Consider the following 55868-nt stretch of genomic DNA (forward strand, 5'->3'; position numbering starts at 1 on the left):
GGACCGCAGGGCGCGATACCTGGCGGAGGTCGAGGCGTACGACTTCGACGCGGTGTAGAGCTCCCCGGCTCTCCTGCCCTGCCTGCCCCCTAGCCGCCCTAGCCGCCCTGGCCTCCGTCGCCGGGGCGGGCCAGGCGGAAGGAGCGCTGGGCTGCGGCGGCGCGGCGGCGGGACGGCACCGGGACGGAGGCGACCTCCTGTTCCGGGGCGCCCATCTGCGGGACCAGGCCGGTGGCCGCCGTCGTCGTGCCCGCGACGACGGCCGCCGGGGCGCCGCCGCGGCGGCGGACCGAGCCCGGGACCAGGGGGCGGCCCGAGGTGTGCAGGGCGACCGCCGTCATCGGCGCCGCGACCAGCAGGAGCAGGGCGCACAGGATCAGGCCCATGCCCGGATACCCCGCCTGCTCGGACAGCACACTGCCGGTGACCGGGCCGCAGGCCACGCCCAGGGAGGACGCCGAGCCGACCAGCACCGCCCAGCGGCCGCGCGGGTCCAGGGAGGCGGCCAGGCCCAGCAGGTACGACAGGACGACCGGGTAGAAGACGTTCCACAGGATCTCGCCGGTCGCGAAGGCCACCAGGCTCTCGGCGCCCGAACTGACCAGCACACAGACGGCGATGACCGCCGTACCCGCCCCGACCGGCACGGCGCGGCCCAGCCGGGAACCGAGCGCCCCGGCCGCCAGGACGCCCGCGAGCCCGGCGCCCAGCGCCACCGCGAAGACCGCTCCGACGGTGACCTCGCCGAGCCCCGCCTGAGTGACGCCGATCCGGCCGCTGACGCCCCACAGGGCGTTCTGCGCCAGGGACCAGAGCAGGATCGCGGCGGCGAGCACGACACCGGAGCGCCGGTGCGGGAGCGGCGCCCGCACCCCGCCGCGGGACGTCCCCGCCCGTGCGGGCGCGCGGTCGGCGGGGTCGGCCGGCCCCGTCAGCCCACCCGTCAGCGGCCAGACCAGCGCAGCCGTCAGCGCGATCGACGCGAAGGGCAGCGCGTGGCCGGCGCCGAGGTGGGGGAGGGTCAGATAGAGCGCGCCCGCCGTCGCCGAGACCGAGAGCAGGCCGAGGGTGGAGGCCCGGTGCGGGTCGGGCTGCGCGGCGATCCCGGCCGCGGCCACCGCCAGGACCGTACCCGAGCCGAGGCCGCCGACGACCGCGCCGCCGATCACCAGCGGGACGCTCGCGGTGAGCGCCGCCGAGCCGTAGCCGGCGCCCATGGCCAGCAGGCCGATTCTCGCCGCCCGGCGCGGGCCGAGCCGTTCCACGCGCGCGGCCAGCGCGAAGCCGGCCGAGGCGGAGGAGAGCAGGAGGACCGAGCCCACGAGCCCCGCCTGGGCGGGGGTGAGTCCGAGCCCGGCCGAGAGCCGGCCGACGACGGTGGGGAGCAGGTACGGGGCGAGATAACCGGCCGTGAACAGGGCGACAAGGGGCCCCAGGGCACGCGGGCGCGACGACATGGGCGTTCCAGGGAACAGGTGAGAAAGGGGTGGAGCGCCCGGTGTTGCACGGGATCGCGGAACATGTGTATCAAGCGACCGGCGGCCCGGAGAAGCCCGGAGAGGGTGGAATCCGCCCATTGCCTTCGTGATCTGGGTCACTATGGGGTTTGGAGCTGGGGGAGCCGGGTAGTGGTGGCTCTTTTTCTGGCTGCGTCACCCCCGTCGCCCGGCCCTCATCGGGCACACTGGGCTGATCCGCACCACGACCGGGGAGCCTGCCGTGACCACAGCAAGGGGAGAGCAGCAACACGACGCCGGGGTCGACCCGTTGGTGTGCCTGCGCGAGCCCACCGACCCCGAGTGCGACGTCTTCCTCACCGGCACGGTCTTCCTCGACATCATCTTCACCGGCCTCGACAGCGCCCCCGTGCGCGGCACCGAATCCTGGGCCAGGGGCATGGGTTCCAGCCCCGGCGGCGTCGCCAACATGGCCACCGCCCTCGCCCGCCTCGGCCTGCGCACCTCGCTCGCCGCCGCCTTCGGCGACGACCACTACGGCGAGTACTGCTGGGACGCCCTGGAGCAGGGCGAGGGCATCGACCTCTCGCTCTCCCGGACGGTGCCCGGCTGGCACTCGCCGGTCACCGTCTCCATGGCGTACGAGGGCGAACGCACGATGGTCTCGCACGGCCACGAGGCCCCGCCCCTGGACGGCGCCCTGCCGGCCTACCCGCCGCACGCGCGCGCCGCCGTCGCCTCCCTGGTGCCCGGCCGCGCCGAGGAGTGGGTCGCCCAGGCCGCCCGGGGCGGCGCCAAGGTCTTCGCCGACGTCGGCTGGGACGAGACCGGCGGCTGGGACCTGGCCGGCCTCACCGACCTGGAGCACTGCGAGGCGTTCCTGCCCAACGCCCAGGAGGCGATGCGCTACACCCGCACCGACACCCCGAAGGCCGCCGCCCACGCGCTCGCCGACCGGGTCCGTTACGCGGTGGTCACCCTCGGTGCGGAAGGCGCCTACGCGGTCGACGGCGCCACCGGTGAGACCGCGGAGGTCCCGGCCATCCAGGTCTCCGCCCTCGACCCGACCGGCGCCGGTGACGTCTTCGTCGCCGGCTTCGTCACCGGAACGCTCGCCGGCTGGCCGCTCGCCGACCGGCTCGCCTTCGCCGGTCTGACCGCGGCGCTGTCGGTGCAGGAGTTCGGCGGCTCGCTCTCCGCTCCCGGCTGGGGCGAGGTCGCCGCCTGGTGGCAGCACGTCCAGGGGCACGTCTGCCAGGACCCGGCGGCGCTGCGCGGCCGCTACGCCTTCCTGGAGCGCCTGCTCCCGGCCGCGACCCGCCCGTGGCCCCTGCGCCGGGCGGTCCCCACGATCGGCTTCCGCCGTTCGGCCTGAGCCGCAGCCCGGCCGGAGCCGCCGCCCGGCCCGAGCCGTCTGCCCGCCTTCCCGTACCCCGTCCCGGTAAAAGGCTTCGGCCTTGTCAGTGACAAGTCGTAGGCTTGGTACCCAGAGGTTGTCGAGCAGCGAGAACCCTGCAACGGGAGGTATGTGCAGGCCACAGTGCCGGCCCATGACTCAGACACCCACAGCCCGCAATGGCGCGCCGGGCGAGGTCCGCGCCCACTTCACCGTCCCCGCGAAGCATCCGATGGTGACCGTTCTCGGCTCCGGCGACGCCCTCCTGCGCGTGATCGAGAAGGCGTTCCCGAAGACCGACATCCATGTCCGGGGCAACCAGGTCAGCGCGGTGGGAGACGCGGCGGAAGTCGCGCTGATCCAGCGCCTGTTCGACGAGATGATGCTGGTGCTCCGCACCGGACAGCCGATGACGGAGGACGCAGTGGAACGCTCGATCGCCATGCTCAGGGCGAGCGAGAACGGCAAGGCGGAGGCGGGTCAGGAGACCCCGGCCGAGGTGCTCACCCAGAACATCCTCTCCAGCCGCGGTCGGACCATTCGCCCCAAGACCCTCAACCAGAAGCGGTACGTCGACGCGATCGACAAGCACACGGTCGTCTTCGGCATCGGCCCCGCCGGTACCGGCAAGACGTACCTGGCCATGGCCAAGGCGGTCCAGGCCCTGCAGTCCAAGCAGGTCACCCGGATCATCCTCACCCGGCCGGCCGTCGAGGCGGGCGAGCGGCTCGGCTTCCTGCCCGGCACGCTCTACGAGAAGATCGACCCCTACCTGCGGCCGCTCTACGACGCGCTGCACGACATGCTCGACCCCGACTCGATCCCCAAGCTGATGGCCTCGGGCACGATCGAGGTCGCGCCGCTGGCGTACATGCGGGGCCGCGCGCAGCCCGTCTTCACGAACGTGCTGACGCCGGATGGCTGGCGTCCGATCGGCGACCTGGAGGTCGGTGACCTCGTCGTCGGCTCGAACGGCGAACCGACCCCGGTCCTCGGCGTCTATCCGCAGGGCGAGAAGGACGTCTACCGGGTCTCCGCACAGGACGGTTCCTGGACCCTGTGTTGTGGCGAGCACCTGTGGACGGTCCGTACGGCGTCGGACAAGCGTCGCGACAAGCCGTGGCGGGTCCTGGAGACCCAGGAGATGATCGGCAACCTGCGGGCGGCGCACGCCCGCCGTTACGAGCTGCCGCTGCTCACCGCGCCTGTGGCTCTGCCCGAGCGTGAGGTCCCGATGGACCCCTACGCACTCGGGCTGCTGCTCGGTGACGGCTGCCTGACGGGCTCCACCACGCCGTCGTTCTCCACCGAGGACACCGAACGCGCGGATGCGCTGGAAGCGGCTCTGCCGGGCGTGGCGGTGCGCGCGAAGGGCGGCCCGGACTACATCCTGAATCGGGTCACGTCGCCGGGCGACGTCATCACCCTCGAGAACCCCGTCACCAGGGTGCTCAGGACGCTCGGCCTGGTCGGTACCCGGTCGCACAGCAAGTTCGTGCCGGACGACTACCTGTTCAACTCGGCAGAGGTCCGGCTGGCCCTGCTTCAGGGGCTCCTCGACTCCGACGGCGGCCCGGTCACCCAGGCCGACCGCACCTGCCGGATTCAGTACACGACCGCCTCCATCGTGCTGCGTGACGACGTCATCGCCCTCGTGCAGTCGCTGGGCGGTGTCGCGTCCACCCGCCGCAGGGCTGCGGAAGGCCGGGTGCCGGGGAGGGCCAAGGGACGCCCGGTCGAGCACCGGTACGACGCCCACATCGTCGACATCCGGCTCCCGGAGGGCATCGAGCCCTTCCGCCTCGCCCGCAAGCGCGACAAGTACCACGCGGCGGGCGGCGGTGGCCGGCCGATGCGGTTCATCGACTCCATCGAGCCGGCGGGACGTGAGGAGACGGTCTGCATCCAGGTGGCGGCGGAGGACTCGCTGTACGTCACGCAGGACTATCTGCTGACGCACAACACGCTCAACGACGCGTTCATCATCCTCGACGAGGCGCAGAACACCAGCCCGGAGCAGATGAAGATGTTCCTGACGAGGCTCGGCTTCGACTCGAAGATCGTCATCACCGGTGACATCACCCAGGTCGACCTCCCCGGTGGCACCAAGAGCGGCCTGCGCCAGGTCCAGGACATCCTGGAAGGCGTGGACGACGTGCACTTCTCGCGCCTCACGTCGCACGATGTCGTACGGCACAAGCTCGTCGGCCGTATCGTCGACGCGTACGAGCAGTACGACAGCCGCAACGGGAAGTAGTAACAGAGCACCATGTCGATCGACGTCAACAACGAGTCCGGAACCGAGGTCGACGAGCAGGCGATCCTCGACATCGCCCGCTACGCCCTCGCGCGGATGCGCATCCACCCGCTCTCCGAGCTCTCCGTGATCGTCGTGGACGAGGAGGCGATGGAGCAGCTCCACATGCAGTGGATGGACCTGCCGGGCCCGACGGACGTCATGTCCTTCCCGATGGACGAGCTCCGTCCGCCGTCGAAGGACGACGAGGAGCCGCCGCAGGGGCTCCTCGGCGACATCGTGCTCTGCCCCGAGGTCGCCACCCAGCAGGGCAAGGACGCGCCGACGCAGCACTCCATGGACGAGGAGCTCCAGCTCCTCACCGTCCACGGAGTGCTGCACCTGCTCGGCTACGACCACGAGGAGCCGGACGAGAAGGCGGAGATGTTCGGTCTCCAGGCCGCCATCGTCGACGGCTGGCGCGCGGAGAAGGGCCTGACCGGCCCGTCCCCGGCGCCGACCGTCTCCTGAGCCGCAGTCGAAACCGGATCCGATGAACGCATCGCTGATCTTCGGCGCGGTCGCCCTCGTCGTCGTCGCCTGGCTCGCCGCCTGCGCCGAGGCCGGTCTCGCCCGCGTCTCCAGCTTCCGCGCCGCCGAGGCCGTACGGTCCGGGCGGCGCGGTGCCGAGAAGCTCACCGAGGTCGCCTCCGACCCCACCCGCTACCTCAACGTGGCGCTCCTCGTGCGCGTCTCCTGCGAGATGGCGGCCGGGGTTCTCGTCACCTACGCGTGCCTGGAGGAGTTCCCCCAGACCTGGGAGGCGCTGCTCGTCGCCATCGCGGTGATGGTCCTGGTGAGTTACGTCGCCGTCGGCGTCTCGCCGCGCACCATCGGCCGCCAGCACCCGCTGAACACGGCCACCGCCGCCGCGTACGTCCTGCTGCCGCTGGCCCGGATCATGGGCCCGATCCCGCAGCTGCTCATCCTCATCGGCAACGCGCTCACCCCCGGCAAGGGCTTCCGCAAGGGCCCCTTCGCCTCCGAGGCCGAGCTGCGGGCGATGGTGGACCTCGCCGAGCAGGAGTCGCTGATCGAGGACGACGAGCGCCGGATGGTGCACTCCGTCTTCGAGCTCGGCGACACGCTCGTACGTGAGGTGATGGTGCCCCGCACCGACCTGATCTGCATCGAGCGGTACAAGACGATCCGTCAGGCCCTCACCCTCGCGCTGCGCTCCGGCTTCTCGCGGATCCCGGTCACCGGCGAGAACGAGGACGACATCGTCGGCATCGTGTATCTGAAGGACCTGGTCCGCAAGACGCACATCAACCGCGACGCGGAGGCGGACCTGGTGTCGACGGCGATGCGGCCGGCCGCGTTCGTGCCGGACACCAAGAACGCGGGCGACCTGCTGCGGGAGATGCAGCAGGAGCGCAACCACGTCGCCGTCGTCATCGACGAGTACGGCGGAACGGCCGGGATCGTCACCATCGAGGACATCCTGGAGGAGATCGTCGGTGAGATCACCGACGAGTACGACCGCGAACTCCCCCCGGTCCAGGAGCTGGGCGACGACCGCTACCGGGTCACCGCCCGCCTCGACATCGGCGACCTCGGCGAGCTGTACGGCTTCGGTCCCGACGAGTACGACGACGAGGACGTGGAGACGGTCGGCGGGCTGCTCGCCAAGGCGCTCGGCCGGGTGCCCATCGCCGGGGCGAAGGCGGCCGTGCGGCTGCCGGACGGGCGCTCGCTCCGGCTCACCGCCGAGTCCCCCGCGGGTCGGCGGAACAAGATCGTCACGGTGCTCGTCGAACCGGAGGAGAGGCCGGCATGACCCCCGACCAGGTGCGCGCGTTCTGTCTGGGCTTCAACGACGCGACGGAGGAGTTCCCGTTCGGACCGGAGGCCTCCGTCTTCAAGGTCGCGGGGAAGATGTTCGCCCTCTCGGCGCTGGACGCCGAGCCGCTGAGGATCAACCTCAAGTGCGAGCCCGAGGAGGCGGTACGGCTCCGCGAGGAGCACCCGGCCGTCGCCCCCGGCTACCACATGAACAAGCGCCACTGGAACACGGTGACGGTCGGCGGGCTCCCGGACCGGATGGTCCGGGAGCTCATCGAGGACTCCTACGACCTGGTCGTCGCCGGCCTCCCCAAGGCGGTACGGCTCCGCCTCGACCGCCCCTAGGACGACCGGCACCGGCCATGACCGGCCCGGTCACGACGGGCGCCCAGGACGACTGGCACCGGCGATGACCGGCCCGGTCACGACGGGCGCCTAGGCGCGCCTGCGCAGGCCGATCGCCAGGAGCAGGGCCGTGGCCAGCACGATCGCCGCGTCCACCGCCAGGACCGTGCGGACACCGCCGTACAGGTCCCCGCCCGTCGTCGCGAGGACGCCGAGCAGCGGGATGCCGACGGTGATACCGACCTGCTGGGTCGTCGTCACCAGGCCGGTGGCCAGCCCCTGCTCCTCGTCCGGGACACCGGAGGTGACGGTCACTCCGTACGAGATGATCGCGCCCAGGTGGCAGATGGACGCCAGGGAGACCGCGACCCCGGCGAGGACCGCGCCCGAGTGGGCGCCGATCCCGAGCAGCGCCGCCACGAACACCCCCTGCCCGGCGAGGGAGAGCACCAGGGTGCGGCGGGCGCCGATCCGGCCGATCACCTTCGGGGCGACGGATCCGGCGAAGACCGACACGACGCCCTGCACACCGAAGACCAGGCCGGTGGCGAAGGCCGACAGGCCCAGCGTCTGCTGGAGGTACAGGGTCAGCACGAAGATGACCGTCGACATCATCGAGAAGGTGACGAGTCCGCCCAGGTTGCCGAAGGCGATCGTCCGCCGCCGCAGCATCGGCAGCGACACCAACGGGGCCTCGTGCCGGGACTCCACGACCACGAAGGCGATCAGCAGCGCCACCCCGGCGACCAGGGTGACGAGCACGTCCGCGCCGCCGAAGCCGCGCTCGGCCGCCGTCGTGAGAGCGTAGATCAGGGCGAGCAGTCCGCCCGTGACGGTCACCGCACCCGGCACGTCGAGGCGGGGCCGCTCGGGCGTACGGGACTCGGGCAGCAGGCCCGGCGCCAGCGGGATCACGACCAGGCTGAACAGTGAGAGCAGCCCCATCGTGGAGCGCCAGCCCAGCGTGTCGGTCATGACACCGCCGAGGACCATCCCGGTCGTGAACCCGAGCGAGAGCAGGGTGCCGGAGATGCCGAGCGCCCGGTCGCGCTGCGGCCCCTCGGGGAAGGTGGTGGTCAGCAGGGACATCCCGGTCGGCACGATCGCCGCCGCGCCGACGCCCTGCAGGGCCCGCGCCGCGAGGAAGGACGCCGGGTCCCAGGCGAAGGTCGCGAGGACGGAGGCCGCGCCGAAGAGCGCGAGGCCGGCGAGGAAGAGCTTCTTGCGCCCGTACAGGTCGCCCAGCCGGCCCGACAGCAGCAGGAAGCCGCCGGAGGGGAGGGCGAAGGCCGTGACCGCCCATTGCAGCCCGGACCGGCCGAGCCCGAGGTCCGCGCCGAGCACCGGCAGCGCCACGTTCAGGACGGAGAAGTCGAGCGCCACCATGAACTGGGCCGCGCACAGCACGAAGAGGATGAGACGGGAACGGGGGGTCAGGGACGGGGGAGCGGGGGTGGGAGTGGTCAGGGTTGCCATGGCCACCACCCTCGGTGCGGGGGAACAACCGTGGGGAGCGGGAACTTATCCTGTTGGTCGCACCACCAGGCATCCAGGGGGAGGAAGCACGTGGCCGCCGCGGTCGAGAGCGTCGAGGGCAAGGCACACCGACTGGCCGAGCTGCGCCAGTTCCTGATGAGCCGTCGGGCCAGGGTCAGCCCGTCCGAGGCGGGGCTCCCGGACGGCGGCGCCCGCCGCAGGACCCCCGGCCTGCGCCGCGAGGAGGTCGCCGTCCTCGCGGGTGTGGGCGTGTCCTGGTACCAATGGCTGGAGCAGGGCCGTGACATCACCGTCTCCCCCCAGGTCCTCGACTCGGTCGCCCGGGTACTGCGGCTCAGCCCGGCCGAGCGGCGCCATCTGTACGTCCTGGCCGCGCTCAACCCGCCCGCGCCGGAAGTCGATCCGGCGGCGCGGGACATGTGCGCGGGGCTGCGGCGGCTGATCGAGGCGTGGATGCCGTTCCCGGCGCACATCATGGACGCCTACTGGAACACGATCATGTACAACGACGCCGCGTCGATCGTCCTGGGGATGCGGCCCGAGATCTCCCAGAACTGCCTCGTCTCGTTCTTCACCGACCCCCTCTACCGCTCCCGGGCGGACGACTGGGAGGAACTCGCGCCGCAGGTCGTCGCGCAGTTCCGGGCCGCGTGTTCGGACCGCCCGGAGGACGAGGGCTTCCGCGCGGTGGTGGCGGAGGTGAAGGAGGCGAGCCGGGAGTTCGCCGAGCTGTGGGAGCGGCGGGACGTCATGCCGGGCGGCCAGATCCGCAAGGAGCTGGAGCACCCCGTGGTCGGCACGCTCGCCCTCGAATCGACCCAACTGCGGGTGCCGGCCCGGCCCGACCTCGCGATCGTGCTGCACACCCCGTTGCCGGCGGCGGACACGGCGGCGAAGCTGGAATGGCTGGTCTCCCCCGAGGGCCGCCGGGGAGCGATGTTCCCGCTGGCCGGCTGAGCAAGGTCGTTCCCGCGCACAGGAATGTCACAGGCGCCGTATATTCTCCACGCCGTCCGGACGCCGTGAAGGCGTACGGCACGTTCCGCTCACCCTCGCACGCCCAAGGGGCACTTCACCATGCGCACTCGCATTCGCCACGGCCTGGCCGCGGCCCTCGCCGTCTCCGCTCTCTCCCTGACCGCCGCCTGCGGTGGCGGCGATGCCAAGGACGACACGAAGAAGGGCGCCGACAAGCCGGCCGCCGGGCAGACCACGTCCGCCGCCCCGGCTGCCGCCACGCCCCTGACGGCCGCCCAGATGCAGGCCGCGACGCTGACTCTCAAGGACCTGCCCGCCGGCTGGAAGAACGGCTCGGCCGACCCCGACCAGATCCAGCCGAAGGCGGACAAGGCGGAGTGCCAGCCGCTCGCCGGTTTCATGGCCGACACGATCGCCGGGGCGACGATGGGCCCGTCCGGCAGCTTCGAGCGCGTCAGCGACACGACCGGGATCGACAGCCAGGTCTTCACCTTCCCGGCCGCCGGTGCCACGGACTTCGTCAAGGCGCTCGGCACCTCGCTGGACACTTGCAAGGGGTTCGCCGCCGATCTCCAGGGCATGAAGATGACCGTCACGGCCGAGAAGATCACCGGCCCGAAGGCCGGCGAGGAGTCGCACGCCTTCCGGCTGAAGATGAAGCTGGCGGACGTCGCCATGACCGTCGAGTCGAACATGCTCGTCGTGCGGCAGGGCACCGGCGTGGCCCGCATCTCCCACGTGCCGCCGAACGCGTCCGGTCACAAGGACTTCGACACCCTCGCCAAGCTCGCCGCCGACAAGTTCGTCAAGGGCGCGCAGAGCTGACCCCCCGCCCCGACCTATGCTCGGGGCATGACACTCAAGCCCGACCACGGCGACCTCGGCGCCGAGGACCTCAAGATCATCACGCTGGCGCGCAGCGCCCGCGCCCGCAACGGTGTGCCCGAGGGCGCGGCGGTGCGTGACGAGACCGGCCGGACCTATGTGGCCGGGACCGTGGACCTGGAGTCGCTCAAGCTGAGCGCGCTCCAGACCGCAGTCGCGATGGCCGTGGCCAGCGGCGCCCAGTCGCTGGAGGCCGCGGCCGTCGTCTCGACCGCCGACGTCGCCTCGGAGGCGGACCGCGCGGCGGTACGGGATCTCGGCGGCCCCGAGACCCCGGTGCTGCTCGCCGGGCCCGACGGACAGCTGCGTGCGGCGGTCACCGCGGGCTGAGGTCCACCGAAGAACCCGAAGAGGGCCCGGCACTCCCGCCGGGCCCTCTTTGCGCGCTTGTGAAGGATCAACGGACCTTCTCTTGTCTTCCCCGGCCCGTTGCGCGTCAATGAACAGCGGCCCGTCCGACGGGCCGTCAGATTCACGATTCACGCCTTCACGCAGCGTCCGCACCCCTGCGTGCCTCATCGGAAGGGGTACGACCTCATGAGAGGCAGCTACTTAGGAATCGGTGCGGTTCTCGCGGGAGCTCTCGCGGTGACCGGACTCGCCTTCGCCCCGGCGGCCGGCGCCGTGACGCCGGGCACCGCCACGGCCACGTACGACTGCGGGATGTGGGGTGGCGGGCTCGCCACGCTCAAGGCCACGCAGAGCGGCACGGCCGCGACGATCACGCTCACCTCCGCCGTCAAGACGCCGATCGCGGTCGGTGCCGACCAGATCAACGCCAAGCTGACGATGGCCAGGGCCGGCGGTGGCACCCGCGTGTTCAGCGGCAAGAAGAACCCCGCCCTGGCGGCCAACCAGGCCGTCACCATCGGCCCGCTCAGCGGCACCGTGGCCGTCGGCGACAGTCTCAACTCGTACTTCGCCGGCACCGCGCTCACCATGACGATCTTCGGGACGACCGTGAACTGCGACGCGCTCACCTCGCAGTCCCCCGGCCCGTTCGTCTTCTAGCGGGACCCGCACCCCTCACCGGCGTCGCCGCGGGCGGCGCCGGTACCTGTGCTGGCCGGGCAGCCGACCGGGCAGCCGACCGCGCAGTCGCCGCGCTGCCGTCCACGCCGCTGACCAGGTAAAACTACGAGCGGACCGCCGATCTTGACAGTATCTGATGGGTCATCAGTCGGTGCATTTCGATTCCATTGACTTCTCCTCGCGGGCGGCCGTCAATGGCGCCCTCTCATCCCTCAGGAGGGGGCACACATGGCACTGAGAACCCCGGCGCGGAGACGGCGCTGGACCGCCGCCCTCGGCGCCACCGCTCTCGCGGTCGCCGCAGGCGGCGCGCTGGCCGTCCCGGCCGGCGCCCTGGCGACCACGTCCCAGGCGGTGGACTTCCCCACCCACTGCGTCCCGCCGCCCATCGCCGGCATCCCGCCCATCGATGGCACCACGACCGCCGAGATCACCGTGGACAAGCCCACGCCCAAGGTCGGCGACACCGTCACCGTCACCTACAAGGTCACCAAGCCCGCCGCGTCCAACCCGGTCGACCTCGCCCTCCCGGCCGACATCATGACCCCGAGCGGAAAGGTCGTCCTCGGCGGCGCCCAGACCGGCGCGGTCACCGTCACCGGGCCCAAGAAGAACGACCCCGTCCCCGGCAAGGGCGCCTTCCCGCCGTTCTCGATGACCGGCACGTTCACGGTCACCGCGCCCGGCTCGATCACGCTCTCGCCCGGCGACTACAACATCCACACCAGCTACCTGATGGAGCTGGACACCCCCTGCACGGTCACCGACCCGCCCGCCCCCGTCTCCGAGACGATCACGGCGAGCACCCGGCCGGGCGCCAACGAACGGAACATCCAGCTCGGCGCGGCCTCCGGCGCACCGGGCGTCCGCACCACCGTGACCGGCGCGAAGTTCACCCCGCTCATTGAGGTCACCGTCGTCGGACGCGCCGGAGCCGCGGAGACCGCCGACCGGATGACCGTCACCACCGACAGCGAGGGCGGGTTCGCCGCACGCCTGAGGGTCGACGACCGGGCGACCACCGGGATCGTCGCGTACGAGGGAGCGGCCTGGGACCCGGAGAAGGGTGCCGGACCGGCCGCGTACACCGTCGTCGACGACACCCCGCAGCCGCCGGACAGCCAGAAGCTCCACACGGCCGTCACGGCGGGCGAACTGTCCATGACCCAGGCCGGTGACTCGGTCCAGCTCTCGTCCGTCGACTTCGGTCAGGGCGGCGCGGCGACCGGCGATCTGCGGACGGTGACGGTCAAGGACTTCCGCGGCGGGCCCGCGGGCTGGTCGCTGACCGGCAAGGTCACCGACTTCACCGGCCCCGGCGGCGCCATCGGAGCCGGACAGCTCAGCTGGACCCCTGCCTGCACCACCAAGGCCGGCAGCCCCAGCACCTGTGTCCCCGGCTCGGCAGGAACGGTCGGCGGCGACGGGGCGACCCTCGCCTCGGCACCGAACGGCACGCTCACGGGCGGCGAGTTCACGGTCGACGCCAAGGTTTCCCTGAACGTCCCGGCGTTCACCGCGCCCGGCGCCTACGCGGGAGTCCTCACGCTCACGCTCAGCTGACGGAAGACAGCCCCCAGCGGGCCGGGCGCGCACCCGGTCGGCCCGCCTGCGACCCCGGGAGTTCCGCACCGTGCGCAAGCTGTACGTACTCCTCCTCGCCGCGGCCCTGCTCCTCCTCGGCGCCCCCGCCCCCGCCCACGCCGCCGACAACGGCGAGTGGGCCGTCCACCCGGCCGCCTCTCGGCTCGGCAGCCGGCCCTACTTCTACCTCTCCGCCGATCCCGGCACGACGCTGACCGACCGGGTCACCGTGACCAACAGGACCGGCTCCCCGCTCACCTTCCGCCTCTACGGCGCCGACGCCTACAACACCGAGCGGGACGGCGGCTTCGCCGTCCGCACCCAGCAGGAGAAGCAGACCGGCGCCGGCGCCTGGATCACCCCCGAACGCACCCGTGTCACCGTCCCCGCCCGCTCCTCCGTCACCGTCCCGTGGACGCTCACCGTGCCCGCCGACGCCGAGCCCGGCGACCATCCCGGCGCCGTCGTCGCCCTCGACGAGCGCGTTCAGGCCGGAGGCGAGGGCCCCGTCGCGGTGGGCGTACGGCGCGCCGTCGCGGCCAGGGTCTACCTCCGGGTGAACGGCCCGACGGTGCCCGCCCTCGCCGTCGAGGACATCACCCTCCACCAGGACCGACCGCTCGTCCCCGGCGCCGGCACGAGCACCGCCCTCATCTCGTACACCCTGCACAACCGCGGCAACGTCACCCTCGATCCGAAGGTCGCCCTCCGCGCCGAGGGCCTCTTCGGCCGCACCCTCCTCGCCCGCGATCTGGCGAGGGTCCCCGCCGAGCTGCTGCCCCGCCAGAAGATCCGGCTCACCGAGCGGTGGACGGGATCGCCGCAGTTCGACTGGGGTGACGTGACCCTCACGGCGACGGCGAGGGACGTACGGGAGTCGGCGCGGGTGTCCTTCGTCGCACTGCCCTGGCCCGCCGCCGCGGCGGTGCTCGCGGGGGCGGCGGTGGCGCTCGTCGGGCTCCGGGTGAGGCGCCGTCGGGACTTGAGTACGTGAGGCGGCCCGGCATCGGGGACAATGGCCCCCATGAGCGCTCGTAACCAAGATTCCGAAGCCGTCCACCGGGCCGGCTTCGCCTGCTTCGTCGGCCGCCCCAACGCGGGCAAGTCCACCCTCACGAACGCTCTGGTCGGCCAGAAGGTGGCGATCACCTCCAACCGGCCCCAGACCACCCGGCACACCGTCCGCGGCATCGTGCACCGCCCGGACGCCCAGCTGATCCTGGTCGACACGCCGGGCCTCCACAAGCCGCGCACGCTCCTCGGCGAGCGCCTCAACGACGTCGTGCGGACGACGTGGGCCGAGGTCGACGTGATCGGCTTCTGCCTGCCCGCCGACCAGAAGCTCGGCCCCGGCGACCGCTTCATCGCCAAGGAGCTCGCCGGGATCAAGAAGACCCCGAAGGTCGCGATCGTCACCAAGACCGACCTGGTCGACTCCAAGACCCTCGCCGAGCAGCTCATCGCCATCGACCAGCTCGGCAAGGAGCTCGGCTTCGAGTGGCAGGAGATCGTCCCGGTCTCCGCCGTCGGCGACAAGCAGGTGCAGCTCGTCGCGGACCTGCTGATCCCGCTCCTGCCGGAGTCCCCGCCGCTCTACCCGGAGGGCGACCTCACCGACGAGCCGGAGCAGGTGATGGTCGCGGAGCTGATCCGCGAGGCCGCACTGGAGGGCGTACGGGACGAGCTGCCGCACTCGATCGCGGTGGTGGTCGAGGAGATGATCCCGCGCGAGAACCGCCCGGCGGACAAGCCGCTGCTCGACATCCACGCGAACGTCTACATCGAGCGCCCCAGCCAGAAGGGGATCATCATCGGCCCGAAGGGCAGCCGCCTGAAGGAGGTCGGGATGAAGTCCCGCAAGCACATCGAGGCGCTGCTCGGGACCCCGGTCTTCCTCGACCTGCACGTGAAGGTCGCGAAGGACTGGCAGCGGGACCCCAAGCAGCTGCGGAAGCTCGGCTTCTAGCCCCCCGGCAGGGCGCCCGGGGTGGTCCCCTAGGCGCCCTCCTTCAGGACCTTCCTGATCAGGGCCCGCTGCACCCGCGTCAGCCGGGGGTCCGCGCAGCGGACCGTCTCGCCGTCGATCGTGATCTCGTACGAGAAGCCGTCCGGCACCCCCGGGCCGTCGTCCTCGCCGTCTCTGAGGACCGCGACGGCCAGGGTGTGCCATTCCACCGCGTCCGCCTGGTCCGAGGTGTCCACCTCGGCCGACCGTTCGATGCCCGCGAAGCCGCCGGTGCGCCGCACTCGAATACGCATGAGTTCTGTCTATCAGTCCGTCGGCACGCCCACGGCCGACCAGGCCTTCAGCACGGCCTGGATCTCCGCCCCGTCGCCGTACCGCGCCTTCGCCGCCGCGACCGTGGCCTTCGCGAACTCGTCGAAGCGGGTCCCGGGGGTGAGCGCCCCACCGGTCATCACGTCGTACCAGATCTGCCCCGGCCGCTCCCAGGCGTTGCCGCCCAGCTCGGTCGCCGCCAGGTAGAAGGCGTGATTGGGGATGCCGGAATTGATGTGCACGCCGCCGTTGTCCTGGCTGGTGCGGACGTAGTCGTCCATGTGGCCCGGCTGCGGGTCCTTGCCCAGGACGTCGTCGTCGTACGCCGTGCCCGGAGCCTTCATCGAGCGCAGCGCGGTCCCCTGGACGTTCGGGTGGAACAGACCCTCGCCGATCAGCCAGTCGGCGTCCGCGGCGCTCTGGCCCAGCGCGTACTGCTTCACCAGCGAGCCGAAGACGTCCGAGACCGACTCGTTCAGGGCGCCGGACTGGCTGAAGTACTCCAGATCGGCCGTGTGCTGCGTGAAGCCGTGGGTCAGCTCGTGCCCGATGACGTCCACGGGGAGGGTGAAGTCGAGGAAGATCTCGTCGTCCCCGTCCCCGAACACCATCTGCTCCCCGTTCCAGAAGGCGTTGCCGTAGTTCTCGTCGTAGTGGACCGTCGCCAGGAGGGGCAGGCCGGCGCCGTCGATCGAGTTGCGGCCGAAGGCGTTCAGGAAGAGGTCGAAGGTGGCTCCGAGCCCGGCGTAGGCGCGGTTGACGGTGGCGTCGCCGGTCGCCTCGTCGCCCTCGCCGCGGACCTCGACGCCCGGCAGCTCCGTCCGGCGCTGCGCGTCGTACACCGTGCGCAGCGGGCGGGCCGGGTCCGCGGGCGCCGGGGTCGTGGCGGAGGCCGTCGGCGGGAGCGCGCGGGCCGTCCGGGCCGCGGCGTCCGCGACCAGGGTGCGACGGGCCACCGCCGCGATCGCCGGGTTCCCGGACCGGGCGAGGTGCTCCAGCAGGTGTGGCGGCACGATCGAGCAGAAGACGGGACGGGAGGCACGACGGTGCATGGGGGAGGTCATGCCGGAAAATGTGGCACTCCGTGACCCCGCTGTCACGGGATGAGGCAAGGATTGGCGAAATGGGATGATGGTCACGCTTTGGGCTTGACGCGCCGACCGTCCCGCATACTGGAACAGGACGTCCGTCTCCGGCGTCCCTGAGCTAGGCTGCGGCACATCATGCGTTTCGGGCTGCTTCTCCTTAGCTGCCGCGGTGAGGGCTTGTAGTCGTAGGCCGACCCCCTCCCCGCGGGACCTGGTGTTGCGTTCCTGTCGGCCTCCCCCGAGCTCTTCGAGCAGGGGGGACCCCCACTCCCGCTGGACCCGAGGAGCCCTACGCAATGTCTCAGCCCGTTGGCCGCCCGACGCCCGTCACCAACGCCACCCAGATGCAGAAGCCGTCCGGGATGCCGATCCACAAGTACGGCCGGTACGAGGCCGTGCACATCCCCGATCGCACCTGGCCCGAGCAGCGCATCACCAAGGCTCCCCGCTGGCTCTCCACGGACCTGCGCGACGGCAACCAGGCCCTGATCGACCCGATGTCCCCGGCCCGCAAGCGCGAGATGTTCGACCTGCTGGTGCGGATGGGCTACAAGGAGATCGAGGTCGGCTTCCCGTCCTCCGGCGAGACCGACTTCGCCTTCGTGCGCTCCATCATCGAAGAGGGCGCGATCCCGGACGACGTCACCATCTCCGTACTGACCCAGGCCCGCGAGGACCTGATCGAGCGGACCGTGGAGTCCCTGGTCGGCGCCAAGCGCGCCACCGTCCACCTGTACAACGCCACCGCGCCCACCTTCCGCCGGGTCGTCTTCCGCGGCTCGAAGGAGCAGATCAAGCAGATCGCCGTCGACGGCACGCGGCTGGTCATGGAGTACGCCGACAAGCTGCTGGGCGACGAGACGATCTTCGGCTACCAGTACAGCCCGGAGATCTTCACCGACACCGAGCTGGACTTCGCCCTGGAGGTCTGCGAGGCGGTCTGTGACGTCTGGCAGCCCGAGGAGGGCCGCGAGATCATCCTGAACCTGCCCGCCACCGTGGAGCGTTCGACGCCGTCCACGCACGCGGACCGGTTCGAGTGGATGTCCCGGAACCTGACCCGCCGCCCGTACATCTGCCTCTCCGTCCACCCGCACAACGACCGCGGTACGGCGGTGGCGGCGGCCGAGCTGGCGATCATGGCCGGTGCCGACCGTATCGAGGGCTGCCTGTTCGGCCAGGGTGAGCGCACCGGCAACGTCGACCTGGTGACGCTGGGCATGAACCTGTTCTCGCAGGGCGTGGACCCGCAGATCGACTTCTCGCAGATCGACGAGATCCGCCGTACGTCCGAGTACTGCAACCAGATGGAGGTCCACCCGCGCCACCCCTACGCGGGCGACCTGGTCTACACCGCCTTCTCCGGCTCCCACCAGGACGCCATCAAGAAGGGCTTCGACGCGATGGAGGCCGACGCGGCCGCCGCCGGCAAGACCGTCGACGAGATCGAGTGGGCGGTGCCGTACCTGCCGATCGACCCGAAGGACGTCGGCCGCTCCTACGAGGCCGTCATCCGGGTCAACTCGCAGTCCGGCAAGGGCGGTATCGCGTACGTCCTGAAGAACGACCACAAGCTGGACCTGCCGCGCCGGATGCAGATCGAGTTCTCGAAGATCATCCAGCAGAAGACGGACACCGAGGGCGGCGAGGTCACCCCCGCCGCGATCTGGTCGGTCTTCCAGGACGAGTACCTGCCCAACCCCGACAACGCGTGGGGCCGTATCCAGCTGCGTTCCGGCCAGACCACCTCCGACACCGACGGCACCGACACCCTGACCGTCGAGGCGGTCGTGGACGGCGTCGACACGGTCCTGACCGGTTCCGGCAACGGTCCGATCTCGGCCTTCTTCGCCGCCCTGCAGGCGATCGGTGTGGACGCCCGGCTGCTGGACTACCAGGAGCACACGATGAGCGAGGGCGCCTCCGCGCAGGCCGCCTCGTACATCGAGTGCGCCATCGACGGCAAGGTGCTGTGGGGCATCGGCATCGACGCCAACACCACCCGCGCCTCGCTGAAGGCGGTCATCTCGGCCGTCAACCGCGCCGCGCGCTGACCCTCGTACGGGCATCCGCGCACGGTCGTCCATGATCCGGGTCACCCTTTCCGGGAACCCGCGCCGAGCGTGGGGGAGATCGTGGATGCAGCGGTTCCGGTCGGTTGCGGATGCCTGGCGTACGCGGTCCACCGCCGCCGTACCTGCCCGTCCTGAGGCGCTGACCGCGTGATTCGGGCCCGGTACGCCTCCCGGAGGCGTACCAGGCCCGTGGCGTGTCTCGGCCAAGTCGTCGCCGATCTGGCGACAAGGTGCTGACGCCACATCACAGATGTGGCTAACATCACGCCCACGTCGGCAAAGTAGCCGGTTCGTCAAGGGAGGTGCGGCGTGCGGTCTGCCCGGGAGTCGCGTAGTCGGAAAATGGGCGTCTGCGGCATTCGTACTTCTTGGAACACCGTCGGCGACGGCGAGTTCTTCTGCGAGGAGTGCGGCGGCGACCGCAACTACCGGCGGCGGACGGGGCGGCGGAGGTTCGCCGTCCTGGGCGTGCCGGTACTGCCCCGCGGCCTTGCCGGGCCGGTCATCGAGTGCGCGGCCTGCCACACCCACTTCGGCACCGAGGTCCTCGACCACCCGACGACGAGCCGCTTCTCCGCGATGCTCCGCGACGCCGTGCACACCGTCGCCCTCGCCGTCCTCGCCGCCGGCGGCACCTCGTCCCGTACGGCGGTGGACACCGCGGTCTCGGCGGTCCGCGCCGCTGGGTTCGACGAGTGCACCGGCATCCAGCTGACCGACCTCGTCGAGGCGCTCGCCGCCGACACCGGCCGCTTCCTGCCGGACGTGGGCAGCGGGGGCGCCGCCCTGGCCATCGAACTCCACGAGGCCCTGGAGCCGCTCACCCCGCACCTGGCCGCCTCCGGGCGCGAGTCGATCCTGCTCCAGGCCGCGAGGATCGCCCTCGCCGACGGGGCGTACAGCCCGGCGGAGCGGGACGTGCTGTGCACCGTCGGCAACGCGCTGGCGCTGTGCGCCGACGACACCGCCCGGCTGCTCGCCACCGCGAGGACGCTGCTGTGACCGCTGACCGCTGACCGCTGACCGCTGACCGCTGACCGCTGACCGCGGCCCCCCCGGCCGCTGCCCGTCAGGGCGCGATGTTGTGGTTGAGGCGGAAGGTGTTGTCGGGGTCGTAGCGACGCTTGACCGCCCGCAGACGGTCGTAGTTCTGCCGGTAGTTGGAACGGACCCGGCTCTGGTCGTCGGCGTCCATGAAGTTGACGTAGCCGCCCTCCTGGGTGTGCGGGCGCAGGGCGTCGTCATAGGCCCGCGTCCAGGCGATGTTCCGCTCCGTGTCCGCAGGATCCGTGTAGCTGGCGCCGAACGCGGTGGAGAACGACGCGTCCCGGTAGGCGAACGCGGTGTCCTGCGCGCCGACCCGGTGGCAGGCCCCGTCGATCGGGAAGATCGCCGTTTCGGTCTGGAGCGAGGGGATCGTCTCCCCGAAGGCCATGTGGACGCCGATGGCACCGTCGGACAGCTCGCGGCTGAAGTTGCCCTTCCAGTAGTGGTAGAGACCGGGCGGCAGGTCCTCGTCGAACAGCGTGTTGACGAGGGGGTACGGGATCCGGTCCAGGAACTCGCCCACGACCGGGCCGAGCGAGGCGAGCCGGGCGCGTACCCGCTCGTCGTCCTCGGGGCGGCCGGTGAAGCAGACCACGGCGACGCAGACCGGGCGACCCTGCCAGCGCTCCGGCAGGAACGGGACCTGCGGGCCCAGCGCGGTCACGAAGAGCGTGTTCAGCTCCTCCTCGGCCTCGGCGTTCATGTCGCGCCAGCGCCGTGCCACCTCACCGTCCAGCGGGTAGATCACGACGCCGCCGAGGATGTCCGACACCGGGTGGACCCGGAAGCGGAACGAGGTCACGACCCCGTAGTTCCCGCCTCCGCCGCGCAGCGCCCAGAAGAGATCCGGGTGCCGCTCCGCGTCACAGGTGACCAGGGTCCCCTCGGCGGTCACCACATCGGCCGCCAGAAGGTTGTCGCAGCTCAGGCCGTAGCGGCGGGAGAGGTTGCCCATGCCACCGCCGAGGGTCAGACCGCCGACGCCGGTGGTGGAGATGACACCGCCGGTGGTGGCGAGGCCGAAGGCGTGGGTGGCGTGGTTGAAGTCGCCCCAGGTGCAGCCGCCCTCGGCGCGGGCGGTACGGGCCGCGGGGTCCACCCGCACCCCGCGCATCCGGGACAGGTCGATGACGAGACCGTCGTCGACGGTGCCGTGACCCGCGACGGCGTGGCTGCCGCCACGGACGGCGAGACGCAGTTCGTGCTCGCGGGCGAAGAGGACGGCGGCGATCACGTCACCGGCGTCCACGGCCCGCACGACGACAGCCGGACGGCGGTCGTGCAGCGCGTTGTAGACACGGCGGGCCTCCTCGTACGAAGGATCACCGGGCACGACGACGTCACCACGGACGGCGCCGCGCAGGTTTTCCAGGGACAGTTCGACGCTCAGGGTGCTCATGGTGTGCCTGCGGATCCTCGGAGGGACGGGTCGACCCTCCCGTTGTAGGCCCCGTGGCCCGTCGTACGCATCGCCCGAACCACCCACATCCGCACACGCCCGCCATGGGCGGATCTGCCTACGCCTCCGCCGACGCCTCCGCCGACGCCTCCGCCAGGTCGTGGGCGTAGGCGTAGGCCGTGGCGGCGGTACGGGACGTCACGCCGAGCTTGGCGAAGATGTTGTTCAGATGCCGTGCCACCGTGTGCTCGCTGATCACCAGAGCGTGGGCGATGTCCCGGTTGGTTCCCCCCGCGGCCACCAGCCGCAGTACCTCGGCCTCCCGCCGTGTCAGACCCCCGGGCAGCGTCCGGCGCTGCCCGGACAGCAGCGCCGCGGCCCGCCGCGCGTCGGGCAGCGCGCCGATCCGCTCGAACACGGCCCTGGCGGCCGTGAGCTCCAGCCGGGCGGCCTCGTCGTCACCGGCGGCCCGGTCGGCCGCGGCCAGCAGCATCCGCGTCTGCGCCGCCTCGTACGGGATACGCAGCCTGACCCAGGAGGCCAGTGCCCGGTGCAGCAGGTGCAGGGCAGGCTCGTGCCGGGCCAGCGCGAGAGCGCCGCTCGCCGTGTCCGCCATTGCGCCGAGCAGCACCGCGCCGCGGGCGAGCTCCGTCAGCTCCGCGACCGCCTCGGCCGCCCCGTCCGTGTCACCGACCGCCAGCGCCACCTCCGTCCGCGCGGCGAGCAGCCGGGCCCGGCCGAAGAGGTCGTGGTCCGGATCGTTCCGGCAGGCGAGCGCGAGGTTCAGGCCGTTGACGGCGGCATCGGCCTTGCCCTGGGCCAGCCGCAGCAGGGCGAGACCCGGCTGCGGGTCCCGGCCGAGCTCATGAGCGCGGGTGTACGAGACGGCGGCGGCCGCCAGCCGTCCCTGTCGGCGCCGGATCTCGCCGGCGGCGTAGTGCGCCTCGGCGGCGGCCTCCATGCTGTCGGGCAGCACCTCCGCACACACCCGCGCGGCCTCGGCCTCGGCGAGCGGCCACGCGCCGAGCAGATCGAGCACTTCGACATGGTGGATGCGGCACAGGCCGCGGAAGGGATTGTCGGTGAGCGGGGCGATGGGCCCGGCCGTGCCCGCGTGCCGCGGCCCGACACCCGTCTCGTGGCCGGAGGAGTCGCCGTGCCCGTCCGCGGTCCCGTCGGGCGGGCGGATGTGCCGGGACCAGGGCACCTCGCACCAGGCCATCGCCGTGTCCGTCCACTCCACCGCGCGGCCGAAGTCCCCCATCTCCATGCACTGGGTGAGCGCCAGACAGTAGAGCCAGCCGGTGAACATGCCGCTCAGCTCGCCCGCCGTGACCGCGCACATCGCGTCGTCGAGGAGCGCCAGACCTTCCGCCCTGCGGCCGTCCGCCAGCAGCACCGCCGCGTGGGCCTGGCGGCTGAGGGCGATCAGATCCGGGCTGCCGGAGTGCCGGGCGATCCGGTCCATGCGGCGGGCCGCAGCGAGCGCCGCACCGGGCTCATGCCGTTCCTGCGCCTCCTCCGCGTCCGTCCACGCGAGATAGCACTGCTCGGGGCAGTCGGGGACGTGCTCCAGATGCCGACGGGAGCGGTGCAGCCAGCCCGCGGCGGCGGCGGGCCGGCCCAGGCAGCGGTACTCGAAGTAGAGCCACCAGGCGGCGTGCCCCGCCCCGCGGTGGTTCTCCGCCGCCGCATACCCGGCGAGGGCGCGCAGCCGGGCGTCGAGCGACTCGTCGAGGTGCCCCGCCCACCAGGCGGAGTCGGCGAGGAGGTCGAGGTCCTCGGGGGCGAGAGGGGGCGAGGAGCGGCGGTCGGCCTCGCTCAGCAGGACGTACGCCTCGGCCCAGGACTCCCGGGCCGCCGCGTCCCGCGCCCGCCCGACGACAGGAGCTTCTTCGACGGGGACGGCCATGGCCGCTCACTTCCCTTCGGGCCTTTCCCGGCCCTTTCCAGAATATGAGCGTAGGGGCGGACACACGAGAGGGCCCGGCTCGTGAGGTGTCCTCACGAGCCGGGCCCGTCTCGTGTGTCCCGCTGCTGCTACTGCGAGATGGCTACTTCGGGGTGACGGCGTTGCTGGCCTTCAGCATCTCGTCGTGCTCGACGATCTTCACGCGCTCGCGGCCCTGCGGCTCGCCCAGCGCCTTCTCGGCGGCGTCGAGGGCGTACCAGCCCTCCCACGTCGTGTACGTGACGCCCTTGGACTCCAGGAAGGAGACGACCGCCTCGGCGTCGGGGGTCTCCGGCGTGAGCAGCCTGCCGTTCGCGAAGTCGTCGAGGAGGTTCGCCACGGTCTCGTTGGCGTCGCCCTTGGTGTGGCCGATGAGGCCGACGGGACCGCGCCGGATCCAGCCGGTGACGTACGTCGACGCCAGGTGGTCGCCGCTCTCCTCGATCACCCGGCCGCCCTGGTCCGGGACGGTGCCGGAGACGGTGTCCCAGGGGAGCTTGGGCAGCTCGTCGGAGAGGTAGCCGACGGCCCGGTAGACCGCCTGGACGTCCCAGTCCGTCGTCGTGCCGGTCCCCTTGACGTTGCCCGTGCCGTCGAGCTCGGTGCGCTCGGTGCGCAGACCGACGACCTTGCCGTCCTCGCCGAGGATCTCGACCGGCGACTCGAAGAAGTGCAGGAACAGCTTGTGCGGGCGGTCGCCGACATCGCGGATCGCCCAGTTCTCCAGGGTCTTGGCGACCATGTCGGTCTGCTTGTTCTTGCGGCGCTCGGCGATCGAGCCCTCGTCGTAGTCGATGTCCTCGGGGTTGACGATGACCTCGATGGTGGGGGAGTGGTCCAGCTCCCGCAGCTCCATCGGCGAGAACTTCGCCTGGGCCGGGCCACGGCGGCCGAAGACGTGGATCTCCAGGGCCTTGTTGGCCTTCAGCCCGTCGTAGACGTTCGGCGGGATCTCGGTCGGCAGCAGCTCGTCCGCGGTCTTGGCGAGGATGCGGGCGATGTCGAGGGCCACGTTGCCGACGCCGAGCACGGCGACCTTCTCCGCGTGCAGCGGCCAGGTGCGGGGCACGTCCGGGTGCCCGTCGTACCAGGAGGCGAAGTCGGCGGCGCCGTAGGACCCGTCGAGCTCGACGCCGGGGATGCGAAGCTCACGGTCGGCCATGGCGCCGGTCGAGAAGACCACGGCGTCGTAGAAGGCGCGCAGGTCGTCCAGGTGCACGTCCGCGCCGTACTCGACGTTGCCGAAGAGGCGGACCTGCGGCTTGTCGAGGACCTGGTGCAGGGCGGTGATGATGCCCTTGATCCGGGGGTGGTCGGGGGCCACGCCGTAACGGATCAGGCCGAAGGGCGCCGGCATCCGCTCGAAGATGTCGATCGACACGCCCGGCTCGGCGGCGGCCTCGGACTTCAGCAGCGCATCAGCGGCATAGATTCCGGCGGGGCCGGCGCCGACGATCGCGACCCGGAGAGGGCGGGGCATGTCAGGGTTCCCTTCGCAAGCGACGTGACGGCGAGAGCTGCCGTCACTTAGGTCACCCTAAATAACACTCTGCGCGGAGTGGTACCCGCCCCCGGTCTATGAACCCATAAGGCGAACTTATGACTTCCCAAAGGGCGGGTTGGGATCCGTTTCGGGCTGTACACGCGCGCCGACGGGGCGGAGTCGGCACCGGGAACACTCCGGCAGGCCGCCTCGTTCGACCACTGGTCTGTTCCGCACCGCGAACCGAGGAAGTGACGTGCCCGATACCTCGTCCACCGTCGCCGTACCCCCTCTGCCGCCGCTCGCCGCCCAGGCGGAGCGTTTGATCGAGCTGGGGGTGCACGAGCTGGCGGGGATACCCGCCGACGACGTGCGCGCCTTCGCCAAGGACGCCGGCGACTCGCAGGACGGTGCCCTGCTGGCCGTCCACCCGGACCGCGTCCCCGCCTCCGCCCTCGCGCCGCTTCTCCGCCGCGACGGCAAGCCCGGCTTCGTCGTCGTCGACATGCCCGACGTCGACGCCTTCGCCCCCGCCTCAGTCGAATTGCCCGACGCCCCGCTCTACCTCGTCGCCAGCGTGGACCGCGGGGACCGCATGGCGAACTGGAGCCCGGAGGAGGCGCTGCCCGCCCTCACCAAGGAGGAACGCACCCCACTGCTGCTCACCGAAGGCATCCACTGGGTGCTCCAGCGGCCGGAGGCCCTGGAGCGGAACCGCTGCTTCATGACCATCGGGTCCCGGCTGCGCAAGGCGAACGGCGCCTTCGACGCCCGTACCCCGGCGATCTGGATCAGCAACGGCACGGGACGCGACGGCCGCGAGCGGCGCAACGCCCCGAAGGTCGGCTGGTGCTGGTGGGGCAACCGCCACACCTGGCTGGGCTTCGCCTCGACGACCGGCCGCAGCGCCTAGCCACCGGATCGAGGGCGGCCCCCTACTTCACCGCTTCAAGTCGGTGACGAAGGTCGCCCAGGCGGCTGTGGAGAGGGCGAGGGCGGGGCCGGCGGGGACCTTGGAGTCGCGGACCGGGACGACGCCGGGGACGTGGTCGAGGACCTCGACGCAGCTGCCGCCCTCGCCGTTGCTGTAGGAGCTCTTGCGCCATGCGGCGCCGGTGAAGTCGTACGAGACTTCGACGCAGTCGCCCCCCGACGCATTGCTGTAGGAGCTCTTGAACCAGCGGGCGTTGCTCAGGTCGTACTCGCGCATCGTCTGTAGTCCTCCGCCGCCGATTCGATCAGGGTCTGGGACGCCTCTGGCGACAGTGTGGCGACCCTGAGCAGATCGTAGGCGCGCTGCGCACGCTTCACCACCGCCGGATCGTCCAGCAAAGTCCCCGAAAACGAGGTCTCTGTATAGGCCGCTGGTGGCTGGTCCTCGAACTCCAGAAGCTGAAGCATGCCGTTCATCGAGGCGTGCGCTCCCGCCGCGCGGGGCAGGACGGTCACCAGCACCCACCGCTCGCGCATCAGCGCGGCGATGTGCTCCAGCGTCCGCGCCATGACAGCTGGGCCGCCGACCGGGATGAGTACCGCGTTCTCGTGCAGCACGACCCAATACTCGGGCCTTGTAGCGTCCTTCAGGATCCTCGCCCGCTCCAGCCGCGAGGTGACCTTCTCCTCGATGTACTCCTCCGTGACGAAGGGGTTCGCCGCGACCGTCACCGCCCGCGCGTACTCCGCCGTCTGCAACAGCCCCGGCACCACCGTCGGCGCGAACTCGCACAGCTTCGTCGCCACGGCCTCCAGTTCGGCCACCTCGTGGAAATAGGACGCGTACGGCGACTTGTCGATGAGCTTGCGCCACGTCCGTTCGAAAATACCGCCGGTTTGTAGTACCCCGTCGATTCTCTGCGCCACATCCAGTTGGGGTTTCCGGATTCCCTGCTCGAACAGGCCGATGTATCCGCCGGATACGAACACCCGTCTCCCGAGCTCCCCCTGCGAGAGGTTCGCCGCCTCCCGCCGCTCCTTCAGCAGCTCGCCGAAGAACTCCCACACGTCCTGCCGCTTACCTCTGGCCATGGATTAACGACCCATCTCTACGCCGCAGTTGTAGCGCCTGCGCATCTGCCGATACTACGGACCCGGCCCCACCCTGGATGCGGAAATCCGGAAATGGATTCAGCGAGAGGTGCGTTGTGAAGGAACAGAACGAGCGACCGTCCACGGGGGCCGTACAAGAAGCACAAGAGGTGGTGAGGGAATTGCGCGACGCGCTCGCGAGGGCCGGAATCGTCCTTCCCTCGCTGGGGCTCGACGCCCTCACCCTCGCCGCAGACCCCCCGCGGCCGCTGATCGAACTGGGACGCTGCACGGTGGAAACGGCGGGCCGGCTCGCCGTCGTACTGCCGGGGGAAAGGGGCCGGTCATGAAACTGCCCATCGGGTCGTACGTCGTCGAGATCCGTACCGGACGGGTCGGGACCGTCATGGGGCACGAGGGTCCGTACCTCCAGGTCAGGCCGCTCGGCGGCGGACGCGAGTGGGACTGCGAGCCGGACGGGGTGCGGGCGGCGACGACGGCGGAGCGCCTGAGCGCGGCGACGGCACACGCGAACGCGCGGAGCCGGGGCGAGGTGCCGTGAAGGAGGCGGCTCAGCCGTACCAGGTGATGTTGCAGACGTAGACGCACTCGTGGCGAGGCACGGCGAGGAAACTGATGAAGCCCCGGCCGCTGAGGATGTCGAACTCCCGCAGTCTGCCTTCGCGGTCGATCGGCCGGCCCACCTTGGTGGCCTCGTTCCACGAGTGGACGAAGGCACGCAGCGGGGCAAGGCTTTGTGCCTGCTGGGCGTTGGTCGTCGCCTCGAAGAGATGCTGGGTGAGCGCCGGGATCCGGCTCGGAGCGATCTTCGCCACGGCGGCCCGGAGGGCGTCCGGGGTGAGCTCGGGAAACGGGATCAGCGGTCCTTAAGGGCCGTCGTGCTGCCCACTCACAGAGACCTCCGGTGCGGGTGGGGCGGGTTCTCGTACCGTACCGGTCCGGGCGGGCCGAAGCCGGGTGAACAGGGTCGGGAGCCCGGACCGGCCCGGGGCGCCGCATCCGTACGGGAGAATGGGCCCATGAGTCTGTTCCGCGACGACGGCATCGTGCTGCGCACCCAGAAGCTGGGTGAAGCGGACCGCATCATCACGCTCCTCACGCGCGGTCACGGCCGCGTACGCGCCGTAGCGCGTGGGGTGCGGCGCACCAAGTCGAAGTTCGGGGCCCGGCTCGAACCCTTCTCCCACGTCGACGTGCAGTTCTTCGCCCGGGGCAGCGACCTCGTCGGCCGCGGGCTCCCGCTCTGCACCCAGAGCGAGACCATCGCCGCGTACGGCGGCGGGATCGTGACCGACTACGCCCGCTACACCGCAGGGACGGCGATGCTGGAGACGGCGGAGCGGTTCACGGACAACGAGGGCGAGCCGGCCGTGCAGCAGTACCTGCTGCTCGTCGGGGGCCTGCGCACCCTCGCGAACGCCGAGCACGCCCCCCACCTCATCCTGGATGCCTTCCTGCTCCGCTCCCTCGCCGTCAACGGGTACGCGCCCAGCTTCGAGGACTGCGCGAGGTGCGGCATCCACGGGCCCAACCGGTTCTTCTCGGTCGCGGCCGGTGGAGTCATATGCGGCGACTGCCGGGTCCCCGGCAGCGTCGTACCCTCTCCGGAGGCCATCGGCCTGCTCAGCGCGCTGCTGACCGGCGACTGGGCGACGGCGGACGCGTGCGAGCCGCGTCACGTCAGGGAGGGCAGCGGACTGGTGTCCGCCTATCTGCACTGGCACCTGGAGCGCGGCCTGCGCTCGCTGCGGTACGTAGAGAAGAGCTAGGAGATCCATCGCCATGGCCATCGCACGACGCGGAATCCTCGGACGGAACCGGCGTGAGTACAAGGTCCCCGAGCCGCACCCGTCCGGCGCCCGTCCGCCGAAGATCCCCGGCGAGCTGGTGCCGAACCACGTCGCGTGCGTCATGGACGGAAACGGCCGCTGGGCGAAGGAGCGTGGTCTGCCGCGCACCGAGGGGCACAAGGTCGGCGAGGGCGTCGTCCTCGACGTGCTGAAGGGCTGCCTGGAGCTCGGGGTGAAGAACCTCTCCCTCTACGCCTTCTCCACGGAGAACTGGAAGCGGTCTCCGGAGGAGGTCCGCTTCCTGATGAACTTCAACCGTGACGTGATCCGGCGCCGGCGCGACGAGATGAACGAGCTGGGCATCCGTATCCGCTGGGTCGGCCGCATGCCGAAGATGTGGAAGTCGGTCGTCCAGGAGCTCCAGGTCGCCCAGGAGCAGACCGTCGACAACGACGCCATGACGCTCTACTTCTGTGTGAACTACGGCGGCCGCGCGGAGGTCGCGGACGCGGCGCAGGCGATCGCCCGGGACGTGGCGGCGGGGAAGCTGGACCCGTCGAAGGTCAACGAGAAGACCTTCCAGAAGTACCTGTACTACCCGGACATGCCGGACGTCGACCTCTTCCTGCGCCCCAGTGGCGAGATGCGCACCTCGAACTACCTGATCTGGCAGAGCAGTTACGCCGAGATGGTCTTCCAGGACGTGCTATGGCCGGACTTCGACCGCCGCGACCTGTGGCGGGCGTGCGTGGAGTACGCCTCCCGCGACCGCCGCTTCGGCGCGATCCCGGCCGAGGACCGCGCGGCGATGAGCGGCGGGATCGTACCGCCGCAGGGCCCCACCCTCTGATGACGCGGGACATGGCGCGGGAGACCGCGCCCGGCTCGGTGGAGCTGGCCTATGTGCCGACGCTCGCCGACGCGACGGAGGCGGTCCGGGTCCGCGTGCGCCACAGCCCCGCGGGGCGCCGCATGCGGTGGCTGCCGGCCGCCGCCGTGCTGGCCTTCCTGGTCGTCGCCCTGGAGCTCTTCGGGCCCGGCGAACCGGATCCGGTACGGGTCGTTCTGATGGCCGGCCTCGGCGTCCTCGCCCTGGTCATGGGGCCGCTGGCACCGCGCCTCATGGCGCGGGGCGTGCACCGGATGGTAGAGCCCCAGGGGGAGTTCCGGGCCGTCGTGGACGACGACGGGGTGCGCTGGACCGCGCGCGACAGCGAGACGACGAGCCGGTGGCAGATGCTGCCCCAGTACGTCGAGACGCCCACGCTGTTCGTCCTCCTGACGCCCGACAAATTCGGCGTCGGAGTCGCCTTCCTGCCCAAGCGGGCCGTCTCGGGCCCCGACGGCGTCGACGCCGTCGACCGGCTCCGGGCGATCCTGGACCGGCACACCACCCGCCTCTGAGGCCGTACGAAAGGGGCCCGCACCGGATCGCTCCGGACGCTGTTGGCGAAGGTGGGCCTTGTGCGTGACGTCGGCCTTCAAGACCTGGTTGTGGTCTTGAAGGCCGACGTTGCTGTCTGGGCAGGGTACGGGTGCGCTGCGTCCGCAGGAGCCTGGGGAGATTCCGGTGGAGACAGTACGGGTGGCGAGGGCCGCGTGCCCGAAGGGGAGTCTGGCGATCCGGATCCGGGACGAGCTGGGGGGATGAGGCGGTGCGGCCCGGATCGACGGGAAGTACGCGCTCCGGCTGGAGCTGACCGATGCCGGTTTCGACCACTCCGTGCTTGCGGAGTTCAGGGACCGTCTGACCAGCGCGGACGGCGGCCGGGAGGCCTGGACGGCATCCTCGCCGCGGCCGGGCCACCCGCGCCGACGACTCCCGCTTCCCACAGGCGCACACGAAGCGCACAGAACTGGGCCTGTGGATCGGCCGGGACGGCATGCGTCTGCTGGGGCTGGTCTGGTCGGACGCGGCGCCGCCTCGGCTGCGGACGACGCTGTCAGAAGTGGAGATCCCCCGGCAGGTCTGGGTCCAGCACTTCCACCTGATCGAGGGCGAGAAGCAGTGCCGGGGCCCCAAAGACCGTCCGCCGAACACGGCCCGCGTCCGGGCCGTGCTGGACCACCGGACGACTGCTACCACCAGCGCGGCCTGATGATTCACTCGAACGCAGCAGCTCGGCGTGCACATGGCGGGCGGGACGCCGAGCTTGGTCCCATGGGCATACGACCATGGGTGGTCGTCGAGCCACCCGACCGGCGCGGTCTGCGCCGGATCACCATCCACGACAAAACGGTGGGCAGCGCCTGGTCTCTCCGCGAGTTGCGGAAGGTACTCCGCCGCCTCGGCTACCCCGACGACATGGACCTCGACGACCGCTCGCGCGTCCACTGGCGCGGCGGCGACAGCAGCGTCTGGCCCGACGACAGAGGCTGGAGACGCCGTGTGGTCATCGCCCTCATGCTCGTGGGGCTGCTCGGCTCGCTGGCCCTGCACGCCGTCATCGGCTGGGCGGACGCCCTGGGAGCACTGACCTTCGCCCAACGTCTGGTCGGTGTTGTATTCCTGTTGGCAGGCGCAGTTCAGGGCATCGCGTTGCCTGCGGTCGTCGACTACTGGGGCCGCCGGCAGGTCAGGCTGTCCGGAGCACTGGTCCTTCTCGGCGTGCTCATGACGCTCGCCACGACGACCCTTCTCCTCTTCCTGTGGCTGCGGGAACGAGAATTCATAGCCACTGTCCTGCTTTTCCTCGCCTTGTGGCTCTGGTCACTGTGGGCCCTCCGCACCCTCATCCGCGAAAAAGTGTGGAGAGGGATACCGCACCCCAGGAAGTTCACTGCAGGGGTTGCCATCACGGCGCTCCTGACGGCCGTCAGCCTAGGTTATTCCATTATCTATCAACCCATTGCCGCACCCCGGCACTTCATCCTTAAAGCGGAATTCGGGACACCACAGACAGACGTCGATTCACCCTATATTCACGTCCCCCTCAAGCTCTACGCGAAGAACGCCGGAGGGATTCCGGTCTACATCGTCGTCGACGACTACACAGTCTGGGGATCCTTGGCCGAGTTCTCGAATTCAGGCAAAGGGATGAAGGAATGGAAAGGTAGCGAGGAGGGCGGGTGGTGGGTCCCGGAGGCGGAGGCCTTCGAGACCCAAAGTGGCGGTGAGGTCATTGCATCCGGGCAGTTCCAAGGCCCTGGGTCGACACTGGACCCCGGGGAGGAGTTCAGGAAGGAGAAAGTCATCACCCTCCCCAAGGACACCAAGTACGAGACGCTGGACGCCGTTCTTCAGTTCGCCATTCTGAGGCAGGATCGCGGGAAGCTCGACGACGAATTCTATTATGAAAAACTCTCCTGGATGGAGTCGGAAGGGAGATACTACTGCCCGCCCGACGGCTGCGGTGAGCATGTCATATACCATGGCCGGGTGCGCTACAACGCCAACATCATCAACGTGACCCGCAAGCCTCGGTACGTAGCAGCTTTCTGGTCGCCGGAAGAGGATCCGCAGGTCTTCATTTCCTCATTCAACTTCGAGAAGGAGAAGAAGAGCGAGTCGATCTACGGCATATATAAAGGCCTGGACGAGAGTGAAGTGGTGAGGGAGGCCGAGAGGTACGGCCTCAGCTCGGTCTCCGTCAACTCGGAGGTTTCCGTCAAGGGACTGCTGAAGCAGGCGCAGCGCTGAGTCGCGCTCACGGTCTCGTCAGATCAGGACGGCCAGGACGCGCTTTCACGTCCGCAGCGACCGTAACCGACCAGTCCCCTCGGGTCGCCAGAAAATCCGCTCGGCCAGGCGTTGTCTCTCCAGCAAGGAGACAGGCTCTAGCCGGGACATCGCCGGACAGTGCGCTGCGCCCGTCCGGCAGCCGTCGCCTATCGGGTGGCGCAGTCCGCGCAGGTGCCGAAGATCTCGACCGTGTGGGCCACGTTCACGAAGCCGTGCTCCGCCGCGATCGTCTCCGCCCACTGCTCCACCGCAGGGCCCTCGACCTCGACCGCCTTGCCGCAGACACGGCAGACGAGGTGATGGTGGTGGTCGCCCGTCGAGCAGCGGCGGTAGACGGTCTCGCCGTCGCTGGTGCGCAGCGCGTCAACCTCACCGGCGTCCGCGAGGGACTGGAGCGTGCGGTAGACCGTGGTGAGGCCGACCGAGTCGCCCCGGTGCTTGAGCATGTCGTGCAGCTCCTGGGCGCTGCGGAACTCGTCCACCTCGTTCAGTGCGGCCGACACAGCGGCCCGCTGTTTGGTCGAGCGGCCGCGTACGGGGGGTCCTGCCGTCGCCACAGGGGCCTCCTTGAAGTCTTCGTTGCCCCCGCCATTCTGCCAGGCTGCTAGACCGTGACATCGTCCGTCGGTCGGCGGGTGGCCGGGACGGCCATGTCGCACTCCGCCGATGCCACCTCCGCCGCCCGGGCCCGGCGCCTCGCCAGCGGTGTGGCGAGGAGCGTCAGGGCGATGAAGATGCCGATCGCCAGCAGCACGATCGTCGCGCCGGGCGGCACGTCCTGGTAGTACGTCGTGATCGTGCCGGACAGGGTCACGCCGACGCCGATGACGACCGCGAGCACGAAGGTCGTACGGAACGACTTGGACAGCTGCTGGGCGGCGGCCACCGGGACCACCATCAGCGCGCTGACCAGCAGCAGCCCGACGACGCGCATGGCGACCGTGACCGTCACGGCGGCCGTGACGGCGATGAGCAGGTTCAGGGCGCGGACCGGGAGGCCGGTGACGCGGGCGAACTCCTCGTCCTGGCTGACCGCGAACAGCTGGCGGCGCAGGCCGATGGTGACGAGGACCACGAAGGCGGCGAGGAGGGCGATCGCGGTGACGTCCGCGTCGGACACGGTCGACAGCGATCCGAAGAGGTAGGACAGCAGGTTGGCGTTGGACCCGCCGGCGACGCTCATCAGCATGACGCCGCCCGCCATGCCTCCGTAGAAGAGCAGCGCGAGCGCGAGGTCGCCGCGCGTCTTGCCGTACGCCCTGATCAGCTCCATCAGCACCGCACCGGCGACGGCGACCAGGGTGGCCATCCACACCGGGCTGGAGTTCAGCAGGAAGCCGAGGCCGACACCGGTCATGGCGACATGGCCGATGCCGTCGCCCATCAGGGCCTGACGGCGCTGGACGAGGTAGATGCCGACGGCGGGGGCGGTGATGCCGACGAGGACGGCCGCGATGAGCGCCCGCTGCATGAAGGCAGGCTCGAGGAATTCCATGATCAGGTCAGCAGTCCCGTGCGGAGCGGCTCGTCGGCCGCGTGCGGATGTACGTGGTCGTGGCCGGGCAGCGCGTGCTGGCCGACGGCCTTCGGCGGCGGGCCGTCGTGGACGACGCAGCCGTCGCGGAGCACCACGGCCCGGTCGATCAGGGGCTCCAGCGGGCCCAGCTCGTGCAGGACGAGCAGGACACTGGTGCCGCCCGCGACCTGTTCGCGCAGGGTTCCGGCGAGGATCTCCTGGCTGGCGAGGTCCACGCCGGCCATCGGCTCGTCCATGATCAGCAGCTCGGGCTCGGAGGCGAGCGCGCGGGCGATGAGGACCCGCTGGTGCTGGCCGCCGGAGAGGGCGCTGACGGAGTCCTTGGCGCGGTCGGTCAGGCCGACGAGCGCCACGGCCCGCTCGACGGCGGCCTTGTCGGCCCTGGTCAGCCAGCCGAGCTTCTTGCGCGAGAGCCGGCCCGAGGAGACGACCTCGCGGATGGTGGCGGGTACGCCGCTCGCGGCGGTGGTGCGCTGCGGTACGTAACCGACCCGGGCCCAGTCGCGGAACCGCTTCTGCTCCGTACCGAACAGCTCGATGGTGCCGCCGGTGAGCGGGACCTGGCCGATGACGGAGCGGACGGCGGTGGACTTGCCGGAGCCGTTGGCGCCGAGCAGGGCGACGACCTCACCGCGGTTCACGGTGAGGTCGACGCCGCGCAGGACGGGCCGGGAGCCCAGCGCCGCTGTGGCTCCGCGGACGGATATGACGGGCGCGCTCACGGGTGCCTCCTGCAGTGCTCGTTTCACTTCGCGCCGAGGGCCTTCTTCAGCGCGACGAGGTTGGACTCCATGACCTCGATGTAGTCATCGCCCCGGGACTTGTCCGTAATTCCCTCCAGCGGGTCCAGGACGTCGGTCTTGAGGCCGGTGTCCGCGGCGAGGGTCTTCGCGGTCTTGTCGCTGGCGAGGGTCTCGAAGAAGACGGTGGAGACCTTGTCCCTCTTCGAGATGTCCTGGAGTTCCTTGATCCGGGCGGGGCTCGGCTCGGACTCGGGGTCCACGCCGGAGATGCCTTCCTGCTCCAGGCCGTAGCGCTCGGCGAGGTAGCCGAAGGCGGAGTGGGTGGTGATGAAGGTCTTGGTGGTGGTGTTCTTCAGCCCGGTCTCGAAGGCGGTGTTCAGGTCACCGAGCTTCTTCACCAGGGCGTCGGTGTTCTTCTTGTAGTCGGCGGCGTGGTCCGGGTCGGCCTTCTCCAGGGAGGCGCCGACGCCCTTGGCGACCTCGGCGTACTTCACCGGGTCGAGCCAGATGTGCGTGTCGGCACCGCCCTCGGACGCGTGGCCGTGGCCCTCTTCCGCCTCGCCCTCGTGGGCGGCGTGCTCCTCGGCGCTCTCGCCCGCGTGGTCGTGGCCGGCCCCGGTGCCGTGTTCCTCGAGCTTCGTGAGGGTGGCGGCGTCGACGGTGTTCTTGACGCCGGCCTGCTTGATCGCCTCGTCGGCGGCGGGCTGGATGCCCTTGAGGTAGAGGATGTAGTCGGCCTCGCCGAGCTCGCCGATCTGCTTCGGCTTGAGCTCCAGGTCGTGCGGCTCGACGCCCGGCTCGGTGAGCGTCCTGACGGCGACGTGGTCGCCGCCTATCTGCTCGGCCAGGTACTGCATGGGGTAGAACGACGCCACGACGCTCAGCTTGCCGTCGTTCTGCTGGTCGGAGCCCCCGGAGCCCCCGGAGCCCCCGGAGCACGCGGACAGGGTGACGAGCCCGAGGGTGACGGCTCCGGCGACGGCGGTGGCGGGTATGAGGCGGCGTACGTTCATGACACTCATTTTCAACAAAACTGGAAACGATTGTCAATTGTCCTACTTGTGGCACCGGCCACGCCCGGCGACCGCGGGCGGGGGCCGGACCGATTTGATACGGGGGGTGCGCGCGCCGGTAATCTGAGGCATTCGCACTTCGTCGTCGTAATGAAGAGAGCACCGTGGCCGCCGACAAGATCGACACCATCGTCAGCCTGAGCAAGCGCCGTGGCTTCGTCTACCCGTGCAGTGAGATCTACGGCGGCCAGAAGGCCGCCTGGGACTACGGACCGCTGGGTGTCGAACTCAAGGAGAACATCAAGCGTCAGTGGTGGCGTTACATGGTCACCTCGCGCGAGGACGTCGTCGGTCTCGACTCGTCGGTGATCCTGGCCACCGAGGTCTGGGAGGCCTCCGGTCACGTCGCCACCTTCACCGACCCGCTGACCGAGTGCACCTCCTGCCACAAGCGCTACCGCGCCGACCACCTGGAGGAGGCGTACGAGGAGAAGCACGGCCGTCTCCCCGAGAACGGCCTCGCCGACCTCAACTGCCCCAACTGTGGCAACAAGGGCACCTTCACCGAGCCCAAGCAGTTCTCGGGTCTGCTCTCCACCCACCTCGGCCCGACCCAGGACTCCGGCTCCGTCGCCTACCTGCGTCCGGAGACCGCGCAGGGCATCTTCACCAACTTCGGCCAGGTGCAGCAGACCTCGCGCAAGAAGCCGCCGTTCGGCATCGCGCAGATGGGCAAGTCCTTCCGGAACGAGATCACTCCGGGCAACTTCATCTTCCGCACCCGCGAGTTCGAGCAGATGGAGATGGAGTTCTTCGTCAAGCCGGGCGAGGACGAGCAGTGGCACGAGTACTGGATGGAGCAGCGCTGGAACTGGTACACCGGCCTGGGCCTGCGTGAGGAGAACATGCGCTGGTTCGAGCACCCGCGGGAGAAGCTCTCCCACTACTCCAAGCGCACCGCCGACATCGAGTACCGCTTCCAGTTCGGCGGCAGCGAGTGGGGCGAGCTCGAGGGTGTCGCCAACCGCACCGACTACGACCTGAACGCGCACTCCAAGGCGTCCGGCAACGACCTGTCGTTCTTCGACCAGGAGGCCGGCGAGCGCTGGACCCCGTACGTCATCGAGCCGGCGGCCGGTGTCGGCCGCACGATGCTGGCGTTCATGCTCGACGCGTTCAACGAGGACGAGGCCCCGAACGCCAAGGGCGTCATGGAGAAGCGCACCGTGATGCGCTTCGACCCGCGTATCGCGCCGGTCAAGGTCGCCGTCCTGCCGCTGTCCCGCAACCCGCAGCTGTCGCCGAAGGCCAAGGGCCTCGCCGCCGACCTGCGGCAGAACTGGAACATCGACTTCGACGACGCCGGTGCCATCGGCCGCCGCTACCGCCGCCAGGACGAGATCGGTACGCCGTTCTGCGTCACCGTCGACTTCGACACCCTGGACGACAACGCGGTGACCGTGCGCGAGCGCGACACCATGAAGCAGGAGCGCGTCTCCCTCGACCAGATCCAGGGCTACCTGGGCAGCCGCCTGCTCGGCTGCTGACGGTCGGACCGTACGTACGGGAAAGCCCCCGGCTCCTTGGAGGAGCCGGGGGCTTCGTGCTGGGCCGTCACGGGCGCAGGCCGCGCAGCAGCAGGTCCATCACGGCGTCGAACTCGGCCTCGATCGCGGGGTGTCTCCACTCGGGGGCGTAGGCCGGGTCGTGGAAGCGGCAGGTCGCGTCGAAGAGCGCGCGGGCCGTGGCCGCCGCGTCGAGGGCGGTGAACTCCCCGCTCCGTACGCCCGCTTCGACGATCTGCCGGACCTGGCCGATCAGTACCTCGATGTGCTCCTCGACCACACCGCTGGCCTCGTCGATCAGAACCCCGTACGTCGCGAACAGCTCGGGGTCGTCGCCCGCCTTGTGCCGCTTGGCCTCGAAGAGGCTCGCGAACCAGGCGCGGAGCTTCTCGGCGGCCGGCCGGTCCGAGGTCGCGATCAGCTCGGCGAGCATCACCTCGGCGCGGGTCAGCCAGCGGTGCGTGACCGCCTCGCGCAGCGCCGCCTTCGTCCGGAAGTGGCGGTAGACGCTGCCGTGGCTGACACCGAGGACCCGGGCCACGTCCACGACCGTCGCCTTCGCCGGGCCGTAGCGCCGCAGCACCTCCTCGGTGGCTTCGAGGATGCGCTCTGCGGTCAGGGTCTCGGAGGGCATGGAATGACAGTACCTGTCAGCCGCACGGCGAGGCGATGTGCCGTGCGGCGACCGATTCAGTGCTCGCTGTCCAGGTGGGCCATCTGCGCCGCCGGGTACCGCTCGCCGGCCGCCGCGCCCACCGGAACCGCCCGCTCGATCGCGGCGAGGTCGGCCTCGTCCAGCGTCACGTCCACGGCGCCGAGCGCCTCGGTGAGACGGGTGCGGCTGCGGGCTCCGATCAGCGGGACCACGTCCGCGCCGTGCCGGGGACCCTGACCGAGCACCCAGGCGATGGCGATCTGCGCGACCGTCACGCCCTTGGCCTCGGCGACGGCCCGCAGCCGGTCGACCAGGTCCAGGTTCCGGCGGAGGTTGTCGCCCTGGAAGCGCGGGCTCATCCCTCGGAAGTCGCCCGGCGCGAGCTCCCGGTCCCGGGTGAAGTGGCCGCTGATCAGACCGCGGGAGAGCACGCCGTACGCCGTGATGCCGATGCCCAGCTCCCGGGCGGTCGGCAGGATCTTCTCCTCGATGCTCCGGGACACGAGGGAGTACTCGATCTGGAGGTCGGCGATCGGGGCGACCGCCGCCGCCCGGCGCAGGGTGTCCGCGCCGACCTCGGAGAGGCCGATGTGGCGGACGTGCCCCGCCTCGACCAGCTCGGCGATCGCGCCGACGGTCTCCTCGATCGGCACGTCGGGGTCGACCCGGGCGATGCGGTAGATGTCGATGTGGTCGGTGCCGAGGCGCTGGAGGGAGTACGCCGCGAAGTTCCGCACCGCGGCCGGCCTGCCGTCGTAGCCGGTGAAGCCGCCCTCGACCGTGCGCAGGGCGCCGAACTTCACGCTGATCAGTGCCTGCTCACGGGCGGCCGCGGGGGCGGTGCGCAGCGCCTCGTTGATGAGCAGCTCGTTGTGCCCCATTCCGTAGAAGTCGCCGGTGTCGAGGAGCGTGACGCCGGCGTCGAGCGCCGCGTGGATGGTCGCGATCGACTCGGCGCGGTCGCTCTCGCCGTACAGCGCGGACATGCCCATGCAGCCGAGGCCGAGGGCGGAGACCTGGGGGCCGGTGGTGCCGAGGGAGCGGGTGGGGAGGGAGGTCATGGATGTCTCCTCGGGAGTGAGCGGAGGGGTGACGCATGACAACCATGGCATGACTGCTGACAGATTTCAATCTTTGTCACTCGATCGATCCTCCTGGAGGAGAAAATGGTGTGAGAGGGGGTCCGGAGCCAGGTAGCGTCTGACGCATGTCTTCGTTCTTCCAGATCTACGAGTGAGAGCGCCGCGGGTTCGACCCCCGCGCAGCGCCAGCCGACTGACCACCGCTTTTCTCACTGATGGGAGAACCCCATGGCCAAGGGCCGCAACAACCTTCTCGGCGTCGGCGGACAGCGCAAGAAGCTGTCCCGTGGCGACCAGCAGGGCGCCGTTCAGAACAGCAACGCCGACCGCAAGGCAGCCGTCGACCAGAAGCAGGAGCTGCTGAGGAAGATGCGCGACCGCGCGGCGGGCGTCGAAGGCGCCGAAGCCGTCGAGACCGAGCAGGCCACCGAGGCCGGCTCCGACGCCCAGGAGTAGCCACCGGCAGCACGACGAGGGCCCGGATCACGCAAGTGACCCGGGCCCTTCGCCGTACTCACCGAAATGGCGCGGCCTACGGGACAGCCCTTAGCCCACCGTGCGCGGCAGGCGCAGGCTGAGGACGACGGTGAGCAGCACGGCGGCCAGTTGGACCAGGAGGGTCGTGGTCAGGGCCGCGGCCATCGAACCGGTCGCCGCCAGCGACAGGAAGAGCGAGCCGAGCGTCGCCACGCCCAGGGCGAGGGCCGACTGCTGGGTGGTCACCATGACGCCGCTGCCCACCCCCGCGCGGTCCGCGGGGACCTCGGAGAGCACGATGCGGAAGAGAACGGGCAGCTGGAGGCCCTGGCCGAGGCCCGCGACGGCCATGCCGGGCAGCAGGCTCCAGGGCGAGAGGTCGGACCAGGAGCGCCCGAACGTCAGGGCGAGCAGAACGATGCCGAGGGCCTGCAGGAGGCCGCCCGCCGTGACGATCCGGGTGCCCCAGCGCCGCACCAGCCGCGGACCGGCCAGCGAGGCCCCGAAGAAGGCGACCGCCATCGGGACGAGCGCAAGGCCGGAGACCACCGCGGTCATCCCCAGGCCCTGCTGGAGCGCGACCGCGATCACGAACATGAAGCCGCCGAAACCGATCGAGAACGGCAGGACCAGGGCCAGCCCCCGGCGCAGCGAGATCAGGCCGAGCAGGCTCGGCGGCACCAGAGGCGTACGGCCCCGTCGGTCCGCGCGCAGCTCCACCCACCAGAACGCCCCCGCGGCGAAGGGGAAGGCCGCCAGCGCGAGCCAGGTCCACAGCGGCCAGCCCGTCGCCCGCCCCTCGGTGAGCGGCGCGAGAAGGGTGAGCAGCGCGAGGCCGAGGAGCAGCGTGCCGGGGACGTCCACCGGCGCGGGGCGCTCCGACCGGGTCTCCGGCACCGTACGGACGGCGAGCAGCAGTCCGACCACCGCCACCGGCACGTTGACCAGGAAGATCGCCCGCCAGCCGGTGCCGGCGACATCGGCCGCGACGAGCACCCCGCCCAGGATCTGGCCGGCGACCATCGAGAGGCCGGCGGTCGCTCCGTACAGGCTGAGCGCCTTCGCGCGCCGTGCGCCGGCCGTCGAGGAGTGAATGGTCGCGAGCACCTGGGGCAGCATCAGAGCGGCCGAGGCACCCTGTGCCACCCGGGCTCCGACCAGCGTCCAGGCGTCCGGCGCCAGGCCGCAGGCGAGCGAGGTCAGGCCGAAAGCGGCCATGCCGACCAGGAAGAGCCGCCTGCGGCCGAACAGGTCGCCGAGCCGTCCGCCGAGGACGAGCAGGACGGCGTACGCGAGGCCGTACCCGGCGACGACCAGCTCCAGCATCGCCGGACCGGCCGCCAGGTCGTGGTCGATCGTGGGCAGGGCGACGTTGACGATGAAGAAGTCGATCAGCGGCAGCGCGGCGCCGAGGAGCACGGTGAACAGGCCGAGGGAGCCGAGGACGGGGGCCGTGTGGTCGACGACGGCGCCGGTCCTGCGGACGGGGGTGGAGGAGGCTGTAGTACTCACCCCGTAGACGATCGTCCCCTTCTGAGCCTGGTACCAGAGTGTCTTTATCCTGGTACAAGCAGTACCTGGAAATGGGCTGAGCGCCCCGGCACCCTGGGAGCATGGCAGTCATGGCGGTGGAGACGGGTTCGGAGAGCGACGTCCGGCGGCACGAGCTCGCGGAGTTCCTCCGCAGCCGCCGCGAGCGCATCACCCCGGAGCAGGTCGGCCTGCCGCGCGGGCGGCGCCGCCGGACCCCCGGTCTGCGCCGGGAGGAGGTCGCCCACCTCTCCGCCGTCGGTGTCACCTGGTACACCTGGCTGGAGCAGGCACGGGACATCCAGGTTTCCCCGCAGGTCCTGGACGCCCTCGCCCGCGCCCTCCTGCTCGACGCGACCGAACGCACCCATCTCTTCGCCCTCGCGGGCGTCGCCGATCCGGCCCCCGGCGGGCCCTGCCCGACCGTCACCCCGGCCCTGCGTCAGATGCTCGACCAGCTGGAACCGGTGCCGGCCTGCGTCCAGAACAGCCGGTACGACATCCTCGCGTACAACCGCACGTACGGGCGGCTGCTCTGCGACCTCGACGCCCTGCCCCGCGAGGAGCGCAACTGCATCTGGCTCGCCTTCACCAACGCCGAGTGGCGGGCGGCGGTCGCCGAGCTGCCGGACGTCACCCGCGCCATGGCGGGCAAGTTCCGGGCCTCGATGGCCGAGCACCTCGCCGAGCCGGCGTGGAAGGCGCTGCTGCACCGCCTGGAGACATCCTCCGCGGAGTTCCGGGAGATCTGGGCGCGGCACGAGGTGGTGGCCCAGGGCGGCCGCACCAAGATCATCCGCAATGCCCAGGTGGGCCTGCTCCACCTGGAACACACCAACCTGTGGCTCGGCCCGTCCAGCGGGCCGCGCCTCGTCACGTACGTGCCCGTCGACGAGCAGTCCCGCGCGGGCCTCGAACGCCTCCGGGAGCTGGCTCTCCAGGAGCCCGCGCCCCACGCCGCCCAGGAGCCCGCGCTGCCCGCCGTCTAGGGCTCGCGGGGCCCCGGCTGCCCAGGAGCCCCCGGCCCTCCAGGAGCCCGCGCCCCACGCCGCCCAGGAACCCGTGCTGCCCGCCCGTGCAGGGACCGTGCCGCCCCGGCCGCCCAGGAAGCCCGCGGCCCTCCAAGCAGCCGCGCTCGGCGCCGCCCAGGGCCCCGCCCGTGCAGGCACCCCGCCGTTCAGGAGCCCGCGCTGCCCGCCGTCTAGGAAGCCGCCGCGCTCTCCGCCGTCCGGACTCCGTCCGCGTCCAGTCTGCGGGCCGTCCGTTCGGCCGTGCCGCGGGCCCACCTTCCGCTCGTCAGCGCCCCCACCAGCAGCACGCAGAGCCCGCAGCCGGTGATGATCCAGTACCCCGGCCTGCTCGCCTCGACGAAGCCGTCCGTGTGCGACACCGAGCCCACCCCGGCCGCCAGGACGGCCCCCACCACCGCCACGCCGAGCGTCTGACCGATCTGCCGGCTGGTGGAGGCCACGGCCGCCGCCACCCCCGCCTGCGCGCGGGGCATGCCGGAGACGGCGGTGTCGGTGATCGGCGCGTTCACCATGCCGAAGCCCAGACCGAACACCACGTACCCGGCGAAGAGCAGCGGATCGCTCGTCTCCGCCTGGAAGGCGGCGAAGAGCAGCGCGCCCGCCGCCATGGCCGTCCCCGCGATCAGCAGCGAGGGGCGCGGCCCGCGCGCCCCCACGAGCCGCCCCGACAGCGGGGCGAAGACGAAGGTCATCGCCGCCATCGGGAGCATGTAGAGCCCCGCGCGGAGGGCGGAGAGCCCGCGTACGTCCTGCAGATACAGGGTGTTGAGGAAGAGGAACCCGCCCAGGGCGGAGAACGCGCAGATCGCGATGACGGTGGCCCCGCTGAACGGGGCGCTGCGGAAGAAGCGCAGATCGATCAGGGGTTCGCGGCGCCTGGGTTCGTACAGCAGCAGCCCGGCGAGCGCGGCTGCCGCGATCGCGGCGAAGAGCGGGCTCGACTCGATGATCGCGTACGTGAGCGAGCCGAGGAGCGCCATGACGAGCAGCTGGCCGACCGGGTCGGGGCGCCGCGGCCGGGGGGCGCGGGACTCGGGGACGTACCGGAGGGTCAGCAGCAGCGCGGCGAGCCCCACCGGCAGGTTCACCCAGAAGATCGCCCGCCAGCCGACCGAGTCGACCAGCAGCCCGCCCACCAGCGGACCGGCCGCCATCGAGACGCCGACGACGCCGCCCCAGACGCCGATCGCACGGGCCCGCGCGGCCGGTTCGGTGAAGGTGTTGGTGATGATCGACATGGCGACCGGGTTCAGCATCGAGCCGCCCACCGCCTGGACCGCCCGGAAGGCGATCAGCGCCTCCTGGCTGGGCGCGAGCGAGCAGAGCAGCGAGCCGAGCGCGAAGATCACCAGGCCGGTCAGGAAGACCTTCCGGCGGCCGATCCGGTCGGCGGTGGAGCCCGCGAGCATCAGCAGCGAGGCGAGGACCAGGGTGTACGCGTCGATCGTCCACTGCATGCCGGCGACGCCCCCGCGCAGTTCCCGCTGGAGGGAGGGCAGCGCCACGTTGAGCGCGGTGTTGTCCAGGCTGACGATCAGCAGGCTCATGCAGCAGATCGCGAGGACCAGGAGCTGGTGCCTGTGTGTGAGCTCGGGCATACGCGGATAGTACGGCTAACTAATGACCTTCGTCGTGCGCGACAATAAGGGGATGACCGTGTTCTCCCCTCTCGCCATCGGGCCGCACATCGTGACGCCGCCCGTGGTGCTCGCGCCGATGGCCGGCATCACCAACGCTCCCTTCCGCACCCTCTGCCGCGAGTACAGCGGCGGCAAGGGGCTGTTCGTGAGCGAGATGATCACGACGAGGGCGCTGGTCGAGCGCAATGAGAAGACCATGCAGCTCATCCGCTTCGACGAGAGCGAGAAGCCGCGCTCGATCCAGCTGTACGGCGTCGACCCGGTGACCGTCGGCAAGGCCGTGCGGATGATCGTGGACGAGGACCTCGCCGACCACATCGACCTGAACTTCGGCTGCCCCGTCCCCAAGGTCACCCGCAAGGGCGGTGGCTCCGCTCTGCCGTACAAGCGGCCACTGCTGCGCGCGATCCTGAACGAGGCCGTGACGAACGCGGGCGACCTGCCGGTCACCATGAAGATGCGCAAGGGCATCGACGACGACCACATCACGTACCTGGACGCGGGACGGATCGCCGTCGAGGAGGGTGTCACGGCGATCGCCCTGCACGGGCGGACGGCGGCGCAGCACTACGGCGGTACGGCTGACTGGGACGCCATCGCGCGCCTCAAGGAGCACGTGCCGGAGATCCCGGTGCTCGGCAACGGGGACATCTGGTCGGCGGACGACGCGCTCCGGATGATGCGCGAGACCGGCTGCGACGGTGTGGTCGTCGGGCGCGGCTGCCTCGGCCGGCCGTGGCTCTTCGGCGACCTGGTCGCGGGCTTCGAGGGCACCGGTGCGTACGCCCAGCCGCCGCTGCGCGAGGTCGCGGCCGCGATGGTGCGGCACGCACGGCTGCTCGGCGAGTGGCTGGGCGACGAGTCGCGCGGTGTCATCGACTTCCGCAAGCACGTCGCCTGGTACCTGAAGGGCTTCTCGGTCGGTTCCGAGATGCGCAAGAAGCTGGCGATCACCTCGTCGCTGGACGAGCTGAGCGCTCAATTGAGCGAGCTGGACCTGGACCAGTCGTGGCCGGTGGGTGCGGACGGTCCGCGGGGCCGTACATCGGGCAACAACCGGGTCGTGCTGCCGGACGGATGGCTCAAGGACCCGTACGACTGCGCGGGTGTCAGCGAGGACGCGGAGCTGGACACATCCGGCGGCTGAGCGTGGATGATCACGTCCGGATCGTGGGAAACAAGCCGTTTCCGTGGCGTGATCCTCGCCACCCTTGATAGGGGTGGCGCTCAGATGAGCGTATTTCGAGGCGTTGGACTCCTGGAAGGGTGGCACTGGGTGCCACCCTTCTTGCGTTCAAGAGTTGAACGCAGATGCTGCCGTGGTCGCTCATGTGAGCGTCTAATCCCTGCTTTGAGTCAAGTGGCCTTCGGAGCCTGAAAGCGGAAGCTACTCATCGGTTACTTTCGATCTCCTGGCGGACGGGTGGTTAAGCCCGGATGACGGGTAGGCGTACCTCCCCAGAAGCCTTCGATCTGGGTATGTTCCTCGCCGTCAGGGCAGCCACCGAGCCTCGAGGAGTCGAGACCCGTGTCGGAAAACAAAGATCAGAAGTTCGTGTACGACTTCACCGAGGGCAACAGGGACCTGAAGGACCTGCTCGGTGGCAAGGGCGCGAACCTGGCCGAGATGACCAACCTCGGCCTGCCGGTTCCTCCCGGGTTCACGATCACCACCGAGGCGTGCAAGGTCTACCTCGACAGCGGCTCCGAGCCGGTCGAGCTCCGCGACGAGGTCACCGCGCACCTCGACGCCCTCGAGCAGAAGATGGGCAAGAAGCTCGGCCAGGCCGACAACCCGCTGCTCGTCTCCGTCCGCTCCGGTGCCAAGTTCTCGATGCCCGGCATGATGGACACGGTGCTGAACATCGGCCTCTCCGACGCGTCCGTCACCGGGCTCGCCGCGCAGGCCGGCGACGAGCGCTTCGCCTGGGACTCGTACCGCCGCCTCATCCAGATGTTCGGCAAGACCGTCCTCGGCGTCGACGGCGAGCTCTTCGAGGAGGCCCTGGAGGACGCCAAGGCCGCCAAGAAGGTCACCGTCGACACCGACCTCGACGCCGCCGACCTGAAGAAGCTCGTCAAGCACTTCAAGAAGATCGTGAAGGCCGAGGCCGGCCGCGACTTCCCGCAGGACCCGCGCGAGCAGATGGACCTCGCCATCGAGGCGGTCTTCAACTCCTGGAACACCGACCGCGCCAAGCTCTACCGTCGTCAGGAGCGCATCCCGCACGACCTCGGCACCGCGGTCAACGTCTGCTCGATGGTCTTCGGCAACCTCGGCCCGGACTCCGGCACCGGCGTCGCCTTCACCCGCGACCCCGCCTCCGGTCACCAGGGCGTCTACGGCGACTACCTGCAGAACGCGCAGGGCGAGGACGTCGTCGCGGGTATCCGCAACACCGTGCCGCTCGCCGAGCTGGAGTCGATCGACAAGACGTCGTACGACCAGCTGATGCAGATCATGGAGACGCTGGAGGTCCACTACAAGGACCTCTGCGACATCGAGTTCACCATCGAGCGCGGCCAGCTGTGGATGCTGCAGACCCGGGTCGGCAAGCGCACCGCCGGTGCCGCCTTCCGGATCGCCACCCAGCTCGTGGACCAGGGCCTGATCGACGAGGCCGAGGCCCTCCAGCGCGTCAACGGCGCCCAGCTCGCCCAGCTGATGTTCCCGAAGTTCGACGAGAACGCCAAGGTCGAGCAGATCGGGCGCGGCATCGCCGCCTCCCCGGGCGCCGCGGTCGGCAAGGCCGTCTTCGACTCGTACACGGCCGTCAAGTGGTCGCGCTCCGGCGAGAAGGTCATCCTGATCCGCCGTGAGACCAACCCGGACGACCTGGACGGCATGATCGCCGCCGAGGGCATCCTGACCTCGCGCGGCGGCAAGACCTCGCACGCCGCCGTCGTCGCCCGCGGCATGGGCAAGACCTGTGTCTGCGGCGCGGAGGAGCTGGAGGTCGACACCAAGCGCCGCCGGATGACCACCGCCTCCGGCGTGGTCGTCGAGGAGGGCGACGTCGTCTCCATCGACGGCTCCACCGGCAAGGTGTACCTCGGTGAGGTCCCCGTCGTGCCGTCCCCGGTGGTGGAGTACTTCGAGGGCCGGATGCACGCCGGCGCCGACGACGCCGACGAGCTGGTCGGCGCCGTCCACCGGATCATGGCTTACGCGGACCGCGTCCGCCGGCTGCGGGTCCGCGCCAACGCCGACAACGCCGAGGACGCGCTGCGCGCCCGCCGCTTCGGCGCCCAGGGCATCGGCCTGTGCCGCACCGAGCACATGTTCCTCGGCGAGCGTCGCGAGATGGTCGAGAAGCTGATCCTCGCCGACACGGACGAGGAGCGCACCGAGGCCCTGGACGCCCTGCTCCCGCTGCAGAAGAAGGACTTCGTCGAGCTCTTCGAGGCCATGGACGGCCTGCCCGTCACGGTCCGGCTCCTCGACCCGCCGCTGCACGAGTTCCTGCCCGACATCACCGAGCTGTCGGTACGCGTGGCGCTCGCCGAGGCCCGCAAGGAGCCGCACGAGAACGAGCTGCGGCTGCTCCAGGCCGTGCACCGGCTGCACGAGCAGAACCCGATGCTGGGTCTGCGCGGTGTCCGCCTCGGCCTGGTCATCCCCGGCCTGTTCACCATGCAGGTCCGGGCCATCGCCGAGGCCGCCGCCCAGCGCATCGACGCCAAGGGCGACCCGCGCGCCGAGATCATGATCCCGCTCGTCGGCACCGTCCAGGAGCTGGAGCTCGTCCGCGACGAGGCCGAGCAGGTCATCGCCGAGGTCCAGGCCAAGACCGGCGTCGAGCTGAAGCTCGCGCTCGGCACCATGATCGAGCTGCCGCGCGCCGCCGTGACCGCCGGTCAGATCGCCGAGGCCGCGGAGTTCTTCTCCTTCGGCACGAACGACCTCACCCAGACGGTGTGGGGCTTCTCCCGGGACGACGTGGAGGCCTCGTTCTTCACCGCGTACCTGGAGAAGGGCATCTTCGGAGTCTCCCCGTTCGAGACGATCGACAAGGACGGCGTCGGCGCGCTGGTCCGCAGCGCCGTCGAGGCCGGCCGGGCGACCCGCCCGGACATCAAGCTCGGCGTCTGCGGCGAGCACGGCGGCGACCCGGAGTCGGTGCACTTCTTCCACGAGGTCGGTCTCGACTACGTCTCCTGCTCGCCGTTCCGGATCCCGGTGGCGCGCCTGGAGGCCGGCCGCGCGGCGGCCGAGTCGAGCGGCAGCGACAGCCGCTGACCGGTCGGCGGCCGGCGACCGGTCGGTCGCCGGCCCGCCGCTGAACTGGCGTTCAGTAGCAAAGACCACCGGATCCGCCGTCGGTCATCCCAACCCTCACCGACGGGCGGCGGATCCGGGCGCAAGAGAGACGGGGCGGACACCTTGTGCGGAGGTGTCCGCCCCGTCGTATTTCGTCCGCCCCTTGATGTTGCCCAAATGTGAGTTCGTGTTCAGTCGCGGCCGCTCGAATTATTGGCCGTTGAACTTTCTGCTTTGAACTTTCCACGATTCATCCAGCAAAGAACGGGACGGGCGCGGCCACCGGATCCCCACCCGGTGACCGCGCCCATTACCCATGCCGGGCAAGTGAGCCGCAACCCTCGCCGACCGCCGCCGGACGCGCAAAGCCCCCCACGGTCTTCGCCACGTCACCTCGGTCCTGAAGGTTTCCTGCCCGACACGCACAGCTTTTCGGTTCCGCCCGGTTCCCCGCGATGCTTTTCAAGTGTGGCTGAAACACCCTGGTAACGTGCTGTGATGGTGTGCATACTCGTTGACGGGGGTGGTTGCGAGTGCACAGGTGGGGGTTCAATGCTGCGGATTCATTTCACCGCAAACGACTTGGCCGGGGTCCGGATGGCCGGCCGTCCGGACGTTCTGTGGGAAACGATTCTCAGTTTTCACCGTTTAAGAGACCGGCGCGGGTCCGTCGTCTACGGAGAATGGCGCTCGGACGCTCGTACACGGCTCAACGGTGAGACCCGCCTGCTGGCCGCACTGGTCCCCAGTCGCGGCTATTTCCCGGACTTCCTGACCCCCGCCGAGGGGCTCCACGGCCTCGACGACGGGCTCCAGGCGATCCGTGCCACCCCGCCGGCCCGCGTCCGCACCGAGCTGGCCCTGCTGGGCGCCGACCGGTCCGGCGGCCGGACCGTGCCCCATTCGCTGCGCGCGCTCGCCGAAGGCGGTGCGGAACCCTTCAACCGGCTCCTGGGCGCTCTGCGCGGCTACCACCGGGCCGCGATCGAACCGTACTGGCCCCACATCCGGGCCCGGGTCGAGGCCGAGCGGGCACTGCGCGGCCGGGCCCTGCTCGATGGCGGCGCGGACGAACTCCTCGCCTCCCTGCCGCCGATGCTGCGCTGGCGCGCCCCCGTCCTGGAGGCCGACTATCCCGTCGACCGCGACCTCCACCTCGACGGCAGGGGCCTGCTGCTCCAGCCCTCGTACTTCTGTCGCGGCGCCCCGGTCGTCCTACGAGACCCCACGCTGCCGCCGGTCCTGGTCTACCCGACCACCCACTGCGAGGCGCCCACCGTCCGGGAACCCGGCGGGACGTCGCTCGCCAAGCTGGTCGGCACCACCCGCTCGGCCGTCCTGCATGCCATCGGCGACGGCGGCACCACCAGCGAACTGGCCCGCAGGGCCGGGGTGTCGCTCGCCTCGGCCAGCCAGCACGCGGGCGTCCTGCGCGAGGCGGGGCTCGTCGCCACGCTGCGGCACGGCAACGCGGTCCTGCACACACTGACGCCCTTGGGCGCCGCCCTGCTCGGCGGCGCCCAAGGACTCGCGGGGCCCTCACGGGCCCCCGTCGAACGTCTCTACGCGCGGAACGGACCGGTCACCTCGTAGGTGATACCGCCCGAGGAGCTGCCGGTGGTGCCCCGCTGGCTGGAGAAGTACAGCCGCCTGCCGTCGGGGGAGAAGGCCGGTCCGCAGATCTCGGAGCCGGACTGGCCGTTGATCCGCAGGAAGGGCGCGACGACGTCGTCCGGCGTGATGACGCAGATCTCCATGTTGCCGCCGTCCTCGGCGACGAACAGATCGCCCGAGGACGTGCCGGTGACGTTGTCGACGCCGGTCAGCGGGGCGCCGCCGCCGACCACGAGCGAGTCGTCGTAGGCGAGCTCGTAGGTGTTGTTGGTGAGGTTGAGCTGCCAGAGGCGGTTGTCGCCCTTGGTGGTGAACCAGACGGTGTCGTTGGCGTAGTGGCAGCCCTCGCCGCCGCTGAAGCGCTTGGCGCCGGAGACCTGGTCGCGGGTGTAGGTCGGGGAGCCGTCCGGGTCGGGGACGTTCGCCCAGGTGAAGGAGCCGGAGGTGGCGGTGCCGGCCTTCAGGACCTGGAGCGTGCCGGAGGAGAGGTTGCCCCAGGTGGTGGGGATGAACCGGTAGAGGCAGCCGTTGGTCTCGTCCTCGGTCAGGTAGATCACCTTGCGGACGGGGTCGGCGGCTGCGGCCTCGTGCTTGAACCTGCCCATGGCGTCACGGCGCACGGCCGCGTTCACGCCGTACGGGTCGGTCTCGTAGACGTAGCCGAGGCTGACCTCCTCGCAGGAGAGCCAGGTGTTCCAGGGGGTCCTGCCGCCCGCGCAGTTGGTGCGGGTGTTGGCGAGGATGCGGTACGCGCCGGTGATCGAGCCCGACGAGTCGAACTCCACCGCGCTCGCGCCGCCGCCGGGGTTGATCTCCGAGTTGGAGACGTAGATCCAGCCGGTGCCGTCGGTGAAGCAGGCGCCGCCGTCGGGGGCGTTGTGCCAGGTGTACGAGGTGCCGGCGACCTTCTGACCGGACCGGGCGATCACCCGGCTGGTGAAACCGCCGGGCAGCAGGATGCCGTTGGCGTCGGCCGCGCCGAGGGCCCCGTAGGGGCCGGCCCCGGGCTGCGCGGGCGCCGCGTAGGCGGCCCCGCGCATCAAGGTGCCGCCGAAGGCGGCGGCCGACGTACCGATGACAGCTCCGCGCAGGAAACTGCGTCGCTCCACGTCTCACTCCAGAGGGGGTGGTGGTGACCGCCCCGCCACGCCGGTCGGCGGCGGGGTCGCGCGCTTCCGGAACCTAGAAGTACGGAGTTGACTGTGCAGCAACAAGGAGTGAAGGGGAAGCGTCGGGTCGCGGTCGGGTCCTGGCGGCGGGACATCCCCTCTCCCTCCGCCCTGCCAGGACCCGGGCGAACCGCTCGCGACCCCACCCCTCAGGGCTGTCCCGTAATCCCTGGCGGGCGCACGACGACAGCTACGGCACCTCGCCACGTTGTCGGAACGCCCGCATACACCCAGTATGAGGACGTCCCTCCGCCTTGCGATGCACCGCATCTGACGCCGTGCGCTGACCCACCAGGGATTACGGGACAGCCCTTAGGCTGCTGCCATGACCGTTACATGGCAGACACACTGGCGGGCCCGGATCGCCGTCCTCGGCTCCGCGCTCGTCACCCTCGCCGGCAGCCTCGCGATCGTGGCGGCGGGAGCGGGCGAAGCAAGGGCGGCGATGCCCTTCGGGCAGCTCGACCCGGCTGTCGTCTCGCAGTTCAAGCTCCACGCCGGCACCACCTTCGCCGACAACGACAAGGCCATCACGGCGGTCGAGGCCCAGGGCGCCGTCACCGTACAGAACTCCACCCAGGTCCTCACCTCCGGCGGCCGCACCGGCATCAACAACCTGTGCCACACGACCGGGCTGGCCCCGAGCCTCAGCCCCGCCGGCTTCTGCTGGGACAAGGGCGACGACACCTCCAACTCCTGGACGGACACGGGCGGCTGGACCCCGCAGGGCCTCACCGGCTCGTACGACGCCCAGCCCGACGGCAAGGTGGACGGGCGCACGGCCCTCCTCGCCTCCTGGCACTTCAGCCGCGGAATGCAGGGCCCCAGCCCGGTTCCCAACGAGTTCGCCCGGGTCAGCCTCGTCAACGCCGAGGGCGGACAGATCCGCTACAACCACCTGCTGCTCGTCAAGCCGACCGTCGACGCGAACGGCAAGGGCAGTTTCACCCGCGTCAGCAGCCACGCGGACGGCGTGGTCTGGTACGGCAACCGGGTCTTCGTCGCCAACGGGCGCTGGCTCCAGGTCTTCGACCTCCGGCACATCTGGAAGGTCAACTCCAGCACCGAGGCGGTCGGCATCACCGGCACCACGTCCTCGGCCCGCTGGAGCAACTACGCCCTGCCGATGATCGGCGAGTACGTCACCACCAGCGACGGCGGCGCCTGCTCGACCACCACAGGCGACCGCCCCTGCCTCAACTCCCTCAGCCTCGACCGCTCCGGACAGGACGGACTCGTCTCGGCCGAGTTCAAGCCGGGCGCGGCGGGCGGCCGGGTCATCCGCTGGGCGCTCGACGCCAACTCCGCACTGCCCTACGGGCACGCCACCGTCGGTTACTCCTCCCCGATCTGGGGCATGCAGGGCGCGGCGACCGACGGCACCGACTACTACCTCGCGGGCGACTGCCCCTCGGGGGTCGGCGGCGGCTCGGGCGACCCGTCCGGCGCACCCTTCTCCTGCATCCACAAGGCACAGCCCAACGCGGCGCCGCACGTCCTGACGACCTCGCCGGTCTACACGCAGAACCTCGGGTACTCGCCGTCCACCGGCCGCATCTGGGGACTCAACGAGAGGATCAACTCCACCACCGGTGCCAGGGTGGTGTTCTCCATCAACCGCTGATCCGGATCAACCGCTGATCCGGATCATCCGCTGAGCCGGCGGATCCGGCGGCTCAGCCCACCCGGCGGAGCGCTTGAGCCGAGCCCCCTGGCCGAGCCCGAGCCCAGCTTCCGGGCAGGGCCCTCAGCCGGGGGACTCGGCCGACCCGAGCAGCGTCTGGAGGGCGGCGAGCCGCTCGCGCCAGAACTCCTTGTACGCCGCGACCGCACCCGCGTCCGCGTCGCCGGCGAGCGCCTCGTCCGAGAGCTTGCCCCGTGCGGCTGCCCCGCCGTCCGGCCGTCCGAAAAAAGATTTCGGCGTGGCGATGAGTTTCGGGACCGGCTGCCGTCTTCACTCTCGTAAGCGCCGATACGGCCGGTACGCACGAGACGGAAGAGAGAGACCACCATGAGCCAGATGATCTTCGTGAACCTGCCCGTGAAGGACCTCGAGACCTCGAAGACCTTCTGGGGCAAGCTCGGCTACTCGTTCAACGAGCAGTTCTCCGACGACACCGCCGCGTGTCTGGTCATCAGCGACACGATCTTCGCGATGCTGCTGACCGAGCCCAAGTTCAAGGAGTTCACCAAGCCGGGCAAGGAGATCGCCGACGCGACGAAGACGACCGAGGTGCTGATCGCGCTGAGCGCCGAGAGCCGCGAGAAGGTCGACGAGCTGGCGGACGGGGCCCTCGCCGCCGGTGGTTCGGCGGCGAAGGAGCCCCTGGACTACGGCACCATGTACGGCCGCTCCTTCACCGACCCGGACGGCCACCACTGGGAGGTCATGTGGATGGACCCCTCCGCCATCCAGGGCTGACCGGTCACCGACGGCGCACCGACCGGTCTCGCCACGACCGGTCTCGCCACGACCGGTCTCGCCACGACCGGTCTCGCCACGACCGGTCTCGCCACGACCGGTCTCGCCACGACCGGTCTCGCCACGACCGGTCTCGCCACGACCGGTCAGGCCGAGACGCCCCCGTCGATCACCAGGTCCGTCCCGACGGCCGAGCCGGCGTCGTCCGAGGCGAGGTAGAGCACGGCCGCCGCGATCTCGGAGGCCGCCGAGATCCTGCCGAGCGGCGACTGCTCCTTCATCCGCACCTCGCGCTCGGCCTCGGTCTCGCCCGGCAGCAGCGACATCGTGGACTGCGAGGCGCCCGGGCTGACCGCGTTGATCCGGACGCCGTCGGCGATGTGGTCGCGGGCGGCGGCCCGGGTGATCGCGGAGACGGCCGCCTTGGAGACCTGGTAGCCGAAGACGCCGGGGATGCGGACGTGCGCGCCGAGGTTGGACGAGATGTTCACGATGGCGCCGCCGCCGTGCGCCCGCATGTGGGCGATCTCGGCCTGGAGGGAGTGCAGGACGCCGGTGACGTTGATGTCCAGGAGCGTCTGCCAGTCGTCCAGCGGGAAGTCGGCGGCGGCGTGGCCGCCCCGGAAGACCCCGGCGTTGTTCACGGCGACGTCGAGTCCGCCGAAGAGCTCGACGGTGCGCCGGACGAGCCGCCGGGTGTCCTCGGCGCGGGACACATCGGCGGTGAAGGCGGCGGCGGTGCCGCCGGCGGCCTCGATCAGGGCCACCGTCTCGTCGAGGGCGGCGGCGCCGCGGCCCGAGACGACCACCTTCCCGCCCTCGGCGGCGAAGGCGAGCGCGATGGCCCGGCCGAGACCGCTTCCGGCGCCGGTGACGAGAACGGTCCTGTCGGTGAAGCGTGCGGACATGGGAACTCCTTCGGAGAACGAGGTGGTTACTCGGTACGGGTGGTGAGCGTGGCCAGGACCGCGAAGCCCACGGCTGTCGCGGCCAGCGAGGAGGCATCGCCGCCGAGCGTGAGCAGGGCGGCGAAGAGGACGGTCGGGCCGAGCTCCATCGCCGTGTTGAGGACGCCGCCCGCGAGCCCGGAGCGGTGCGGCGGCACGCCGTCGGTGGCCAGGACCGCGGCCCCCGCGAAGGAGGCGGCCGCTCCGGCCGGGAGCAGGAGCAGGCCGGGCAGCAGGCCCTGGACGTACGGCACGGACGGGTTCAGTCCGGTCGCCGCGAGGAGCCCGAGGCCGGCCGCCCCGGTGGCCAGTCCGGCAGCGGTGACCCGCCCGGCGCCGTACCGCCCGATCAACGGTCCGGCCAGGCGCCCGGCGGCCAGCAGGGAGACGGCGAAGGGTACGAAGGCGGCGGAGGTGAGCAGGGCCGGGTATCCGCGCTCCTGCTGGAGGGCGAGTGAGAGCAGGACGAAGACGGTGGCGGTGCCGGCGGCGGTGAGTGCGACGGCGGCGAGGCCGATGCCGCGGCGACGGTCGCGCAGGAAGTCCGGCGGCAGCAGCGGGTCGCGGGCCCGCCGCTCGACGGCCACGAAGGCGGCGAGAAGTCCGAGCCCGGCGAGCAGCGGCACGAGGACCGGCGCGGAGCCCCAGGGGTGCGCGTCGGTGAGCACGAGACCGTAACTGCCCAGCGTGATACCGGCGGTGGCGAGCAGCGCCCCGGGGACGTCGAGCCCGCGGCCGGGCCCCGGCGGGGTGGTGGGGAGCAGGCGGGGCGCGAGCGCGAGGGCGGCGACGGCGACGGCCGTCGGCACCGCGAAGGTCCAACGCCAGGAGAGCGCGGCGGAGATGACGCCGGAGAGCAGATTGCCCGCGGTCGCCCCGAGGACGGAGAGGCCGCCCCAGGTCGCCATCGCCCTGCCGTACGCGGCCGGTTCGGGGAACAGGCGGCGCAGCACCGCCATGGCGGCGGGCGCGACGAGCGCCGCGCCGAATCCCTGCGCGAAGCGGGCGGCGAGCAGTGCCTCGTACCCGGGGGCGAGCGGGGCGAGCGCGGAGGCCGCGCCGAAGAGGAGGAGGCCTGCCGTGAGCGTGCGTCGCCCGCCGTACCGGTCGGCGAGCCGCCCCCCGAGGAGCAGCAGCCCGGCGAAGGTGAGGCCGTAGGCGGCGCTGAGCAGGATGATCTCCGCCCGGGCGAGGGCGAACTCGGCGGCGATACGGGGGAGGGGCACGGCGAGCGAGGCGAGCGTGAAGATGAGCGTCATCTGTACGGCGCCCAGCAACGCGAAGCCCTGGCGGGCGCCGGCTGCGGCAAGGACGCCGGGGCGCGGCGCGCCCGCGCTCCCCGGCCGCCCGCCCGAGCCTGCCCCTGGCTCTGACCCTGAGGCAGCCTCCAAGCCCGGCCCTGCCCCTGGCGTCGCCCCACACGTCGAGTCCGGCATCCCCGATCCCCCCATTCTTGACCGTACGTTCCGCAATGAGGGCCGAAAAGAAGGGCGCCGCATGGCGCCCTACTTCAGGCGGTCCTCAGCCCACCCAGGCCCTCGGTCCACCCCAAGGCCTCGGCCACCCAGGCCCTCAGCCCACCCGGGCCCTCACTCCAGCAGGGTCAGTGCCTGCTCCGCCGCGTCGCGCACCCTGGTGGGATCGCTCGACGCCTTGCCGACCAGGCGGATGCCCTGCATCAGGACGAGCAGCATCCGGGCCAGCGCCTGCGGATCACGGTCCGCGGGCAGCCCGCCCTGGGCGCGGGCGCGGACGAGGGCCGAGTGGAGCAGGGTCTCGACCTGCTCCCAGCTCAGTTCCACCCGCCGCGCGACCGTGGCGTCGTGCGGGCCCAGCTCCGCCGCCGTGTTGGTGATGAAGCAGCCGGCCAGCCGGACCTCGTCCGTCGCCGCCTCGGCGGCGAACCGGCGCACCACGGCCCGTACGGCCGCCAGTGCGCTGTCCGGCTCGGACAGCTCCGCGGTCAGGGCCGGGTTGTTCGCCCGGGCGTAGCGGTCCATCGCCTTCACGTACAGCTCGTGCTTGTTGCCGAAGGTCGCGTAGATGCTGGCGCGGCCGATCCCGAGGTGCTCGACGAGGTCCGACATC

53 protein-coding genes and 1 pseudogene (2 of these 54 cut by a window edge) are annotated in these 55868 nt (G+C 70.9%); 32 read left to right on the forward strand and 22 right to left on the reverse strand.

The genetic code is table 11. The features are described from left to right. Positions 1-58, forward strand: partial view of an adenosine deaminase gene (locus tag J7E93_RS04005; protein WP_215065821.1) — the final stretch only. 947 nt of this gene lie to the left of the window's left edge; 58 of the gene's 1005 nt are visible here — the last part of the coding sequence; its start codon lies off the left edge, out of view; the stop codon is at positions 56-58. A 40-nt stretch (positions 59-98) separates the two neighbouring features. Here J7E93_RS04005 and J7E93_RS04010 read toward each other — a convergent pair whose 3' ends face one another. Continuing rightward, a complete protein-coding gene (locus J7E93_RS04010) occupies positions 99-1457 on the reverse strand; it encodes a sugar MFS transporter (RefSeq protein WP_215065822.1) in 1359 nt (452 codons plus the stop codon). A gap of 262 nt (positions 1458-1719) precedes the next feature. On the opposite strand from J7E93_RS04010, the gene J7E93_RS04015 reads away from it, so the two are divergent. From J7E93_RS04015 to J7E93_RS04035, 5 genes are all read left to right on the forward strand, one after another. Next, entirely contained in the window at positions 1720-2832 is a 1113-nt protein-coding gene (locus tag J7E93_RS04015) for a PfkB family carbohydrate kinase (protein ID WP_215065823.1), read from the forward strand. Positions 2833-3007: 175 nt separating this feature from the next. Continuing rightward, positions 3008-5110 carry a PhoH family protein gene (locus tag J7E93_RS04020; RefSeq protein ID WP_215065824.1) on the forward strand — a complete coding sequence of 701 codons (2103 nt, stop codon included), beginning with the start codon at positions 3008-3010 and terminating at the stop codon, positions 5108-5110. Positions 5111-5122: 12 nt separating this feature from the next. After that, positions 5123-5620 (forward strand): rRNA maturation RNase YbeY, encoded by a 498-nt coding sequence (gene ybeY / locus J7E93_RS04025; protein ID WP_215065825.1) that lies wholly within the window; start codon positions 5123-5125, stop codon positions 5618-5620. 22 nt (positions 5621-5642) lie between these two features. Further along, entirely contained in the window at positions 5643-6929 is a 1287-nt protein-coding gene (locus J7E93_RS04030; RefSeq protein ID WP_215065826.1) for a hemolysin family protein, read from the forward strand. Continuing rightward, positions 6926-7279, forward strand: coding sequence for an MmcQ/YjbR family DNA-binding protein (locus tag J7E93_RS04035; RefSeq protein ID WP_215065827.1), 354 nt, complete (start codon positions 6926-6928; stop codon positions 7277-7279). The genes J7E93_RS04030 and J7E93_RS04035 overlap by 4 nt, the downstream gene beginning before the upstream one ends. Before the next feature lie 90 nt (positions 7280-7369). On the opposite strand, the gene J7E93_RS04040 is transcribed toward J7E93_RS04035, so the two are convergent. Next, positions 7370-8755, reverse strand: coding sequence for an MFS transporter (locus tag J7E93_RS04040; RefSeq protein WP_215065828.1), 1386 nt, complete (start codon positions 8753-8755; stop codon positions 7370-7372). Positions 8756-8911: 156 nt separating this feature from the next. Here J7E93_RS04040 and J7E93_RS04045 point away from each other — a divergent pair, with 156 nt between their 5' ends. The 7 genes from J7E93_RS04045 to era all read left to right on the forward strand — a co-directional run bounded on the left by J7E93_RS04045 (position 8912) and on the right by era (position 15221). Then, positions 8912-9733 (forward strand): helix-turn-helix transcriptional regulator, encoded by an 822-nt coding sequence (locus J7E93_RS04045; RefSeq protein WP_215065872.1) that lies wholly within the window; start codon positions 8912-8914, stop codon positions 9731-9733. A gap of 120 nt (positions 9734-9853) precedes the next feature. Further along, the gene (locus J7E93_RS04050; protein ID WP_215065829.1) at positions 9854-10579 is read left to right on the forward strand and encodes a hypothetical protein; all 726 of its coding nucleotides are present in this window, start codon (positions 9854-9856) and stop codon (positions 10577-10579) included. A 27-nt stretch (positions 10580-10606) separates the two neighbouring features. Next, positions 10607-10969: a cytidine deaminase gene (locus J7E93_RS04055; RefSeq protein WP_215065830.1), complete on the forward strand. Its 363-nt coding sequence runs from the start codon at positions 10607-10609 to the stop codon at positions 10967-10969. A 207-nt stretch (positions 10970-11176) separates the two neighbouring features. Then, positions 11177-11650, forward strand: a complete 474-nt coding sequence (locus tag J7E93_RS04060) for a hypothetical protein (RefSeq protein WP_215065831.1) — start codon at positions 11177-11179, stop codon at positions 11648-11650. A gap of 249 nt (positions 11651-11899) precedes the next feature. Further along, positions 11900-13234, forward strand: coding sequence for a WxL domain-containing protein (locus J7E93_RS04065; protein WP_215065832.1), 1335 nt, complete (start codon positions 11900-11902; stop codon positions 13232-13234). Positions 13235-13304: 70 nt separating this feature from the next. Next, positions 13305-14249 (forward strand): WxL protein peptidoglycan domain-containing protein, encoded by a 945-nt coding sequence (locus tag J7E93_RS04070; protein ID WP_215065833.1) that lies wholly within the window; start codon positions 13305-13307, stop codon positions 14247-14249. 30 nt (positions 14250-14279) lie between these two features. Continuing rightward, entirely contained in the window at positions 14280-15221 is a 942-nt protein-coding gene (gene era / locus J7E93_RS04075) for a GTPase Era (RefSeq protein WP_215065834.1), read from the forward strand. A 29-nt stretch (positions 15222-15250) separates the two neighbouring features. Here era and J7E93_RS04080 read toward each other — a convergent pair whose 3' ends face one another. Then, positions 15251-15514, reverse strand: coding sequence for a protealysin inhibitor emfourin (locus J7E93_RS04080; protein WP_215065835.1), 264 nt, complete (start codon positions 15512-15514; stop codon positions 15251-15253). 12 nt (positions 15515-15526) lie between these two features. Then, positions 15527-16597, reverse strand: a complete 1071-nt coding sequence (locus J7E93_RS04085) for a M4 family metallopeptidase (protein WP_251065991.1) — start codon at positions 16595-16597, stop codon at positions 15527-15529. A gap of 320 nt (positions 16598-16917) precedes the next feature. Here J7E93_RS04085 and leuA point away from each other — a divergent pair, with 320 nt between their 5' ends. Continuing rightward, entirely contained in the window at positions 16918-18675 is a 1758-nt protein-coding gene (leuA, locus tag J7E93_RS04090; RefSeq protein ID WP_215065836.1) for a 2-isopropylmalate synthase, read from the forward strand. Positions 18676-19038: 363 nt separating this feature from the next. Further along, positions 19039-19698, forward strand: a complete 660-nt coding sequence (locus tag J7E93_RS04095) for a TerB family tellurite resistance protein (protein ID WP_215065837.1) — start codon at positions 19039-19041, stop codon at positions 19696-19698. 67 nt (positions 19699-19765) lie between these two features. On the opposite strand, the gene J7E93_RS04100 is transcribed toward J7E93_RS04095, so the two are convergent. From J7E93_RS04100 to J7E93_RS04110, 3 genes are all read right to left on the reverse strand, one after another. Further along, positions 19766-21142 (reverse strand): FAD-binding oxidoreductase, encoded by a 1377-nt coding sequence (locus tag J7E93_RS04100; protein ID WP_215065838.1) that lies wholly within the window; start codon positions 21140-21142, stop codon positions 19766-19768. Between the two features lie 118 nt (positions 21143-21260). After that, on the reverse strand, positions 21261-23054 hold the full coding sequence (locus J7E93_RS04105; protein ID WP_215065839.1) for a LuxR family transcriptional regulator: 1794 nt from the start codon (positions 23052-23054) through the stop codon (positions 21261-21263). 142 nt (positions 23055-23196) lie between these two features. After that, positions 23197-24573, reverse strand: coding sequence for an FAD-dependent oxidoreductase (locus tag J7E93_RS04110; RefSeq protein ID WP_215065840.1), 1377 nt, complete (start codon positions 24571-24573; stop codon positions 23197-23199). A gap of 259 nt (positions 24574-24832) precedes the next feature. Between J7E93_RS04110 and J7E93_RS04115 the strand changes: the two genes are divergently transcribed. Beyond that, complete coding sequence (locus J7E93_RS04115; RefSeq protein WP_215065841.1) at positions 24833-25489, forward strand: DUF5701 family protein; 657 nt, start codon at positions 24833-24835, stop codon at positions 25487-25489. Between the two features lie 27 nt (positions 25490-25516). Here J7E93_RS04115 and J7E93_RS04120 read toward each other — a convergent pair whose 3' ends face one another. Both J7E93_RS04120 and J7E93_RS04125 read right to left on the reverse strand, forming a co-directional pair. Further along, on the reverse strand, positions 25517-25786 hold the full coding sequence (locus J7E93_RS04120) for a DUF397 domain-containing protein (protein WP_215065842.1): 270 nt from the start codon (positions 25784-25786) through the stop codon (positions 25517-25519). Further along, positions 25768-26601 (reverse strand): helix-turn-helix transcriptional regulator, encoded by an 834-nt coding sequence (locus J7E93_RS04125; RefSeq protein ID WP_215065843.1) that lies wholly within the window; start codon positions 26599-26601, stop codon positions 25768-25770. Before J7E93_RS04125 ends, J7E93_RS04120 begins: the two co-directional genes overlap by 19 nt. A gap of 170 nt (positions 26602-26771) precedes the next feature. On the opposite strand from J7E93_RS04125, the gene J7E93_RS04130 reads away from it, so the two are divergent. After that, positions 26772-26951: a hypothetical protein gene (locus J7E93_RS04130; protein WP_251066032.1), complete on the forward strand. Its 180-nt coding sequence runs from the start codon at positions 26772-26774 to the stop codon at positions 26949-26951. Further along, positions 26948-27163 carry a hypothetical protein gene (locus J7E93_RS04135; protein WP_215065845.1) on the forward strand — a complete coding sequence of 72 codons (216 nt, stop codon included), beginning with the start codon at positions 26948-26950 and terminating at the stop codon, positions 27161-27163. Before J7E93_RS04130 ends, J7E93_RS04135 begins: the two co-directional genes overlap by 4 nt. A 10-nt stretch (positions 27164-27173) precedes the next feature. Here J7E93_RS04135 and J7E93_RS04140 read toward each other — a convergent pair whose 3' ends face one another. After that, positions 27174-27482 carry a hypothetical protein gene (locus J7E93_RS04140; RefSeq protein ID WP_251066025.1) on the reverse strand — a complete coding sequence of 103 codons (309 nt, stop codon included), beginning with the start codon at positions 27480-27482 and terminating at the stop codon, positions 27174-27176. 159 nt (positions 27483-27641) lie between these two features. On the opposite strand from J7E93_RS04140, the gene recO reads away from it, so the two are divergent. The 6 genes and pseudogenes from recO to J7E93_RS04165 all read left to right on the forward strand — a co-directional run bounded on the left by recO (position 27642) and on the right by J7E93_RS04165 (position 32052). Beyond that, positions 27642-28391, forward strand: a complete 750-nt coding sequence (recO, locus tag J7E93_RS04145; RefSeq protein ID WP_215065846.1) for a DNA repair protein RecO — start codon at positions 27642-27644, stop codon at positions 28389-28391. A 19-nt stretch (positions 28392-28410) separates the two neighbouring features. Next, entirely contained in the window at positions 28411-29262 is an 852-nt protein-coding gene (locus J7E93_RS04150) for an isoprenyl transferase (RefSeq protein WP_215065874.1), read from the forward strand. 11 nt (positions 29263-29273) lie between these two features. After that, positions 29274-29816 (forward strand): YcxB family protein, encoded by a 543-nt coding sequence (locus J7E93_RS04155; RefSeq protein WP_215065847.1) that lies wholly within the window; start codon positions 29274-29276, stop codon positions 29814-29816. A gap of 112 nt (positions 29817-29928) precedes the next feature. Continuing rightward, positions 29929-30162, forward strand: a pseudogene (locus J7E93_RS38270) (IS5/IS1182 family transposase); the annotation flags it as partial. Positions 30163-30295: 133 nt separating this feature from the next. Then, positions 30296-30511, forward strand: a complete 216-nt coding sequence (locus tag J7E93_RS38275) for a hypothetical protein (protein WP_215065848.1) — start codon at positions 30296-30298, stop codon at positions 30509-30511. A gap of 80 nt (positions 30512-30591) precedes the next feature. After that, positions 30592-32052: a hypothetical protein gene (locus J7E93_RS04165; protein ID WP_215065849.1), complete on the forward strand. Its 1461-nt coding sequence runs from the start codon at positions 30592-30594 to the stop codon at positions 32050-32052. Between the two features lie 188 nt (positions 32053-32240). Here the strand turns inward: J7E93_RS04165 and J7E93_RS04170 are convergent, their stop codons facing one another. From J7E93_RS04170 to J7E93_RS04185, 4 genes are read right to left on the reverse strand one after another with little or no spacing between them, the layout of a single operon-like run. After that, positions 32241-32651 carry a Fur family transcriptional regulator gene (locus tag J7E93_RS04170; protein ID WP_158987129.1) on the reverse strand — a complete coding sequence of 137 codons (411 nt, stop codon included), beginning with the start codon at positions 32649-32651 and terminating at the stop codon, positions 32241-32243. Positions 32652-32698: 47 nt separating this feature from the next. Continuing rightward, complete coding sequence (locus J7E93_RS04175) at positions 32699-33595, reverse strand: metal ABC transporter permease (protein ID WP_215065875.1); 897 nt, start codon at positions 33593-33595, stop codon at positions 32699-32701. Beyond that, positions 33592-34353 carry a metal ABC transporter ATP-binding protein gene (locus J7E93_RS04180; RefSeq protein ID WP_308367730.1) on the reverse strand — a complete coding sequence of 254 codons (762 nt, stop codon included), beginning with the start codon at positions 34351-34353 and terminating at the stop codon, positions 33592-33594. The genes J7E93_RS04175 and J7E93_RS04180 overlap by 4 nt, the downstream gene beginning before the upstream one ends. 23 nt (positions 34354-34376) lie before the next feature. Further along, positions 34377-35387: a metal ABC transporter solute-binding protein, Zn/Mn family gene (locus J7E93_RS04185; protein WP_215065850.1), complete on the reverse strand. Its 1011-nt coding sequence runs from the start codon at positions 35385-35387 to the stop codon at positions 34377-34379. Between the two features lie 164 nt (positions 35388-35551). Here J7E93_RS04185 and J7E93_RS04190 point away from each other — a divergent pair, with 164 nt between their 5' ends. Next, positions 35552-36934, forward strand: coding sequence for a glycine--tRNA ligase (locus tag J7E93_RS04190; RefSeq protein ID WP_215065851.1), 1383 nt, complete (start codon positions 35552-35554; stop codon positions 36932-36934). A gap of 67 nt (positions 36935-37001) precedes the next feature. Here J7E93_RS04190 and J7E93_RS04195 read toward each other — a convergent pair whose 3' ends face one another. Together J7E93_RS04195 and J7E93_RS04200 are read right to left on the reverse strand one after the other, a co-directional pair. Continuing rightward, positions 37002-37586, reverse strand: a complete 585-nt coding sequence (locus J7E93_RS04195) for a TetR/AcrR family transcriptional regulator (RefSeq protein ID WP_215065852.1) — start codon at positions 37584-37586, stop codon at positions 37002-37004. A gap of 56 nt (positions 37587-37642) precedes the next feature. Next, positions 37643-38668: an aldo/keto reductase gene (locus J7E93_RS04200; RefSeq protein WP_215065853.1), complete on the reverse strand. Its 1026-nt coding sequence runs from the start codon at positions 38666-38668 to the stop codon at positions 37643-37645. A gap of 249 nt (positions 38669-38917) precedes the next feature. On the opposite strand from J7E93_RS04200, the gene J7E93_RS04205 reads away from it, so the two are divergent. Beyond that, positions 38918-39145 carry a DUF6243 family protein gene (locus tag J7E93_RS04205; RefSeq protein ID WP_215065854.1) on the forward strand — a complete coding sequence of 76 codons (228 nt, stop codon included), beginning with the start codon at positions 38918-38920 and terminating at the stop codon, positions 39143-39145. 90 nt (positions 39146-39235) lie between these two features. On the opposite strand, the gene J7E93_RS04210 is transcribed toward J7E93_RS04205, so the two are convergent. Then, a complete protein-coding gene (locus J7E93_RS04210) occupies positions 39236-40678 on the reverse strand; it encodes an MFS transporter (RefSeq protein WP_308367734.1) in 1443 nt (480 codons plus the stop codon). Positions 40679-40779: 101 nt separating this feature from the next. Here J7E93_RS04210 and J7E93_RS04215 point away from each other — a divergent pair, with 101 nt between their 5' ends. Then, on the forward strand, positions 40780-41685 hold the full coding sequence (locus J7E93_RS04215) for a helix-turn-helix domain-containing protein (protein ID WP_251065993.1): 906 nt from the start codon (positions 40780-40782) through the stop codon (positions 41683-41685). A 212-nt stretch (positions 41686-41897) separates the two neighbouring features. Here J7E93_RS04215 and J7E93_RS04220 read toward each other — a convergent pair whose 3' ends face one another. Next, positions 41898-43325 carry an MFS transporter gene (locus J7E93_RS04220; protein ID WP_215065855.1) on the reverse strand — a complete coding sequence of 476 codons (1428 nt, stop codon included), beginning with the start codon at positions 43323-43325 and terminating at the stop codon, positions 41898-41900. A gap of 52 nt (positions 43326-43377) precedes the next feature. Between J7E93_RS04220 and dusB the strand changes: the two genes are divergently transcribed. From dusB to J7E93_RS04235, 3 genes are all read left to right on the forward strand, one after another. Further along, positions 43378-44514, forward strand: a complete 1137-nt coding sequence (gene dusB, locus J7E93_RS04225; RefSeq protein WP_215065856.1) for a tRNA dihydrouridine synthase DusB — start codon at positions 43378-43380, stop codon at positions 44512-44514. A 381-nt stretch (positions 44515-44895) separates the two neighbouring features. Further along, on the forward strand, positions 44896-47607 hold the full coding sequence (ppdK, locus tag J7E93_RS04230) for a pyruvate, phosphate dikinase (RefSeq protein ID WP_215065857.1): 2712 nt from the start codon (positions 44896-44898) through the stop codon (positions 47605-47607). A 573-nt stretch (positions 47608-48180) separates the two neighbouring features. Continuing rightward, positions 48181-49221 (forward strand): helix-turn-helix transcriptional regulator, encoded by a 1041-nt coding sequence (locus J7E93_RS04235; protein ID WP_215065858.1) that lies wholly within the window; start codon positions 48181-48183, stop codon positions 49219-49221. On the opposite strand, the gene J7E93_RS04240 is transcribed toward J7E93_RS04235, so the two are convergent. After that, positions 49191-50351 carry a PhoX family phosphatase gene (locus J7E93_RS04240; RefSeq protein ID WP_215065859.1) on the reverse strand — a complete coding sequence of 387 codons (1161 nt, stop codon included), beginning with the start codon at positions 50349-50351 and terminating at the stop codon, positions 49191-49193. The two genes, J7E93_RS04235 and J7E93_RS04240, sit on opposite strands and share 31 nt — an antisense overlap. Before the next feature lie 385 nt (positions 50352-50736). Between J7E93_RS04240 and J7E93_RS04245 the strand changes: the two genes are divergently transcribed. Continuing rightward, entirely contained in the window at positions 50737-52035 is a 1299-nt protein-coding gene (locus tag J7E93_RS04245) for a hypothetical protein (RefSeq protein ID WP_215065860.1), read from the forward strand. A 387-nt stretch (positions 52036-52422) separates the two neighbouring features. Further along, positions 52423-52833, forward strand: coding sequence for a VOC family protein (locus tag J7E93_RS04250; RefSeq protein ID WP_215065861.1), 411 nt, complete (start codon positions 52423-52425; stop codon positions 52831-52833). Between the two features lie 146 nt (positions 52834-52979). Here J7E93_RS04250 and J7E93_RS04255 read toward each other — a convergent pair whose 3' ends face one another. The 3 genes from J7E93_RS04255 to J7E93_RS04265 all read right to left on the reverse strand — a co-directional run. After that, on the reverse strand, positions 52980-53741 hold the full coding sequence (locus tag J7E93_RS04255; protein ID WP_215065862.1) for an SDR family NAD(P)-dependent oxidoreductase: 762 nt from the start codon (positions 53739-53741) through the stop codon (positions 52980-52982). A 26-nt stretch (positions 53742-53767) separates the two neighbouring features. Beyond that, positions 53768-55216, reverse strand: coding sequence for an MFS transporter (locus J7E93_RS04260; RefSeq protein ID WP_215065863.1), 1449 nt, complete (start codon positions 55214-55216; stop codon positions 53768-53770). A gap of 153 nt (positions 55217-55369) precedes the next feature. Then, positions 55370-55868 carry the 3' portion of a TetR/AcrR family transcriptional regulator gene (locus J7E93_RS04265; protein WP_215065864.1) on the reverse strand. The gene runs 86 nt beyond the window's last position, so only the last 499 of its 585 coding nucleotides appear in the window; the start codon falls outside the window, past its right edge; it ends in the stop codon at positions 55370-55372.

Origin of the sequence: Streptomyces sp. ISL-36 (assembly GCF_018614205.1) — a bacterium.
In the GTDB taxonomy this organism is placed as follows: domain Bacteria; phylum Actinomycetota; class Actinomycetes; order Streptomycetales; family Streptomycetaceae; genus Streptomyces.

Excerpts from the sequence above, each read along its gene's own strand:
- J7E93_RS04010 (WP_215065822.1), bottom strand. The coding sequence starts at position 1,457 with ATGTCGTCGCGCCCGCGTGCCCTGGGGCCCCTTGTCGCCCTGTTCACG.
- J7E93_RS04020 (WP_215065824.1), top strand. The coding sequence starts at position 3,008 with ATGACTCAGACACCCACAGCCCGCAATGGCGCGCCGGGCGAGGTCCGC.
- ybeY (WP_215065825.1), top strand. The coding sequence starts at position 5,123 with ATGTCGATCGACGTCAACAACGAGTCCGGAACCGAGGTCGACGAGCAG.
- J7E93_RS04030 (WP_215065826.1), top strand. The coding sequence starts at position 5,643 with ATGAACGCATCGCTGATCTTCGGCGCGGTCGCCCTCGTCGTCGTCGCC.
- J7E93_RS04035 (WP_215065827.1), top strand. The coding sequence starts at position 6,926 with ATGACCCCCGACCAGGTGCGCGCGTTCTGTCTGGGCTTCAACGACGCG.
- J7E93_RS04040 (WP_215065828.1), bottom strand. The coding sequence starts at position 8,755 with ATGGCAACCCTGACCACTCCCACCCCCGCTCCCCCGTCCCTGACCCCC.
- J7E93_RS04045 (WP_215065872.1), top strand. The coding sequence starts at position 8,912 with ATGAGCCGTCGGGCCAGGGTCAGCCCGTCCGAGGCGGGGCTCCCGGAC.
- J7E93_RS04050 (WP_215065829.1), top strand. The coding sequence starts at position 9,854 with ATGCGCACTCGCATTCGCCACGGCCTGGCCGCGGCCCTCGCCGTCTCC.
- J7E93_RS04055 (WP_215065830.1), top strand. The coding sequence starts at position 10,607 with ATGACACTCAAGCCCGACCACGGCGACCTCGGCGCCGAGGACCTCAAG.
- J7E93_RS04060 (WP_215065831.1), top strand. The coding sequence starts at position 11,177 with ATGAGAGGCAGCTACTTAGGAATCGGTGCGGTTCTCGCGGGAGCTCTC.
- J7E93_RS04065 (WP_215065832.1), top strand. The coding sequence starts at position 11,900 with ATGGCACTGAGAACCCCGGCGCGGAGACGGCGCTGGACCGCCGCCCTC.
- era (WP_215065834.1), top strand. The coding sequence starts at position 14,280 with ATGAGCGCTCGTAACCAAGATTCCGAAGCCGTCCACCGGGCCGGCTTC.
- J7E93_RS04080 (WP_215065835.1), bottom strand. The coding sequence starts at position 15,514 with ATGCGTATTCGAGTGCGGCGCACCGGCGGCTTCGCGGGCATCGAACGG.
- J7E93_RS04085 (WP_251065991.1), bottom strand. The coding sequence starts at position 16,597 with ATGACCTCCCCCATGCACCGTCGTGCCTCCCGTCCCGTCTTCTGCTCG.
- leuA (WP_215065836.1), top strand. The coding sequence starts at position 16,918 with ATGTCTCAGCCCGTTGGCCGCCCGACGCCCGTCACCAACGCCACCCAG.
- J7E93_RS04095 (WP_215065837.1), top strand. The coding sequence starts at position 19,039 with ATGGGCGTCTGCGGCATTCGTACTTCTTGGAACACCGTCGGCGACGGC.
- J7E93_RS04100 (WP_215065838.1), bottom strand. The coding sequence starts at position 21,142 with ATGAGCACCCTGAGCGTCGAACTGTCCCTGGAAAACCTGCGCGGCGCC.
- J7E93_RS04105 (WP_215065839.1), bottom strand. The coding sequence starts at position 23,054 with ATGGCCGTCCCCGTCGAAGAAGCTCCTGTCGTCGGGCGGGCGCGGGAC.
- J7E93_RS04110 (WP_215065840.1), bottom strand. The coding sequence starts at position 24,573 with ATGCCCCGCCCTCTCCGGGTCGCGATCGTCGGCGCCGGCCCCGCCGGA.
- J7E93_RS04120 (WP_215065842.1), bottom strand. The coding sequence starts at position 25,786 with ATGCGCGAGTACGACCTGAGCAACGCCCGCTGGTTCAAGAGCTCCTAC.
- J7E93_RS04125 (WP_215065843.1), bottom strand. The coding sequence starts at position 26,601 with ATGGCCAGAGGTAAGCGGCAGGACGTGTGGGAGTTCTTCGGCGAGCTG.
- J7E93_RS04135 (WP_215065845.1), top strand. The coding sequence starts at position 26,948 with ATGAAACTGCCCATCGGGTCGTACGTCGTCGAGATCCGTACCGGACGG.
- recO (WP_215065846.1), top strand. The coding sequence starts at position 27,642 with ATGAGTCTGTTCCGCGACGACGGCATCGTGCTGCGCACCCAGAAGCTG.
- J7E93_RS04155 (WP_215065847.1), top strand. The coding sequence starts at position 29,274 with ATGGCGCGGGAGACCGCGCCCGGCTCGGTGGAGCTGGCCTATGTGCCG.
- J7E93_RS38275 (WP_215065848.1), top strand. The coding sequence starts at position 30,296 with ATGCGTCTGCTGGGGCTGGTCTGGTCGGACGCGGCGCCGCCTCGGCTG.
- J7E93_RS04185 (WP_215065850.1), bottom strand. The coding sequence starts at position 35,387 with ATGAACGTACGCCGCCTCATACCCGCCACCGCCGTCGCCGGAGCCGTC.
- J7E93_RS04195 (WP_215065852.1), bottom strand. The coding sequence starts at position 37,586 with ATGCCCTCCGAGACCCTGACCGCAGAGCGCATCCTCGAAGCCACCGAG.
- J7E93_RS04200 (WP_215065853.1), bottom strand. The coding sequence starts at position 38,668 with ATGACCTCCCTCCCCACCCGCTCCCTCGGCACCACCGGCCCCCAGGTC.
- J7E93_RS04205 (WP_215065854.1), top strand. The coding sequence starts at position 38,918 with ATGGCCAAGGGCCGCAACAACCTTCTCGGCGTCGGCGGACAGCGCAAG.
- J7E93_RS04215 (WP_251065993.1), top strand. The coding sequence starts at position 40,780 with ATGGCAGTCATGGCGGTGGAGACGGGTTCGGAGAGCGACGTCCGGCGG.
- J7E93_RS04220 (WP_215065855.1), bottom strand. The coding sequence starts at position 43,325 with ATGCCCGAGCTCACACACAGGCACCAGCTCCTGGTCCTCGCGATCTGC.
- dusB (WP_215065856.1), top strand. The coding sequence starts at position 43,378 with ATGACCGTGTTCTCCCCTCTCGCCATCGGGCCGCACATCGTGACGCCG.
- J7E93_RS04235 (WP_215065858.1), top strand. The coding sequence starts at position 48,181 with ATGCTGCGGATTCATTTCACCGCAAACGACTTGGCCGGGGTCCGGATG.
- J7E93_RS04245 (WP_215065860.1), top strand. The coding sequence starts at position 50,737 with ATGACCGTTACATGGCAGACACACTGGCGGGCCCGGATCGCCGTCCTC.
- J7E93_RS04250 (WP_215065861.1), top strand. The coding sequence starts at position 52,423 with ATGAGCCAGATGATCTTCGTGAACCTGCCCGTGAAGGACCTCGAGACC.
- J7E93_RS04255 (WP_215065862.1), bottom strand. The coding sequence starts at position 53,741 with ATGTCCGCACGCTTCACCGACAGGACCGTTCTCGTCACCGGCGCCGGA.
- J7E93_RS04260 (WP_215065863.1), bottom strand. The coding sequence starts at position 55,216 with ATGCCGGACTCGACGTGTGGGGCGACGCCAGGGGCAGGGCCGGGCTTG.